Below are 50,570 nucleotides of genomic sequence, written 5' to 3'. Positions count from 1 at the left end.
AAGGCGCCGGGCTTCGGTGATCGCCGCAAGGCCATGCTGGAAGACATCGCCATCCTCACCGGTGGCCAGGTCATTTCCGAAGACCTCGGCATCAAGCTCGAGAATGTTGGCCTCAACATGCTCGGCCGCGCCAAGAAGGTGTCTATCTCCAAGGAGAACACCACCATCGTCGATGGTGCCGGCAAGAAGGCCGAGATCCAGGGCCGCGTCGCCCAGATCAAGCAGCAGATCGAGGAGACCACCTCGGACTACGACAAGGAGAAGCTGCAGGAACGTCTCGCCAAGCTGGCGGGCGGCGTCGCCGTCATCCGCGTCGGCGGTGCGACCGAGATCGAAGTCAAGGAAAAGAAGGACCGCGTCGATGACGCCCTCAACGCGACCCGTGCGGCCGTCGAAGAAGGCATCGTTCCCGGCGGCGGCGTCGCACTCCTGCGCGCTTCGCTGAGCATCAAGGCTGTCGGCGCCAACTCCGACCAGACCGCTGGCATCGCCATCGTGCGTCGCGCGCTGCAGGCTCCGGCCCGTCAGATCGCGGCCAACGCCGGTGCGGAAGCATCGATCGTTGCCGGCAAGATCCTCGAGAACAAGGGTCCGACCTTCGGCTTCAACGCCCAGACCGGCGAATATGGCGACATGATCGCCATGGGTATCGTCGATCCGGTCAAGGTCGTGCGCACGGCTCTCCAGGACGCGGCCTCGGTCGCCGGCCTGCTGGTCACCACCGAAGCCATGATCGCGGAGGCTCCGAAGAAGGAGTCGGCTGGCGGCGGCATGCCAGGCGGCATGGGCGGCGGCGGCATGGGCGGCATGGGCGGCATGGATTTCTAATCCAGCATTGCCTCGCATTCACGGAAAGGGCGCCGAAAGGCGCCCTTTTTGTTTGCTTTATTTAGCGGGCTGCCCGGCTCAGACGGCGGCGTCAATGCGCCGTGTCAGTTCCCCTTTGGCAGGCAAGGCACCTTCAATCAGCGCAGCGACTTCATCGGCCACCGCCAGCACCGGGGCGCGGTCGCGGCTGGCGCGCGCGATCACCATCAGCCCTTCCAGCGATGATTCGACAAGCAGCGCCAGGGCGCGGGCGCGGCGCTCGGGCACCCCTGCCCTGACGAAGGCCCCCTGCAGCAGGCCTACCCATTGCTCGAAAGCCGACCGGCACAGTTCGGCCAACTCCGGCACGTCGGCCGGCGAGTCCAGCACCACGGGTGCGATCGGACAGCCAAGCGTGAACTGGTTGTCCTCCAGCATGCGTGCGACCGACTGGTAGATGTGGTGGACGGCCACCGCCGGATCCTTTTCGGCGGTCAGCTCTTCGGCAAGCCATCGAGACACCTTGTCCACGCTGTCGCGCGTCACCTCGATGACCAATTGGTCCTTGCCGCCCGGAAAATGAAAGTACAGCGATCCTCTTGGCGCCCCGGAGGCGCTCAAGATGTCGTTGAGCGAGGTGCCGTGATAGCCGCGCTGCCTCAGCAGCAGCGCCGTCGCCTCGATCATGCGGATGCGGGTGTCGTTCGCCATGTCAACCTCTGTCAGGAGTAAGCTTTATAGGCTTGCGCCGAATATGACAATCGGTCTATATAGTATGTAGATCAGTCTATATATTCGGCGTTTCATCGAAGAGGAGAACGACAAAATGACCATCCGTGAAGCAGAGGCCCAATGGCAGGGTTCGTTGAAAGAAGGCTCGGGCCGTCTGCGGCTCGGCAGCGGCGTCTTCGAAGGCGCCTATTCCTTCCCGTCGCGCTTCGAAAACCGTCCCGGCACGAATCCCGAGGAACTGATTGCGGCGGCACATGCCGGCTGCTTTTCAATGGCGTTGAGCGCCATACTGGGCAGCGGCGCCCATGTCCCCGTAGGGATTCACACCGTCGCCAAGGTGCATCTCGGCACGAGCACGGCCGGACCGACGCTCACCCGCATCGACCTCGAAACGGAAGCCGAGGTCCCGGGCCTGGCGCCCGAGGAATTCCAGCGCCTTGCCCAATCGGCGAAAGCAACATGCCTCGTCTCGCGCGCTTTGGCGGGCGTGGCGGATATCAGACTCAAGGCCGATCTCGTCACGGCCGCCGCTACGGAAAAATGAAATCAGGAGGTACCGAGATGGAACGGGATAGCATCATGGTCGTCCATCCCGACGACCAATCCAGACAGACGGCCGATATCATGCGGCGCTTCAACGACGTGTTCCAGCTTCATGATCCGTCGGCGCTCGCCGAGCTGGTGGCCGAGGACTGCGTCATCGAAAACACCGTGCCGGCGCCGGATGGNGCCCGCCATGCCGGCCGTGAGGCATGCGTGCGGCTGTGGTCGGCGATCGCCAGCGAACCCGGCGCCCGCTTCGACGTTGAAGAAACGTTCGTCGCCGGTGAACGGGCGACAATCCGCTGGCGCTACTGGCCTGCCGACGGCAACTCCATCCGTGGCGTCAATCTGATGCGCGTAGCGGACGGGCTGATCGTCGAAGCGATGGGATATGTAAAGGGATAGCGCCAACAGGCGCTACCGCTCGGTCAGCGCCAGTTTTGCGCCGAGCATGACGAAGGCGCCGGCGAAGGTGCGGCGCATCCAGGTCAGCACTATCGGCCGCGACACGACATGGCTGCGGATCGAGGCGGCGAAAATGCCGTAGCCGACAAAGACGACGAAGGTCAAAAGCATGAAGACGGTGCTGAGCTCCAGCATCTTCGACAGCGCATGCGGTTCGGTGGTGCTGACGAACTGCGGCAGGAAGGCGAAGAAGAAGATCGACAGCTTCGGGTTGAGGATGTTGATGAGGATGCCCGAGGTGATCACCTTGCCGGCCGAGCGCGGCGCGACATCCTGCCCGACGTTCAAGCTGCCGCTCTCCTTCAGCGTGTTCCACGCCATGTAGAGCAGATAGGCGACGCCCAGATATTTCAGCGTCTCGAAGGCGAGCGCGCTGGTGTGCAGCAGCGCCGCCAGACCGGTGATGGCGGCCGCCATGTGCGGAATGATGCCGAGCGTGCAACCAACAGCCGCGATGATGCAGGCGCGCGCGCCACGCGAAAGTCCGGCGCTCAGCGTATAGAGAACGCCGGTGCCGGGCGAAGCCACGACGATCAGCGACGTCAACAAGAATTCGATGCTCACGATGCGTCCTCCGGTGACCTGCCGCCGGCAAGGTAGCCAGCGAAACGCGCGGGCACAAGCCAGCCCGAGGACCGTTAGTGCCTCATTTCGAATTTCGGGTCACGACCCAAGGCGGTATCCCTCGGCGGGATTTTAAAACCAACTCCCGTAGGCGACGTTTCGTCAGAATCGTCAGCTCGTTTCCTAAGGCAAACCTTGCACTGCTGGCCCTGCCGTCATCGCATTGGCCTGACTTTGGACACCACCTGCGAACGAGGCCAGTCCGGTGCCAGTCCGGAACACTTCTTGACCCGATGCCGTGTAAGCTACAAACTTGTCCTCGCGCCGTGACCACCTCTCCTGAAGCGGGATAATCGTCATGTGTCACCAATCCTTTGGATCGCAGGAGCTGACGAAAGGCAAGGTTGTGGCGCATGCCCTGTCCTGCGCCGCTGTGTTGTTCTTTGTTGCGCGCCCGGTTTTCACGATGCTTCGCTCTGGCAGAGAAATGCTTGCGGCGGCTCTCCTGCTTGGACTTTGCGCCAGCGCGAGCGCCAATGACGTGCTTTTCGAAAACGTCCGTATCTTCGATGGGAAGGGCGCCGCACTTTCGGCTCCGTCGAGTGTGCTGGTGCAGGGCAAGCTGATCGCGCGGATTTCGACAAGTCCCATCGCGGCCGAGGGCGCGCAGCGCATTGCCGGCAACGGGCGAACGCTGATGCCGGGGCTGATCGATGCGCATTGGCACGCAATGCTGATTGCATCCACCCCGGCAGAGGCGATGGGTGACATCGGCTTCGTCAATCTTGCGGCCGGCGACGAGGCGACGGATACGCTGATGCGCGGCTTCACCACCGTTCGCGACGTGGGCGGGCCGGTGTTCGGCCTCAAGCGCGCGATAGATCAAGGCATCGTCGCGGGACCGCGCATCTATCCGTCCGGAGCCATGATCACCGTGACCAGCGGGCATGGGGATTTCCGCCAGCTCAGCGACTTGCCCCGGACGATCGGCGGCTTGTTCACCCCCATGGAGAGGAACGGCGGCAGCATAGTCGTGGACAGCCCCGACGAGGTGCGTTTGCGTGCCCGCGAGCAATTCATGCAGGGGGCCGCGCTGCTGAAGCTGACAGCGGGCGGTGGAGTGTCGTCGCCCCACAGCCCGCTCGACGTCACCACCTTCACCGAGCCCGAACTGCGGGCCGCCGTTGAAATTGCCGAGAATTGGGGCACCTACGTCGCCGCGCACGCCTTCACCTCGGATGCGATCCGGAAGGCCGTCGCGGCTGGCGTCAAGTGCATCGAACACGGCTTCCTCATGGACGAGGCAACCGCCAAGCTGATCGCCGAAAAGGACGTTTGGCTGAGCTTGCAGCCGCTTCCCGAATTGATGAGGACAGGCCTCCAAGAGGGTTCGGTCGAGCGAGCCAAGGCCGATGAGGTGTGGCCGGGCATCGGCAGGACCTACGAACTCGCGAAGAAATACAAGATCAAGACGGCATGGGGCACCGATGTCCTGTTCTCCCGCGCGCTGGCGAAGCAGCAGGGAGCAATCCTGGCGTCGCTTGTGCGTTGGTACACGCCTGCCGAAGCGCTCGTCATGGCGACCGGGACCAATGCCGAGCTGCTCTCGCTGTCGGGCCTTCGCAATCCCTATCCGGGGAAGCTCGGCGTGATCGAAGAGGGCGCGCTCGCCGACCTCCTGCTCGTCGAAGGCAATCCGCTGGAGAACCTCGACCTGGTGGCCGATCCTGCCAACAACTTCAAAATCATCATGAAGGACGGCCTGATGTACAAAAACACGCTGACTCAGTGAGGAACGACTGAGCCGCCCGTCTCTACTCGACGCATCCGATGGCCTGCTGGCCGCATTCCACAGCCGAGCGAGGAATGGCGGCTTCCCACCCGAGGTGGAAATTCAAACTGAGATCTATCGAGGCCCGTTATCACAGCGTCGGCAGCCCATGTGCCTTGCGCGCCATCAGGCAGTCGCCGCCGCCGGGCAGGCAGGCGCGGCAGACGTCCGGTCTGACCTCGTAGATGCCGCAGGCGGTCGACTTGCCGACCTCGCCGGAAAGTGCCGAGCAGCGCACGCCGTCGCAGCGCATGCCGGCTTCGTCGGCAGCCACATAGTCTTGCGGGATCCGGTCGAGCTGCGCGTCATCTTCGGTCGAGAAGCGCGGCCATTCGGATGAATAGGAACAGCAGGCGCCACAGCTCTGGCAGTCGAAGAGAGGCGCGGCGCGCTCCTCCAGTGACGAAAAGTCCCCGGCGCTCGCCAGGGCGAGCAGCCCTGAGGCAACGGGATTCTGGTCGGCGCTTCGCGGCAAGGGCGCTATTTTTTCTTCCTGGTCTTGCGCGACGCCACGTCCGCCGGCGACTTGAACAGGTCGGTCGCTGCCTCGGCGGCAACATCGGCCTTGGGCGCGTCGGCCGGCTTGGCCAGCTTTGCGGTGGCAGTGGATGCTGCCGGCTGATCCTTGGCGGAAAATTTTATGGCCATATCAATCCTCGTCGGAGAAACGCGATGATGGCGCATTCGGGTTGCGAAGCCGGCCGATCAGCGCCGAGACCGCCGTGATGTTCATTTCCTCGGGCGACCAGTTCCTGGCCTCCTCGATGTGCCGGGGTGCCAGTTCGCGATGCGTGCTGCCGCTATAGGCGGCATCCTGATGGGTGACGCGCTCATGGGTCTTGGCATTTTCACGGACATACTCGATCAGATAGTTCGGGCATTCGGAGCGGCCACGCACGCCGAGCCTGACCTGGGCATCGCCATGGGCGCGCTTGCACCGCTCGAGCTTTTCGAGCACGCGCCGGACATACTCGACCGGCTTGTCGAGGGCTCCCACGACATCGGCGATGGTCGAATCGGCGGCGATCGCCTCTTGCGGGACGCGTTTGGTGGCCATCAGCGTTTGCCTGCGCGCTTCGGCGAGGCAGCGAGCGAGGCGGCAGCAGCCAGCTCGTCAGCTTCCTTTTCCAGGCGCAGTTCGCGCAGCCGCGCGGTCTTGGCTTCCCGGGCCTGGCTGACAGCATCCTGCTCGGAAATAATGCGGTTGAGCGACATGGACTGGGTCTGGGTCTTGCTGAAGATGGATTCGGCGTGGTCGCGGGATTTCTTCGAAGTGGCGGTCAAGGTCTTTCTCCCGGTTCGGAGCGTAATGCCGAAAATGGCGAGACCGGTCTTTCGACCAGGACCACGCACAAAGCAATACGGCAGTCGATTTCAAATGCTGGAGCATCCTTAGCACGTTCAAGCGAACGCGCGGTGCTCTTTTCGAACTTTTGCGGCGCCCGAAACGCAAAAGGCCAGGCATTGCCTGACCTCCGCCGGAGCGCCGCGCGTCCGGTTGAACGCGCGTGCACTTGCTCATTCTGCGCATGATCCTTTCCGGAAACTGATGTTTCCGGGGTCATGCGCTGGAATTAGCCGTTCACCGGTGCCAGTACATCCGTGGTCACCGGCGAGGCTGAATTCCGTTTTAGGCCGCCTTCAACTGATCGGCGGACATCTTGCCCGACTTGTTGTCGCGGACCATCTCGTAGCCGAGCTTCTGGCCCTCGACGATGTCGCGCATTCCGGCGCGCTCTACGGCCGAGATGTGGACAAAAACGTCGGCCGAGCCGTCGTCAGGCTGAATAAAACCGAAACCCTTGGTGGCATTGAACCATTTAACTGTGCCTGTGCTCATAACGAACCCTTTCCGTGGCAAATATTCGTTCACCGTCATGCGAATGCACAACAGCGTTTGTCTCGATTTTGATGGGGGAAGTTCGTCAAAGGCGCGCCTGGACACGCGGATAACAAAAGTCGGTCAAACAAATATCGACGAATTGCTTTTAGACTTCTTTTGGCGCCGTGTCAATTTTTTGCTTTCGCCGTCTGCTTTCGTCGTCGGCGGGCCGATGGCGGCACGCTGGCTGCGCAGGCAATTCGACGGCGGATCTGACGCCGAAAACCGGGCCCAGCGCCAGCTGTTAAAAATGTAAAAAAAATCGCGCCATGCCGGGAACCATCTTGGCATCCGTGCATTTTAAATATCGCCAGCAGTTCATGAGAGCAATCTCAGGAAAGGCTGACACAAAGGACGCCTCCCGTGCAATAAACGCGCGAGGGGCGTTCTTTTATGCGGAGTAGCAATCGCCATGGCGGTCAGGGCCAAAGGCCGTGGCCTGTTGATTGACCGACGAGGCAGGGCTCCGGAACCGGAAACCCAGCCACCCGTTAAACAGCAGATTGATTCCGGGAGATGCGGCCATGGTGAACGAGAATCAGATTGCGGGCCTGGCCAAGCAGCTCAAGGGCTGGGTGAAGAAAGCCGCCGGCAAGGCCACCGGCAACAGGCGCGTCCAGGCTGAAGGCGTGGCCGACAAGATCGCCGGCAAAATGCAGAAGGCCTATGGCGACGTCAAGGACAAGTTCAGGAAGGTGATCTGACCCCTGCGCTGCTGTTTCGATAGCGATGAGGAAGCGGGTTACGTGGCCTGCTGGCCGTTTCCATTGCCGTTAGAAATTCAGGCTCTTTGAGAACACGTTGGTAAAGGCGACCTCGCCATGGTCGCCAACGGCTTCGCCAAGCGCCACGTCCATGCTGTCGCCGCTCACCCGCGCCAGCGCGAAGCCACCCATATAAGCGGCCTTCGGCTTGAACAGGTCGAGCCCATCGCCGCGATAGGTCATCGCTGTCTCGTGCTGGTGGCCATGAAAGATGCCGATGACGTTGTAGCCCCTCAGCGCCGCCAGCAGCGCCTGCCGGTCCGCCTCGCTCCACCAGTGCGGCGCACCAGCGCCTTCATCGTCGAAGGTTCCTTTGGCGGCATCCCACCGTTCGATCGAGAAAACATCCCAACCATAGTGCTGGAACAGGATGACGGGGCGGCCGTCCGCTGCATAGGTCGCCAGATCCTGCTTCAGCCATGGCAGGCCGGAGACCGCGCCGTGGCCGGTGTCGCCGGCGAAACGGTGCGTCTGGACGAGATGCAGGCCGCCCCAGTCCCACGAGTAGCAGTCGGTGTCGACATCGTAACTGGTCACCGGCACCGGCGGCTTGAAGAACACGCCGGCACGATGGTTGACCTCGACATAGTCCCGCATTTCGCGGCGGTACCAGTCGACGTGGTTTGGCGGGCCGTTCTGGTCGAGATCGTGGTTGCCGAGGCCGACATAGACCGGCACATGCACGCGATCGGGGCCGACGCCCTGCTGGTAACGCTGGCTGAACTGGAGCAGCTGCGTGCCTTCGCTCGGCTGGATGACCTGGCCGCCGCCGTCATCGGTCATGTCGCCGCCGACGACGAGGCCGAACGGCGTGCCGATGCGGCTGCCGGCTGAGCGCAGGCCGGTGGCGATGCCGTTGATTTCGGCCGGCCAGTGCTTCTCGCCAATGGCGTTCAACGCGGCGACGCTGCGCAGCAAGGCGGCATCGGTCTTGCCTTCCTGCTGGCAATTGGGGCTCAGCCCGCTGGCCATACGGCAGGCATGGACATCGGCGACGAACAGGAAGGTGGCGTCGACAGGCGCAATGCGCTGTCCGGTCTGTCCGAGCGCCGGTCGCGCAAGGACGCCGGCCGCGGCCAAACCTGCTCCCTGCGTCAGGAAGCGGCGCCGGGAGAGTGATCCTGCCGAGATGCGATTCATGGCGTGAAATTCAGCACAGCCGGCGCCTCTTCGTCCAGTTGCCGCGAACGGTATGTCGACACGCTGCCGCAGGTCTGGCATTGCTTTCAGGTCAGGACTCCACTTGCGCGGGCAAACGCTATGAAGATTATATCCATCGCGACGGCACTTACCATCCTGGCGAGCGGCGCTCATGGTGCCGAGTGCATCGACGCCAAAGCCGCCAAGGCCGGATTCATTCTCGAAAGGCCCGGTATCCACAGCGAGTTTCGACCGGCGGCGGGTGGAATGGTGTCGGTCGCCAACGAATACCAATCCTAATCGCCGCAGACGCAGTTTCTGTTCGGCGGTCTGATCGAGGTGTTTCGCGACAGTGAGACCGGTCAGCTTGCGATGATCCCGTTTTCGGATGTCAGAAAGCTGTTTCCGCTCAAGGCCGGGGCGAAAAGCAAGACCGTGTTCGTCCGCCTCGCAGCAAACAAGCAGCCGAAGGGCACCGAGACGCTCGAGATCAACGTCAAGGGCAAGGAGACGTTCAGCCTGGGCGACTGCAAATACAACGTGCTGGCGGTCAGGCAGACGATCAAGAACGAGGCCGGCAAGACCCAGGATGAATTCACCGCGCTCTATGCGCCCGATCTGCAGGCCGTTCTGGCCAGGCGCTATGACGAGGGCACCAACGCCGAAAGCGTGGTCGGCTACGAGGTCATCAAACCGCTGCCGAATTAAGTCCCGGCAGGGCAGAGAGCCGACTGGCGCTCCGGCATCAAAAGGCTTTGTACTGCCGCAGCACCCTGCGACGTCGCTTCGCTCTTGCTGAGGAAACTCCCTGCTCCAGCGCGTTCAGGCAATCGCGCAGCACAGCAGAATCCTGCGTCGTCTTGGCCATCGACATGGCGCCGGAATAGGTGGCGACCGCAAGCGCGGCGAAGCGCTGCGGATCGGTGTCCTGCTCCCTGCCCGCTTGCTGGTCGGCCCTGACCTTGTCGGCGATCGCCTGGCGCCACGCCGAAAAGATGCCGGCAAGGCCGGTGCGGAAATCCGGATCGGCAAGCGACAGTTCATGCGCCAGGTTGTTGAGCGGGCAGCCGCGCACGAAACCCTGTTGCTCCAGTTCCGCGGCCACGGCCTCGAACACGCTGCGCACGCCCTCGCGCGCCGAGCCTGCCGCCTGCACCGGCGCGATCCATGTTGCTTCGACGGCTGCGGCGACCCGCTCCTCGATCACCGCCAGGGCCAGCGCCTTCTTGGTCGGGAAGTGATGATGCAGCGCGCCGCCGGTGACGCCTGCCGCGGCCATCAGGTCGCCGAGGCTGGAGGCATGGTAGCCGCGCGCTTGAAACGCGGCTTCGGCGACATCGAGCACGCGTTTGCGCAGGCCTTCCGGGTCGTTGGTGCGTTTGCCGGGCCGCACCTTTGGGCGAGCGGTCATCTCTGCTGACATTTTCCAACGATAGCAGATTGACAAAACAGGACAACCGGTCTGTTTAACAGGACGAATGCCCTGTTTTGGAGATTGCGCGATGAGCCTGCCCCTGAATGCCGCGTCGAAATCCGGCCTCAACGCCTCGCCAGTCGTCGAGCTCAGGCAATACACACTGAAACCTGGCCGGCGCGACACGCTGATCGGCATCTTCGACGGTCACCTCATCGAGGGTCAGGAAGCGGCTGACATGACCATCATCGGTCAGTTTCGCGATCTCGACCGGCCTGACATGTTCATCTGGCTGCGCGGCTTCGAGGGTATGGAAGCGCGGAAAAATGCACTGACCGCTTTCTACGAGGGACCCGTATGGGCCGCCTGGCGCGACGCCGCCAACGCCACGATGATCTCCTCCGACGACGTGCTGTTGCTGAAACCGGCATGGCCGGGCGCCGGCTTCGATCTGTCGGGCGCACAACGGGCCGCCTTGCCGGGTCACGAAAAGCCAAGCGGAGAAAATCGCTTGTCGGATATTGTTGTCATCAAGATTCATCATCTGCGGCCCGGCGCCGAAGCCGGCGTCGCCAGCCGCTTCGACGCCGATGCGACCGCCATCCTGACGGCACTTGGCGCGCGGCCGCTTGCTGTGTTTGTCTCCGAACATGCCGAAAACAGCTTTCCCCGCCTGCCGGTACGATCAGGCGAAAATGTCTTCATCAGCGTCGCCGCCTTCGACAGCGCGGACGCCCATGCCCGCCACGAGGCAGTCCTTGCCAGTTCCCCGGAGTGGCAGGCATTCGAGCGGGATGCCCAGTCATGTCTGGCTAGATCGACCGAGACCTTGCGCCTATCTCCAACCTCACAGTCGCTGCTTGGGCGGTGAGAGGCGCTCCTTCAACCGATTTGCATCCTTGTCGCCCGCAATCTCCGCTTGAAGCCATTTGTGCAACGCGATACGCCGGTGCCGGGTTCGACAGACCGGAGAGACATGTGAGCGCGCCAGAGACCAGAACCGAAACCGACACGTTCGGTCCCATCGAGGTCGCCGCCGATCGTTACTGGGGCGCGCAGGCGCAGCGTTCGCTGGGCAATTTCAAAATCGGCTGGGAAAAGCAGCCGGCGTCGATCGTTCGCGCGCTCGGCATCGTCAAGCAGGCGGCGGCCGAAACAAATATGGAGCTGAAGCGGCTCGACCCGGCCATCGGCAAGGCGATCATCGAAGCCTCTCAGGAAGTCATCGACGGCAAGCTGAACGATCATTTCCCGCTGGTCGTCTGGCAGACCGGCTCGGGCACGCAATCCAACATGAACGCCAACGAGGTGATCTCCAACCGGGCGATCGAACTGCTGGGCGGTGTCATGGGGTCGAAGAAACCGGTGCATCCCAACGACCACGTCAATATGAGCCAGTCGTCGAACGATACCTATCCGACGGCCATGCACATCGCCTGCGCCGAGCGCATCGTGCACGATTTGTTGCCGGCGCTCGGGCATTTGCACGCCGCGCTGGAGGCCAAGACCAAAGCATTCGCCCACATCGTCAAGATCGGCCGCACCCACACGCAGGACGCGACGCCCCTCACCCTTGGCCAGGAATTCTCAGGCTATGCCGCGCAGGTCGCCTCCTCGATCAAACGCATCGAGATGACGCTGCCTGGCCTGCAGGAACTGGCGCAAGGCGGCACGGCCGTCGGCACCGGCCTCAACGCGCCGGTCGGCTTTGCCGAGAGAGTGGCGGATCACATCGCCGCGATCACCGGCATCGCCTTCGTCACCGCGCCAAACAAGTTCGAGGCGCTGGCGGCGCATGATTCCATGGTGTTCTCGCATGGCGCCATCAACGCCTGCGCCGGCGCGCTGTTCAAGATTGCCAACGACATTCGTCTGCTCGGCTCCGGCCCGCGCTCCGGCCTTGGTGAACTGTCGCTGCCGGAAAACGAGCCGGGTTCGTCGATCATGCCGGGCAAGGTCAATCCCACCCAGTGCGAGGCGATGACCCAGGTCTGCATCCAGGTGTTCGGCAACAATGCGGCCGTGACCTTCGCCGGCAGCCAGGGCCATTTCGAGCTCAACGTCTACAACCCGCTGATGGCCTACAATTTCCTGCAGTCGGTGCAACTGCTCGCCGACGCCTCCATCTCGTTCACCGACAATTGCGTCGTCGGCATCGAGGCGCGGGAAGACAATATCAAGGCCGCCCTCGACCGTTCGCTAATGCTGGTGACAGCACTGGCGCCGACCATCGGCTACGACAACGCCGCCAAGATCGCCAAGACCGCTCACAAGAACGGCACAACCTTGCGTGAGGAAGCGCTTGCCACCGGGCTGGTCAGCGAAGCCGACTACGACCGCCTGGTTCGGCCAGAGGAGATGACGCATCCGGGATGATCTTGCGCTGATCGCAAAACTTTACTGCGGTGAACAATCTGTAACCAAATCTGCATCTTTGGTGAACAGTCGCCCTGCTCTATGTGGGTGGGCACCACAACCCCTCCCGGAGAGAGCCCATCATGTCCACCAACACGTCCGTTGCCGGTTCCGGCACCGTTTCCAACGCCTCAGGCAGCATCCTGCTCGGCCGTATCCTGCTTTCGGTCATCTTCGTGCTTTCCGGTTTCGGCAAGCTCACTGCGATCGCCGGCACCGCCGGTTACTTCGGCAGCATGGGTCTGCCGATGCCGACCGTGACGGCGATTGTCGTCGGTCTGCTCGAACTGCTCGGCGGCCTCGCCATCCTCATCGGCTTTCAGACCCGGATCACCGCCTGGGTGCTGGCAATCTTCACCGTCGCCACGGGATTGGTCGCCCACACCGGCTGGGCCGATCAGATGCAGATGATCAGCTTCATGAAGAACCTGGCGATTGCCGGCGGCTTCCTCGTGTTGGCTTCCTCGGGCGCCGGCGCCTATTCGGTCGACGCCAAGCGCGGCTGAAGCGGTCCAGGAACCACTTGCAGCAAGGGGCGCGGAATTTTCCGCGTCCCTTTTTCGTTGTCGGTTTATGCCCGTCGATCAGCCGGCCGGACTTTCTGCTAGGATGAGGTGTCGGGGTGAAGCCAACCGCCGCCGACGTCGGAGGTGACCAATGCGCCGCAATGCGCTGCTTCTGCTTTCGCGGCTGCTGCTCGCCGCTCTATTCGTTCCGTCCGGCTTTCACGCGCTTACCGACATTGCCGGCACATCGGGCTATTTTTCCGGCCTTGGCCTGCCGCTGCCGACGCTCGCAGCCTGGGCGACAGGGCTGTTCGAATTGATCGCCGGTCTGCTCATCCTCGTCGGCCTCAAGACACCGATCGTGGCGCTCCTGCTTGCCGCTTTCTGCATCGCGGCAGGCTTCATCGGCCACTATGGCCAGGGCGGCGACGATCCGACGCTGACCTTCATGCATTCGCAGATGCTGATGAAGGACATCGCGCTATCGGGCGGTTTTCTGGCGCTGGCAATGGCAGGCGCCGGCGCCTACTCGATCGACGGGCGGATGCTTCGGATCGGCGCTGAAACGACTTGACCGACACAAGCTGCCGGATTGAGCCGAATACTTGACTGACCCAGATTACTTCGCTGGCATAGTGGGGCCGCCCTCGACCGCCAGCACCAGCCGGCGATTGGTGACCCTCGCCAGTTGCGCCAGTCGTCCGGCCGGCCGCTCGCCGTAAAGATCGGCCAGCGACGCCGGCAGCACCAGCGCCAGCACGCCATTGCCGCGCCTCTCCCATTTCAGCCGCGGCATGACCCCAGGCATTGCCGCCGTCAGCAGGTAGACGACGCGCATCACCGCGGCCAGCACACGGGCGCGCTCGATATAGCGCGGCGTCGCCAGCGCCTTGATTTCCGGCGCAATCGATTCGTTGAAGATGCCCTCATGACGGTAGGCGTTGGCCAGCGCCAGGAAGGCGCGGCCGGGATGGTCGACACCGATGAAGGAGGCGTGGGCAATGATGTTGAGCGATTGCTTGCCCCGGTATTCGGGATGCGCGCGCCAGCCGATGTCGGCAAGCAGGCAGGCGGCCTGGCGGTAGCGCGCCTCGTCGACCGTCTCTTCGATGCCGAAGGCGGCGAAGGTCTTGCCCGTCCACTCGACAAGCTCATGCGCGTGGGTGACCGAGCGCGAACGCAGCCGGGCGAGTTCTTCCGAGGCCGAGATCAGCGGATCCGCCTTCTGCTCGGCTTTATCGAGCAGCGAATAGAGAAAGCCCTCGCGCACGCCAAGTGCCGAGACGATGATCTTGGACGGCTGCATCGCCCCCATGATCTCCTGCAGCACGATGGCGCCATAAGGCAGCAGCGAGCGGCGGTTCTTCGAGACGCCTTCGATACCCCTTATCTTCTCGATCTCGCCCTTGGCGACTTGCTTGAGGAAGTTCGCAGCGCTGTCGATGCCGATCTCGTAATGGTGCATGACGCTCAGCGGATAGCTGGTCATTTCCATGTACAGCCGAGCGAGGTTTCGCCAGGTGCCGCCGACGGCATAGAACGGCCTGCGCTGCCCGCCTTTCAGCAGCTTTGCCTTCGCGAGTTCGTCGCGCGCTATCTTTGCAGCTTGGGCCAGTGAGTTCTTGGCCATGTCCTGCAGGCGCAGGCCGCCCAGCGGCAGCGTGATGCCGTCGCCGATTGCCTCGCCATCGACGTCGACCAGTTCAAGGCTGCCGCCGCCGAGGTCGCCGGCGATGCCGTTGGCCGGGTGGAAGCCGGAAATGACGCCAAGCGCTGAATAGTGGGCTTCCTGGCGCCCGCTCAGCACCTGGACCTCGGTCTTGAGCACATCTTCGGCGCGGTGGATGAAATCGGGGCCGTTGACCGCCTCGCGGGCGGCGGCAGTCGCCAGCACATACATATGCTCGGCGCCGGCCTGCTCGGACAGCGCGCGGAAACGCCGAAACTCCTCCATCGAACGGGTCACCGCCTCCGGATCGAGTTTTCCGGTCGAGACGATGCCGCGACCGAGGCCGGCCAGCATCTTTTCGTTGAACAGCGTGGTCGGCGAGCGCGCCAGCCCCTCATAGACGACAAGCCGGATCGAGTTCGACCCGATGTCGATGATGGACAGCGGTCGGCGGTCCTGAAGCCGGCCCTGGGACGTTGAAATCATCAGCCGGTCGCTGTGGCGTTTTTCTTGCGGCGCTTGAACTGCGCGATGCGCTTGGGCGCATGCGATTTCAGCGCATCGCCGCGTCCGGAAAGGCTCGGATTGGTCATGAAATATTCCTGCGCGTTGAACGGTTCCTCGCCCTCCTCGAGCGTGGCGCGCCGGGAGGTTCCGTCAGCCAATACGTCGAAACTTTGCTGGTTGTCCATGATGTTGCCCAGCATGATCTGGCCGAGGACTTGTTCATGCACTGTTGGATTGGTGATCGGCACCATGGTTTCGACGCGGCGGTCGAGATTGCGCGGCATCAAATCGGCCGATGAGATGTAGACGATCGCCCCGTCCGACGGCAGTCCATGGCCGTTGCCGAAACAATAGATTCGGCTGTGTTCGAGGAAGCGGCCGACGATCGACTTTACCCTTATGTTTTCCGACAGGCCCGGCACTTGGGGCCTCAGGCAGCAGATGCCGCGCACGACGAGATCGATCTCGACGCCGGCGCGGCTGGCGTCATAGAGCGCGTCGATGATGATCGGGTCGACCAGCGAATTCATCTTCATCCAGATGCGGGCCGGCCTGCCCTCCAGCGCATGGCCAATCTCGTCCGAAATGTGCTTGAGGATGCGCTTGCGCAGCGTGAACGGCGAGATGGCCAGCCGCATCTCCTCGGTCGGCTCGGCGTAGCCGGTGATAAAATTGAACAGCTGGGCGACATCGCGGGCGATTGTCGGAGCGGTGGTGAAGAAGGACAGGTCGGTGTAGATGCGCGCGGTGACCGGATGGTAGTTGCCGGTGCCGAGATGCACATAGTTGCGCAGCTTGCCGTCCTCGCGCCGCACCACCAGCGACATTTTCGCGTGGGTCTTCAGTTCGAGGAAGCCGAACACGACCTGAACGCCGGCGCGCTCGAGGTCGCGCGCCCAGCGGATGTTGGCTTCCTCGTCGAAACGCGCCTTGAGCTCGACCAGCGCGGTCACCGACTTGCCGGCCTCCGCCGCGTCGACCAAAGCGCGCACGATCGGGCTGTCGTTCGAGGTGCGATAGAGCGTCTGCTTGATCGCCACCACTTCCGGATCGGCCATCGCCTGGCGCAGGAACTGCACCACCACGTCGAAGGATTCGTAGGGGTGATGAACGATGATGTCCTTCTCGCGGATGGCGGCGAAACAGTCGCCGCCGTGCTCGCGGATGCGTTCGGGAAAGCGCGGATTGTAAGGCTTGAATTTGAGATCGTCGCGGGCGATGGCGACGATCTCGGAAATCTGGCTGAGCGCCAGCGGACCGGTGAGCACGCTGATCCGGCTCGACGAGACGCCAAGCTCGCCGGCGACGAACTCGCGCAGTTCGGCCGGCATCAGCTTGTCGAATTCGATGCGGATGACCGAGCCGCGACGACGACGTTTCAGCGCCGTCTCGAACAGGCGCACGAGATCCTCGGACTCCTCCTCGACCTCGATGTCACTGTCGCGGATGATGCGGAACGTACCGGAGCCCTTGACCTCGTAGCCGGGGAACAGCTTGCCGATATAGAGGCCGACCGCTTCTTCCAGCGGAATGAAGCGGACATGATGCTTGCGGTCAGGCAAGCGGATGAAGCGCTTCAGCGCCACCGGCAGACGCAACAGCGCGCTCATCTCCTCGCCATTCCTGCGGTGGCGCAGTTGCAGCGCCATCGAGAAGCCGAGATTGGGAATGAACGGGAACGGATGCGCCGGGTCGATCGACAGCGGTGTGAGCACCGGAAACACCTGCTCCTGGAAATGATCCTCGAGCCAGGTCTTCTCGTCCTTGGTCAGCCCATCGCGGCTGATGCTCTCGATGCCTTCCTTGTCGAGCAGCAGCATCAGAGCGGATAGGCTGTTCTGCTGGTCCTCCTGCAGGCGCTCGACCTCGCGCAGCAATTGTTCCAGCTGTTGTTCGGGGGTGCGGCCGTCCGCGCTCTTCAGCGTGATGCCTTCGCGCACCTGGCCGGCGAGACCGGCGACACGGACCATGAAGAACTCGTCGAGATTGGCGGCCGAAATCGACAGGAAGCGGACCCGCTCGAGCAGCGGATGGTTGGCGTTCAGCGATTCTTCGAGGACGCGGCGGTTGAATTGCAGCCAGGAAAACTCGCGGTTGACGAACCGGTCCGGGTTGCCGCCCTCTGGGCTCGCCACCTCGACAGTGGTGAATTCGCTCTGCACCGGCTTTAGTTCGTTCATGGTTCCTGCTCGTTTCGCACCCGCTGGCCACAGCGTCGCGCGTCTTTGCGGACGCGCAAAAGGACGCTCCCGCCACTTAAGCTACGCATGATCCCCGGCGAAACCGAATTCGGTTTCGGGGCCATGCCTTAACCGGCTTAGCTTATCCTGTGACAGGCTTTTACGACAGTTTGATTTCATCGATCTTGCAAAGAGACAGCTTATGATCCAGATGCAATCCAGGCTGCAGCGCGGCGCGTCCTTTGCGCGTGCCAAGGACGCGGTGGAATTTTGATTTTGCGCATGCTCCGGGGTCATGCGGCAAATGCAGGAGACGACGATGGCAGGCGGTTCCATTCCCCATTTCCAAAACGATGCGGGCTATCCGGCAATCGACATCGGCGTCAAGGAATTCATGTGCACCGGCGCAAACCCGCCCTTCGACCATCCGCATGTGTTTCTCGACATGGGCGACGACAATGAAAAGGTCTGCCCCTATTGCTCGACGCTTTTTCGCTATTCGCCAAAGCTGAAGGCGACGGAAACACAGCCTGCCGGATGCCTGTATATCCACCAGGCCGCCTGACGCGCACGCCATCCCATGGACGACACCCGGTCCCGGCAGGTCGTTATCGCCGGAGCCGGCGTCGCCGGACTGACCGCGGCACTGGCGTTTTCCGAGCGCGGCTATCTGGTGCGGCTGTTCGAACAGGCGCCGCGCCTCGAAGCGGCCGGTGCCGGCATCCAGCTCTCACCCAACGCGACGCGCATCCTTCGCCAGCTCGGCGTGCTCGACCGGCTGTTGCCGGCGGCGGTGCGGCCGGAGGCGGTCGTGCTCAAGGACGCCGCCACGCTACGTGAGCTGGCGCGGGTGCCGCTTGGCGAAGCGGCCGAAAGGCGCTGGCAGGCGCCTTATCTCGTCGCTCATCGGGCTGACCTGCAAGATGCACTGATGGCGCGCCTTGCCGAACGGCCGGACATCAGTCTCGTCACCGGCGCGCGCGTCGGCGGCATCGCCACAGGACCGCGCCATGCCACGGCAACAGTCGAGATTGCCGGCAAGACAGTCGAAGCCGGCGGCTTTCTGCTGATCGGCGCCGACGGCGTCTGGTCGGCGATCCGGGCTTTTGGCTGGTTTGCGGCCAAAAGCCGGTTTTCGGGCGAGCTTGCCTGGCGCGCTACGATCAGTGCAGACAGTGTCGCAGGAGAAGCCCTTGCGGCGGTCGGCGCCGCCAATTGCGTGACCACCTTCCTGCATCCCGGCTTCCACCTCGTCGCCTATCCGGTCAGCAACGGCACGGCGTTCAACCTGGCTGCCTTCACCAGGGGCGAGATCATCGCCGAGCGCTGGTCGGGCCACGCCGACCCCAATATCCTCCTCGGCGCCATGCGTGGCACGGCGGCAGCACTGGCCCGGCTTGCCGAGGATGCCGGCCCGTGGGCTGCGTGGCCGATCCATACGGTAGACCAGGCACAGCCATGGACGACGCCCGCCGGCATCGCGCTGATCGGCGATGCGGCGCATGCGATGACGCCGTTCGCGGCGCAGGGGGCGGCGATGGCGATCGAGGATGCCGCAACCCTTGCCGGCTTTGTCGCCGCCTCACCCGCCGATCCCTGGGGCGCGCTTGCCGCCTGGGAGAAGATGCGGCGGCCGCGTGTCGCCAAGGTCGCCCGACGCGGTGCCGTCAACCGGCTCGCCTGGCATGCAGCGGGGCCGGTGGCCGTCGCGCGCAACCTGTTCCTGAAGTGGCGCTCGCCGGAAAAGCTCGCGGCCGATCTCGACTGGCTCTATGGCTGGCGGCCGCCGGATGGCGATCGGCGATGAAAGCTCGACCGGTTGGCGGGACAGCGCCCCCCTCTGTCCTGCCGGACATCTCCCCCACTTGGGGGGAGATCGGCCGTCATCTCGGATTTTGCCAATCTCCAACGTTGCAGGATGAAGCGCGGCGCCGAAATTGAATATCTCCCTCCTTGTGCCTCCCGGCAGGACAGAGGGGCGCGCCGGAATGAGGCGCTGATTACCCGGAGCATCAATTATAAATCCGCATCGACAGGTCGAGTGAGGCCGGCAGCGGATTCCACCAGCCTGTCCGCAGGCCAGCGATACGCAGAGCCGCCGCTGTCCAGGTGTTGCAGCCAACCAGCGCATTGAAATGGCCGTTGGCTTCGTAGAAGCGGTCGAACTTGGAATAAGCGGCATTCTCGATCAGGATCGGACCGTTCGGCCCGTGCTGGAAACTCGCCGCGATGAAGTCGAGCAGCGCTGTAAAACGTTGCTCGCTGATGTCGAAGCCGGCGACGTCGGGATGCGGTTCGACAATGTTGCCGGCGACATCGACATGCATCACCGATGCGTCCAATGTCAGCGCCTTCATCACCGGCGCCGCCTTCAGTTCCGACCAGGTCGGCGTCTCCAGATAGAAGGCGCGGCCTCCCCAGCCGAAAACGATGTAGCGGACCCCAGCCATGTCGGCCGGAATGCCGCCACCGACCAGGAAATGGAAGCGCTTGCGCACGTCGTCATCGACCGGGATGGCGATATCGGTGTGGATCGGATTTTTCAGCACCAGGACGTGCCTGGTGGCGGCGGGATCGGCGGCGGCAGCCGGCAAGAGCGGCCGTGGAATGAGTGTGCCCAGAACCACGGCAAGCACGATTGCCACCACCAGAATGGCGAGAAAACGCCCAAGCTTTTTCACGAGGGACGGCTTTTTCATGAGGGACGGCCTCGCAATCGGGGCGCAATCGCCTGCTGACGGCTCAGACGCAAAAGAGCCCGGCAGGGTTTCGGCCGGGCTCTTTTGATTCGCGTGAGAGCAATCAGTGCAGGATTTGCGACAGGAACAGTTTTGTGCGCTCGTGGCGCGGATTGTCGAAGAACTCGGCTGGCGTGTTCTGCTCGACGATCTGGCCCTGGTCCATGAAGATCACCCGGTTGGCGACCTTGCGTGCAAAGCCCATCTCGTGGGTGACGCAGAGCATGGTCATGCCCTCTTCGGCGAGGCCAACCATCGTCTCCAGCACTTCCTTGATCATTTCGGGATCGAGCGCCGAGGTCGGCTCGTCGAACAGCATGATGCGCGGATTCATGCACAACGAGCGGGCGATGGCGACGCGCTGCTGCTGGCCGCCGGAAAGCTGGCCGGGATATTTGTTGGCCTGTTCCGGAATCTTGACGCGCGTGAGGAAGTGCATGGCGATTTCCTCGGCCTGCTTCTTCGGCGTCTTGCGCACCCAGATCGGCGCCAGCGTGCAGTTTTCCAGGATGGTCAAATGCGGGAACAGGTTGAAGTGCTGGAACACCATGCCGACCTCGCGGCGCACCTCGTCGATCTTCTTGAGATCGTTGGTCAATTCCTTGCCGTCGACGATGATCTTGCCCTTCTGGTGCTCTTCCAGCCGGTTGATGCAGCGGATCATCGTCGATTTGCCCGAGCCCGAAGGGCCGCAAATGACGATGCGCTCGCCGCGCATCACCTTCAGGTTGATGTCCTTCAGCACATGGAATTCGCCGTACCATTTGTGCATGGCGATGATGTCGATGGCGACATCGGTGGTGGAAACCTGCATCTTGGCGGCATTGACCTTGATCTCTTCCGCGCTGACTGCATTTTCTATTGTCATGGAAGGTTCCCTTTTTTGTTCTTAGCGCTTGTGGCCGGTGTCGAGCCGGCGTTCCGTGAACATCGAATAGCGCGACATGCCGAAACAGAACAGCCAGAAGACAAAGGCAGCAAACACCAGGCCGGACCTGGCCGTTTGCGGCGTTGCCCAGTTGGGGTCGTTAAAATTCTGTTTGACGACGCCGAGCAGGTCGAACATCGAGATGATCGAAACCAGGCTGGTGTCCTTGAACATGCCAATGAAGGTATTGACGATGCCGGGAATGACCAGCTTCAGCGCCTGCGGCAGCACGATCAGGCCCATTTTCTGCCAGTAACCGAGGCCGAGCGAATCCGCACCCTCATACTGGCCCTTGGGGATCGCCTGCAGGCCGCCGCGCACCACTTCGGCCATATAGGCAGCGGCAAACAGCGAAACACCGATCAGCGCGCGCAGGAACTTGTCGAAGCTGACGCCGGCCGGCAGGAACAGCGGCAGCATGACGCTGGCCATGAACAGCACGGTGATCAGCGGGATGCCGCGCACCGTCTCGATGAAGATGACGCACAGCATCTTGACGATCGGCATCTTCGAGCGCCGGCCGAGCGCCAGCACGATGCCGAGCGGCAGCGACACGGCAATACCGACGAAGGACAGGGTGAGCGTCACCAGCAGCCCGCCCCATAGCGGGGTTTCGACATGCGGCAGGCCGAACACGCCACCAACCAGCAGGATAAAGGCAAAGATCGGCAGCGCCCCGAAGAACAAGATGGCGTTCAGCCCCTTGCGCGGCACCTTCGGGATGAGCAGCGGCACCAGAAGCGCCACGAACAGGATGGCGACCAGGATCGGCCGCCAGCGCTCATCGATCGGATAGCGGCCGAACATGAACTGGCCGAACTTGGCGTTGACGAAGGCCCAACAGGCGCCGGACCAGCCGTCCGGCTGGACGCCGCCCTGTGCCGCCGTGGCGCAAAAGGTACGGTCCGCGCCGGTCCATTGGGCGTTGATGAAGGCCCAGCTGATCAGTTGCGGCAGGATCATAGCGACCAGCACGATGCCGATGATGGTCAAGATCGTGTCACCGGTCGACGCAATCAGGTTCTTGCGTATCCAGGCGCCCAGGCCGCGCTCGCTTGCAGGCGCCGACTGTGCCAGCGCCATTTCGACGCGGACGAAGGAAAGATCGTGCTCCTGCATGTCTCTACCTCTCCACCAGCGCCATTCTGGCGTTGACCACGTTCATGACCGCCGACGTCAACAGGCTGAGTGCGAGATAGACCACCATCATGATCAGCACGCACTCGATCGCTTGGCCGGTCTGGTTCAGCACCGTGCCGGTCGTCGCCGTCAGGTCCGGGTAGCCGATGGCGATGGCCAGCGACGAGTTCTTGGTCAGGTTCAGATATTGGCTGGTCAGCGGCGGAATGACGATGCGCATGGCTTGCGGAATGACGACAAGCCGCAGGATCGATCCCGGCCGCAGCCCGAGCGCACCGGCTGCCTCGGTCTGACCCTTATTGACGCCCATGATGCCGGCCCGCACGATTTCGGCGATGAAGGCCGCCGTATAGAAGGACAGCGCCAGGTAGAGCGACAGGAACTCCGGCTTGACCTGAAAGCCGCCAGTCAGGTTGAAGGTCGATTGCTTTGGATAATCGAAGCTCAGCGGGAAGCCGCTGAGCGCGTAGGCCAGCAACGGCAAGCCGATGATCAAAGCCGCCGATGTCCAGAACACAGGGAATTGCTGGCCGGTCGCCATCTGCCGCTGACGCGCCTTGCGGGCGACGAACCACGCCATGGCGATGCCGAGAAGCAAAGCAACCAGGATCAGCCAGGAGCCTTCGCCCCACACGGCGCGTGGAAAATAAAAGCCGCGTTGGTTGAGAAAGGAGCTGAACGGCAAATTGATGCTTTCACGCGGCGGCGGCAGCACCGAAAGCACGCCGGAATACCAGAAGAAGATGACCAGCAGCGGCGGGATGTTGCGAAAGACCTCGACATAGACCATGCAGATCTTGCGGATCAGCCAGTTGTGCGAAAGCCGGCCGACGCCGAGGATAAAGCCGATGATGGTGGCGGTGACGATGCCGGCGGCGGCAACGATGAGGGTGTTGATAAAGCCGACCACGATGGCGCGGCCATAGGTCGAATCCGACGAATAGGCGATGGCGCTGTCACTGATGTCGAAGCCGGCGCGACCCCTGAGGAAGCCGAAGCCTGACGCAATGCGCAGGCGCGTCAGATTGTCGATGGTGTTTTGGACGATCCACCAGACCAACGCAACCAGCACGATGACGACCACCGCCTGGAAGACTATGCCGCGGACCTTTGGATCATTGATGAAGGAGCCGCGGCTTGGCTCCTCGCGAAGAATTTCCTGCGATGCCATTCGACCATCCCCTGGAAAGAGAAACCGGGAGGCAGACGATCTGCCTCCCGGATCACATTTCGATCAGCGGATCGGCGGAGAGTATTGCAGACCGCCCTTGGTCCACAGCGCGTTGATGCCGCGCGCGATCTTCAGCGGGCTGCCCGACCCGACATTGCGTTCGAACATTTCGCCGTAATTGCCGACGGTCTTGACGATGTTGACGACCCAGTCGTTGGAGACACCGAGATCGGTGCCGATCTTGGTATCGGCCTCCTGGCCGAGCACGCGCTTGATCTCGGGATTGTCCGAAGCCTTCATTTCCTCGACATTGGCCTTGGTGATGCCGAGTTCCTCTGCCTGCAACAGCGCAAAATAGGTCCACTTGACGATGTGGTACCACTGGTCGTCGCCCTGGCGCACGGCCGGTCCGAGCGGTTCCTTGGAGATGATCTCAGGCAGCACGACGTGGTCGGCGGGCGCGCCCAGCGTCAGCCGGATGCCGTAGAGACCTGATTGGTCGGTGGTGTAGACATCGCAACGGCCGGCGTCATAGGCCGCGTCGACCTCTGACAGCTGTTCGAAGACGACCGGGCTGTACTCCATCTTGTTCGTCTTGAAGTAGTCGGCAAGGTTGAGTTCGGTCGTGGTGCCGCTCTGCACGCAGACCGCCGCGCCCGAAAGCTGCAGCGCGGAATTCACCCCCGGCAGCTTCTTGGCGTTGATCATGAAGCCCTGTCCGTCATAATAGGTGACACCGACGAAGTTCAGACCAAGCGCCGTATCGCGGTTGATGGTCCAGGTGGTGTTGCGCGACAGGACGTCGATCTCGCCTGACTGCAGTGCGGTGAAGCGTTCCTTGGCACTGAGCGGCGTGAACTTGACCTTGGTGCCATCGCCGAACACGGCGGCCGCGACAGCGCGGCAGAAGTCCGCATCGATGCCTTGCCAGTCGCCCTTGTCGTCCGGCGCCGAGAAGCCGGCCAGACCGGTCGACACGCCGCATTGGATGAAGCCCTTGGCCTTGACGTCGTCGAGCGTGGCCGCCGACGCGGCCGAAGCCACCAATCCAAGCGCGGCGGCGCCCAGAATGCCGATTGCAATGTGTTTCATAACCCACAGACCCTTTTCTGTTTTTTTCAGGCGAACCTGACTTTTTTTTCCGTGTGAACGCAGCTTCCCGTTCCGGCCCATTACCGGAACCCGCATCGCAACCGACGCGCTGCCTCCCATTCACGAACTGCATCGAAGGCGATTATCACAGTGAGGTCAAGGAAAATGACCGAAACCCAAAGAGTTTCAAACCATTTGCCGCAAATGCCTGAATTGCAGACAAACGCGCCCGAAAATTAGCCAGCAACTGCGAGGTCCGGCCAACGCGAATCGGAGCTGGCTTCTAAAATCCGTCTTCGGGGAGGCAGCGCCGCGCCGGAAAGCCATCGGAGCGATTGGCACAACCAGTCCGCCGGCTGGCGGTTGGCGAACGGTTGCGCGGCCAATGCCGCCGCACTATGGCTAGCGCTTCATCAGAGGCGAAGCGCAATGGCAAAAGACGGCAATGAAATGGGCATCAACACGCGGCTTGCCCACTCGGGCAACAATCCGCATGACTATTTCGGCTTCATCAACCCGCCGGTCGTGCATGCCTCGACCGTGCTCTTTCCCAACGCGGCGACGATGGCGGCACGCGGCCAGAAATACACCTACGGCACGCGCGGCACGCCGACCACCGACGCGCTTGCCAGCGCCATCGACGGACTGGAAGGCTCGGCCGGCACGATTGTGGTGCCCTCCGGCCTGGTGGCGGTGACAGTGCCGCTGCTCGCCTTCCTGTCGGCGGGCGACCATGTCCTGATTGTCGATTCCGTCTATCACCCAACCCGCAATTTCGCCGACACGATGCTGAAACGGCTAGGCGTCGAGGTCGAATATTACGATCCGCATGTCGGCGCCGGTATAGCGGCGTTGATCAAATCCAACACCAAGGTCGTGTTCACCGAATCGCCGGCCTCCAACACTTTCGAGGTGCAGGACATACCGGCCATTTCCAGCGCGGCACACGCCGCAGGTGCGATCGTGATGATGGACAACACCTGGGCGACGCCGCTCTACTTCCGCCCGCTCGACCACGGCGTCGACATCTCGATCCATGCGGCGACGAAGTATCCGGCCGGCCATTCCGACGTGCTGCTCGGCACGGCGTCGGCCAACAAGGCCTGCTGGAAACAGCTTTGCGAGACATTTTACACGATGGGCTGCTGCGCCGGGCCGGACGACGTCTATCAGGTGCTGCGCGGCCTGCGCACCATGGGTGTGCGCCTCGACCACCATCAGCGAAGCGCTCTGGCGATCGCCGGCTGGCTGGAGGGCCAGCCGGGCGTGGCGCGGGTGCTGCATCCAGCGCTTGCCAGCCATCCCGACCACGATCTCTGGAAGCGCGACTTCTGCGGCTCGAGCGGCATTTTTTCGATCGTGCTCAAGGGCGGCGGCCAGAAACAGCAGCATGCCTTCCTCGACGCGCTCAGGATATTCGGCCTCGGCTATTCCTGGGGCGGCTATGAGAGCCTTGCGGTGCCGGTCTTCCTCGGCGACCGCGTCGTCGCCAAGGGGCCTTATGACGGCCCGCTCATCCGCCTGCAGATCGGGCTCGAGGATATCGAGGACCTCACAGCCGATCTGGCGCGCGGCCTCGCCGCGGCGGCGGCCGCTTAAGGCTTGCCATGCTGATTCGAAAAAGTTGCTGACGGCTTCACCGTGATCGAACCCTGCCAGTCAGCAACCGCCGCTCGGGTGTCGGCGGACAATCTGTGCTAAAATAGCGCTATGAAAGCCTGGCTGGAAGCCGCAAAGCGCCGGGCGCGCGATATCAAGCTTGATGTCGTCGCCCTGTGGTTCGCTGCACGCGATCGTCGGGTGCCCTGGTTTGCAAAGTTCGTTGCCGGGATGGTGGCCGCCTATGCGCTTTCCCCAATCGACCTGATCCCGGATTTCATTCCGGTGCTCGGTTATCTCGACGACCTGATCATCGTCCCGCTCGGCGTAGTCCTGGCCATCAGGCTTGTTCCGCCGCCGCTGATGGCCGAGTTCCGAGCGCGAGCTGCCGCGCTCGAAAAACACCCGCAAAGCAGGATGGGAATGTTCTTTGTCGTGGCGCTCTGGCTGGCTTTGGCAGCTTTGCTGATCTGGGCGTTCTGGCCAACCCACGCCAAATAGACCGATCAGGCTTGCACTTGAGACCGCATAGCCTGCTGCGCCGGCGGCCTAAAACCCAAGCGCCAGCCATGCCGTCCCGGCAAGCAGCGTGACCAGCGTCAGCGGCAGGCCGACCTTGAAGAAGGCGGCGAACGACAGAGGCCTGCCGGAGACCCGCGCGTACTCGGCGACGATCAGATTGGCGACCGAGCCGAGCAGCGTGAAATTGCCGGCCAGCGTCGAGCTCATCGCGACGACCAGCCAGGCGCGCTCGAGGCCGGGTATGAACGGCCGCAGCGCCAGCACGGCCGGAACATTGCTCATGATGTTGGACAGCACCGCGGTGAAGCCTGACAGCCGCCAGACGTCGCCCAGCCCGAGGCTTTTTGCCGAGGCTATGATGTCGGGCGTGAGCAGCGTCTTCTCGGCGCCGGCGACGACGATGAACAGGCCCGCGAACATGAACAGCAGCGGCCCGTCGATCTCGCGGTAGATGCGCGCCGGCTTTATGGCACGGGTCACGAGAAGAATGGCGCCGCCGATGAGCGCCGCCTTGGCGACCGCAACGCCGGCAAAGAAGGCGATCGCCAGTCCGATGCAGACCGCCACCGCCTTGAGCACCTGTCCCGGCAGCATGCGGCCGCGATAGACCTCGGGGCTGAGTTCGGCCTTGCGCGCGAATTCGGCGCGATAGACGATCCGTACGATGACGACGACGGCGACGAGGCCGAACAGCGCGACCGGCGCCAGGGCCGCCGAAAAGGCCGGATAGGAAATCCCCGACAGCGCGCCGATGACCATATTCTGCGGGTTGCCGGTGATGGTGGCGACGCTGCCGCAATTCGACGCCGTGGCGGTGGCGATGAGGTAGGGGACAGGGTTGCGGTTGATGACACGGGTGACGTGGACGACGATCGGCGCCATGACCAGGCAGATCGCGTCGTTGACCAGGAACGCTGACAGAACGCCGGTCAGCAGCGTCACCATCACCAGCAGCATGAACGGCGCGTGCGCGTGCTCGATGGCGACGGCGCCGAGCGCGCGAAAAGCGCCCGACACTTTCAGATGCGCCACGACGATCATCATGCCGAGCAGCAGCGTAATGGTGTCGAAATTGATGGCACGGTAGGCATCCTCCAGGCTGAGCGCGCCGATGGCGATCATCGCCGCACCGCCGAGCAGCGCGATGCCTGCCCGGTCGAGGCGCAAGCCGGGGAACCTGCCGACGGCGACGCCGGCATAGGTCAGGATCAGGATCAGCAGTGCCGCCGCGCCCATCAAAGTCATTCGTGGAAAAGCCCCGTTCAGATCCGCCCTGCCCAAGGCCATAAGGGTAGCCGGCGCAAGCTGTGATTCCTGCCGCCATACTCACCCTAGCTCAATCCGATCGAGCAAGCCTTTTGGCAACATCAAACATTTATGTGACGCGCACGGCGTCGAACCATTGGACTGGCGCACCATCGGCCAACAGACAATCACACCGGCAGAATATCTCGTAAAACGTCGGGTAGGGTTCCGTCAAAAGATGAAAGGCTTAGAAGATGCCCAAGCTCATTGAAATCGTGGCTCGATCATGGCCAAGACCGAGACTGTCCCCACCATTGGGCCGGCCGACCAGCAAAGCGAAGAACGCGCCTTCGGCCAAGGCAAGCGCTGAACACCCTGCTGACGCTGGAACAAGCAGCCGATTGCGGAGTTGGAACGGCGGTAGAGGTTTGCCGGAATGAGATCTACTCCCGTGCTGCAGTACATTTATTGGGTAATTGCTCTCGGCGTTTCAGTCGTGCTTGCGCATTACGCTCCTGGCGCGGCGTGGCCGCAATGACGCAGCGCCATCGTAACGCCACTTCACCACGGGAAGACAAGAAGGACGGCATAGGGCGAGCACTTGGACTCGGCCTTATCACCGGCGCCGCTGACGACGACTGCTCGGCGATCGGTACCTATGCAAGTGCCGGAGCGCGCTTTGGCCCGGACCTGCTTTGGACCGCCCCTGTAACGCTGCCGATGATGTACACTGTCGTGTATCTCTCGTCGAAGCTTGGACAGGTTTCGGGCCGCGGCCTCTTTCATGCGATCAAGGACTTCTACCCCCGGTGGCTGCTCTGGGCTGTTCTTGTGGGCGTGCTGATCGGCAACACGATCGAAGCAGCGGCCGATCTCGGCGGCATGGCTGCATCCATCAACATCTTCCTTCCTGTTCCGATTCCCCTCATTGTGGTTGTAGTCGCGGCCGCGATCTTTGCTCTCCAGCTTTGGGGCTCTTACACGCTCATACGCAACATCTTCCGCTGGCTCGCGCTGGCCCTGCTTGCCTATGTCGGCTCGGCCATCATGGCGAAGCCGGATGCGGCAGCCGTGCTGTGGGGAACCCTTGTTCCGAAGATCCAGTTCAGCCGCGAGTTCCTGTCCATACTGGTGGCCATCATCGGCACCACCCTTTCAGCGTATCTCTACACCTGGCAGTCGAATGAGGAGGTGGAGGAAGAGATTGCCGAGGGGAGAACGACGCTGAAGAAGCGCAAGGGTGCCACCGACGGTGAACTGCGCCGCTCCCGCCGCGATATCCTGATCGGCATGATTTTTTCCAACCTCATCATGTACTTCATCATCCTGTCGACAGGGTCTACGCTCTATGAAGCCGGCGAGCACGACGTCGAGACCGCCGCTCAAGCAGCCGAAGCTCTCAAGCCGCTCGCTGGTGCAGCCGCTGGCGTACTGTTCGCGGCCGGCGTGATCGGGGTCGGGTTCCTTGCCGTTCCGGTCATGACGACAGGTGCGGCATACGATCTGGCGCAGGCGGTTGGATGGGAGCACAGCCTTCATGCCAAGCCGCGTGAGGCGCCAAAGTTCTATATCGCGATCGGCGCCTTCACGCTGATTGCTGTTGGCCTGAATTTCCTGGGTTTCAACCCAATGAAGGCGCTCGTCTGGTCCGGTATCGTGCAGGGCTTTTCCACGCCGCCACTGCTTCTTCTTATCATGCTGATGACGAACAACCGGCGGATCATGGGAGACAAGGTCAACAGCCGGACAACCAACGCCCTGGGATGGGCTACTACGATCGCAATCTTTTCCGCCTCTTTGGGGCTGGTGGCGACCTGGTTTATCTAGGTCACCATGACACTCGCGCTCGAGTCCGGCAATTCGAGCTCACTTTCAATGAAGGAGTTGGCAATGAAGGAGTTGGTCTGCACATCTGCCGCAGCTACCGCGCTCCCGGCGGTATGGCCAAGTGCGCGTGCTTGTGGAAGATCGCAATCTTGTCGGGATAGGTAATGCGGATCTCGCGTCCGCATCCCTCGCACTTGTAATGGGAAACGACCTGAAACCAGCTGCCGTTCTTGATGACGGTGAAGTTGCACTGCGGGCATTGGAAAGTCAGGCCAACAGAGAATAGGCTGGGAGACAGGGACATTGCAGCACTTCTTGTCAGTCCGGCGGATCGACGACGAAGGATGCGGCAATCAAATCGTCGGCATCGATTCTGCCCTTGCCGTCCTCCAGGACTGCTGCGACCTTTCGAAAGGTCTTCAGGTCGTTCTCGGTAATCCGGGCGCCGCGCATCCTCTCAGCGAGGTCAGCCACGCGTATTCGCAGCGCCCGCTACGCTCCAATCTCACGGTTCGACATGGTGATCACATTCCTCGTCGCTCGACTTCCCGCCGCACCTTTCGGCACGGCGGGTTGTCCTCCCAGTCGCTTAGCTCATTCGATGACTTTGATGATCTTGCGCGTGCCCGGGTCAACCACAACGGTCCTGTTGTCGACCACCACGGTGCGGTATTTGGTGTTGGGGACTTCATGAAGTTCGACAGTCTCGGGCAAGGTTGAGCCGATATTGAGCTCCACTCCAGGGATTTTCACGGATGCGAGTGGCTGCTTTTTGACGTATTCCCTGATGACCGTCTCCTGTTCAGGCTCGATAACTACGTCCTGAGCGGCAGCGGCGCCGATACCGGCCAGCAGCAGAAGTCCCGCGGCTGCAGTGGAAAGATGCATTCTCATAACTGACTCCTTCGTGAGGGCTGATGCGCTGAACGGGATCGCCTTAGCGCCAGGTATCCAACCTCAGGCAGCTTCATTTGTTCCCCTTGAGGGACTTTGGTCTGATGCGCGACAGGACCTAGTCTCGCCTGTTTTGGCGTAATAGGCCGGACATAGCGCCACCCGGAACCGCCGCTGCGCATAGTCGTTGATCCCTGCAAGTTCACGGGAAGGAGCCCATGGAAAATAGTGTCCACCAAGCCCGCTGGTTACTCGCTCCGGTCTTCGCAATTTCGATCACATTCCTGGCGATTGGAATAATCGTTAGCTAGGGATCGTTATCTAGGACCGACCGGACTTGACGATTGGATGGAGCGACGAATCTGCGCAGCTAAGTCCCTTCCTGCGCTGATAAAGGACCACCCGCAATTCCTCGATTTGGCGGGTGGTCCGCAATCCGGCTGACCAAGGCCGCCCTCGAGGCGGCGTCACCTCACAGCAGGTCTTCGGCAACCCCGTCGAATTTCCTGAGGCCTACGCTTGGAGGCTTTCGCTTAAGAAGCCCCTGTTCGCTTGCGGCCGCCTTGAAGGCATCGAACGCGGCTTGTTGGGTGCAGTGTCCGGCCAGGCATTCCTCGATGATTCGAATTGCTTCAAGTCGGCATGGCTTGTCCATGAATGGCCATGGTTGCTGAAGCGCCGTCTCAGCATCAGCGATCGACGCAACCAGCATCGATCTGCCATTCAGGTAGATTGTAATCGGAATAAACGCCGGCATCTTTGTCGCTCTCCAGAATTGAAGTGGATAAACGCGAAGACATGGCGGGGGTTGCATGAACGTTCGTCGGGGCAATGGTGCTCTGATCTAGCCGGCCTAGGCCGCGTTGCTCAGCGCCAGAGGCTGGACGTCCGAAGAGCCTTGATCGTTTCGGTTCCCTTAACGGAGAAGCCCGCGCCTCACGGAGGGAGGGCGCGGGCTGATCGGCGCATCACCCGACCAGCAGCAAATCTTGAGAGGGACCAAGACCATGCTGCACGCCCCGAACTTCCGGCTTGAACCTATGTTCCAGCGAAGGTCGAAAAAAGGCGGTGAAAGCAGGACCTATTTGGGTTGCGACTAACGACCCAACGGCAATTTCGACGCTGAGACAAGTTCGTCCTCGTCAGTGATACCTGCCGTATAATTTGCAAGGATCTGGGACGCGAGAGCCTCACGTAGATGTTCGGAGTCGCCCTCCCTCTTGAGTCGGTCGAACACACGGCCCAGCGCAGCTACTTCGGATGCACTGAAGATGCCAAATTCTTTAGCCTTTCGATCAATCGGCATACCACCCCCTCCGGCTAAAACATTCTGCGCAAATAATACGATTCAGGACATCTCGGACAACAAAAAAAGCCCGCGGCGCCCTTCTGGCACGGCGGGCGAGACGCCTTGGCTCACCAGGCGGCTATATCTGACAAAGCCGCCTACCGCTTGGCGGCTAGGGACTTTGCTTGCCGGAGCGTCGATGCCATTGGAGCCCGAGGAACAAGATAAGCTCTCGGGCCTGTTCTTCGGTAGTGCCGGTGCCCGTGAGTGAGATGACCGACCTTGAGCGTGTCGATTCAGATGCGCTGGGGACTGGCTTGTGCGCAAGTAGGTCCCTAGTCAGGCGAGGCTACTCCTGAATCGCGCCGGCCGGAGATCGAAAACCCGACTAGTCGTCTTTCTTCAAATCTTCAGCTTCGTCCTTCAGCCTCTGCCAGTCTGCGCCGTGCTTGCGAAGCAATGCTCGCGCCTGTTTTGGCGTCACGTCTGTCACCTCCGCCAGGTGCTCAACTTCAAGTTCTGCACCCTTCTTAACTCGGCTCGTGTCGCTCGTCCTCTTGACCGCCATCTGTTGCGTCCTCCTTGGCACACGGTCAGTGGCAACGGATGTTGAACGATGCGGTTCCGCCCATGTGGAACGTAGCCATCCGGCCAAGGCCGCCCGGATTGGCTTTTCGGCCTCGCAATCTCTGCGGTAAACCGATTATGCTGCTGACCAAAGCGACTGCCGCCATAATCGGAAACTACGCTGATGCATGACCGGAATGAAAATGCGAAGCGCGCCCGCGAAATCCTGAAGGCCGTGCGGAATCGATATATGCACAGCCTTCGAGGCGCTGGATGGGCGGCAAATCGATGCGCTGCTCGCAAATCTGGATCAGCACCGGTTCAACAAGTACGGTCCTAGGAGCAAACTTCGCCAACCGCCGGGCAGCGTTAATTCGCGAGTGCGATCGTTTCACGGCCTGCTTCAGGCCGCGCTGCACTCCGGCAGCCTCGAATCGCTGTATCAGTGGGTATTGAACTCAGGTCGGAGACTGAAGAGTAGCTTGGCGACCTGATCGCTTCTCTCAGCTAGCCGTCCGCAGTCGGTTAGTCCCATGTGGTCAGTGGCTACAGTGAAGAGATAGCCCGCGATCTCGCTCGCGGTGGCGCCTTTGTCCATCAGCATGACGTAGGCCCTGTTTGCGTATGCGTCGTATTCGTTGCCGTAGAGACCGATAGGATCCGCAGCATCATCCACCGCCGATCATCGACACGTGGCACGGGTCGCGGCTTGCTGGGCAACAGCGGCAACGTCTCGGTGACATCCTCGCCAAGCTTCGCCAGCTTGGCTGAACCGCAGCACAGGCAGTTCCTGGGCGGCGATGACGACGCGCTTACGCGGCAGGGGCTCGGGGAAGGCTTGCGCGTTGGGCGCTTGCGCTCGAAGGCCCGGACAGTCTACAACCGCGCCGCCATCTCCGCCGCCGCTGGCGTCGGCTTCCAGCTCTTCGAGCTGCAACTCCACCTGGTCGAGGCGCCGCTTTGCGCTCCGAGCGACTGCCATGGATGTCGCGCTTCAGCTTCTCGATCTCAAGTCGCAGTCGCGCGATTAACGCATCCGAGTGCGAGTTCACGGCTTGCGCGCGGGCAGCGAAAGCTTGCGCCTGGCGGCGGGCGGCACGCTCCGCGAGGATCATCGCGTGCGTACTGACAAGATCATCAGGAAGCTGATCGGCCGCATCGGTCATGGCGCGATGGAATCATATCGCTCCTCCATGCCAACGATTTTGCTCATCCCGCCGAGCTCGGACGCCAGGTTTTTGCGGCATCCGCCAGTCGATGCCTTCGAGCAGACAGCCGAGCTGAGCGGGGGTGACCACCACCGTGCCGTCAGCCGCAGAGGGCCAAATAAAACGCCCGCGCTCCGAACATCGTGGCCCAGCAATATGACGCAGGTGTACGCAGCGGCGAGCAAGTGGCCAGAGGCATGATCGCCGTTCGGATCGGGCCAGATATGCGGATGGCGGTGATCGGCGCACCCTCCTACTTCGAGAAGAGGCCAGTGCCGAAGACGCCGCAGGGCCTCATTGGGCACAACTGCATCAACTTGCGCCTACCTGTGCATGGCGGGGTGTACGTCTGGGATTCGAGCAGGGGGTCGCGAGCTAAAAGTGCGCTCGACCTGGCAGGAAAACCGCCGTTATCTAATATTGTTCGGAAGCTGCCCGATACCTTTCGCGCGGTTCCGGAAGCCCGATCCCAACTGGTTCCGGATACTGGGAGCCGACGCGGTCGAGACGGCGACCAGTTGCCGTGCGCCGCCGAAGGCCGCGATTGACGGACTGCGGAAGGTCTTTCGAATGAATGGAATGTTTGCCACAGTTTTACGACGGATCATACCGTTCAAGGCCGCGTCGACCGAGGCCGTTCGGCCCAACGAAACGCTCGCCGGGTTTGTGTGGCGCGCCAGCGGCACCCACCAGTTCTATGTTGGCTTGATCGCTGTCGCGGTGGCCCTGCTCAACTTCGCGCCCATCGATCTTCAGAGGCGGATTGTGGATGAAGCGATTGCGAGCGGGGAAATTAACGCGCTTCTCTTTTTGGGCGCTATCTATCTCGCGGTCGTCCTGATTCAGGGTGCGCTGAAATACGCGCTTCTTTTTTATCAGGGTTGGGTAGGCGAAAGCGCCGTGAAGGCGGCGCGCGACCAATTGATCATCGTCGCATCCGACCAATCACCGGGAAACGAGGCGAGCGGGCAAACTGTCAACGTTATCGGCCGGGAAATCGACAATGTTGGTGGGTTCGTCGGGACGAGCATATCGGAATTCGTGGTCAATCTGACGCTCCTGGTCGTGGTCGCGGCTTACATGCTTTACATGCAGCCGGTGATCGCGCTCGTCAGCACCGTCTTCCTCATCCCGCAAGTTTTGCTGGCGCTCTACATGCAAGAAGACCTCAACACGCTGGTCGAGCGCCAAGTCGGCCTTGTGCGCCGTCTCGGCGATGAAACCATCGTCCAGTCCGAGAGCAATTCCAAGACGGCCGGCATAGAGTTTCGCACCGTTGGCGCAATCTTTCGCAACCGTATCCGGTTCTATTTTCTCAAATTCGGTCTTAAGACGTTGCTGAACGTCGCTAACGCGATGGGGCCGCTAGTGGCCCTCATTGTGGGCGGCTACCTGGTGATCCAGGGACAGACGACAATTGGCACCGTCGTTGCGTTCGTCTCGGGATTTGAGCGTATCTCCGGCCCGTGGCGTGACCTGCTGAATTTCTACCGGGAGTACGAACAGGCGAAGGTCCAGCACCAGATGATCGCAGAATGGATCAAGGGAGTGCGGGCGGCGTGACCTTGCTGCGCGCACGGTCTGTGTGCTTCCGTCGGGGCGCCGAAGATTAAAGACGAAGACTCGATCCGGGCTTCTCTCGTAGGCATGTTCTCGGAGCCGCTCAGCCGCTGCATCGAGCAAGAACAGACAGGGCTTGGCCGAGCATCGGTGAGAAAATTTGCCGTTTGCACGGGGGCGAATCTTCACATTTGAGACTGACCTCACCTCAAGCTCTGGCGGTTTGGAAGCTACGGATGAAGCCGCCCATTACGTCATGGACATCCGCTATCGACTTGCAGGGCGGCGGGCACATTCCGGTTCAGTCCGATAGGATCTCGACTTGCTCGCAACGAGGCGGTTGCGGCGTGTTCTTCGAAAATCGCAAGGATCGCCTCGGTTATCGCGAGATAACCAGAACGAGCTACAAGGGGTCGCCGCCAATCCTGTTCGAACGCGAACGGACAACCGCCTAACTTGCGGCTGTCGAAACCGGTGCGCTTACCGCCGCGGGGGCATACACCATGGTAGACTCGCCGCGCCCCTTTACGGTGATCTCGCGCAGCGGGGTCAGCGGAATCCTGTCTGACACCAGTTCGGCGGTCGCCCGGCCGATCACCAGCGGAACGCCGAGATCCTTCGAGGCGCCCTCCAGCCGCGATGCCAGATTGACCGCGTCGCCGAGCGCCGAATAGTCGAAGCGCTGCTCCGATCCGACATTGCCGACGACGCATTGCCCAGTGTTGACGCCGATGCCGATGCGCAGCGCAATCGGCGTTTCGCCGCGCGTTTCGACCTCCGCCTGCAATTGCGCGTTCAGCCGATCTAGCGCGGCGAGCATTTCGAGACTGGCCTCCACCGCATGGATGGCGTGGTCTGGATCGTCCAGCGGCGCGTTCCAGAACGCCATCAGGCAGTCGCCGATATATTTGTCGATGGTGCCGCCATGCGCCATCACGACGTCGGAAAGCGGCGTCAGCAGCCGGTTGATCAGCGTTGTCAGCCGCTCGGGATCGCCCTTCATCGCCTCCGCGATGGTGGTGAAGCCGCGAATGTCGCAAAAGAGAATGGTCAGCGTGCGGACCTCGCCGCCAAGGCGAAGCTGCGTCGGGTCGCGCGCCAGGCGTTCCACCAGGGCCGGCGACAGATATTGCGAGAAGGCGCGCGTTATGCCGCGTCTAAGCTTCCGCTCCGCCGCGAAATCGCGCGCCGCCTGCGCGCTTGCGACAAGAGTAAAGGCAAGCGCTGGCGCCAGCGGCGCGACGAAGACACGGCCGTAGCGCAGCGCCATATAGCTGCCGGCGAGGGGCGCCAGCACGGCAACCACAGCGCCGGCCAGGGTCTTCCATCCGGTCGACTTCCAGACGGCAAGAACGCCAATGCCCGCGCCAAGCAGGATCGAGAGAATTGCCGCCCATGCCGGGGGGCGCGCGATGAACAGCTGATGCGCCAGATTGTCGAAGACCGTCGCCTGGATCTCGACGCCGGAAACGAGCCTGCCGGTGCGGATGGTGAACGGCGAGGCGTGGACGTCGGCGCCGCCTTGCGACAGCGTCGGCGCGTTCTGCAGGCTGAGCCCGACCATGACGATGCGGCCGCGGAAAAAATTCTCCGGCAGGAAACTGTCGGGATCGAGCGCCTGATAGTAGGAGACGGTCGGATATGTGCGAGACGGGCCGAAGGCCTGCAGCAGCGCGTTTCGCGGTACAGTGGCCGGCCGGCCGGCGGCGTTCAGAAGCTCTGCCGCAAAGCCGTCGCCATAGCCCGGCACGCGCCGCAGGATGCCGTCGCCGTCGGGCGCGATTGAGGCGATGCCGGTTGCGGCGCCCGTCGCGGTGAAAATGGCCAGCGGCTCGACCCGGACATGCTGGGCGGCCTGCTCGGTCTCGATGAACGTCTCGTCGCCGGCCAGAACCACGTCCGGGCCAAGGCTCTTGACCAACGCTTCGTCCGCGGCCGGCGTCGACGGCTCGGCAAAGATGATGTCGAGCCCGACGGCTTTCGCTCCAGCGCGGCGCAGAGCCTCGACGAGCCGCCCGTGAAGATCGCGCGGCCATGGCCATTGCAGGCCGATCTCGGCAAGCGAGGGCTCGTCGATGGCGACAATGACCGGCCCGTCATTGGGCGGGGGCGGCGGCGAAATGGTCGAGAGATAATCGAAAGCGCGCGCCTCGACGAGCTTCCATGGCGTGAGCAGGGACAGACCAGCAACCAGCAGCACGGCGAGGACCGCGATCGCAAGAATGCCGTTGCGGCGGGAGGGGGTTCCGGGCGCGGAAGCGCCAAGGCCCTTCCACCACGGCCCGCCTGCAAACATCAGAACCGGACCTTCAGCGAACCGACGATGCTGCGGCCCCAGCCGGGGGTGAACGATGCGACCTGAAAATCCTCGTCGAACAGATTGTACGCGGCAATTTCGAGCTCAAATCGTTTGTCGAAAGGTTCCCAGGTCAGGAAGGCATCCGTCGACCAGTAGGATTCGAGCTCAGTCCCCGCCGCATCGCCGGTGCGTGAGCCGACATAGGTTTCGGCCAGCGTGACCTTGATGTTGGACGGGTGAACCCAGGTCAGGCCAAACCGCGCGGACGTTTCGGGGACAAAGGGCAGCGGGCCGCCGAAGCCTGGACTTGTCGGATCTTCGTTCTCTGAATCGGCGTAGGCAAAGGTCGCGAACGCGCCGAAGCCGTTGCCGATCCAGACGTTGGCCGTGGCGCTGATCCGGTCGAGCCGGCCCTCGCTGAGATCGATTGTGGTGGCGGCAGCCGGAACGCCGATCGAAAGTTTCTCGAATTCCTGATGCTGGTAATCGACGGCCGTAAAAAGGCGGCTGTTCCACTCGGCGTCCCAGCGCGCGGCAAACGTGTCCGAAAAGCCGTCGACAGCTAGAGAATTCTGATTGGATTGCAGGCCGAGTATTCCGACCGGCGCCAAGGTCGCCGACGTTATGAACGAGCCTTCGCGCAGGAACCCGGCGCGTAGGTAGTGGCCTTCGAAAGGCGTCCAGGCGACACCGAGGCGAGGCTCCAGGCGTTGTTCATCAATCGTGCCACCGTCGAGATAAGTGCCGAATAGGGCTCCCTCCACTTTGAGATTGGGGTTGAACTCGTAGACGGCGTCGAAATAGACGCGCCCAATGGCGACATCGACTGCCGTAGTGGATTCGGATATGATTGTGTCCGGGATAAAAGGAAACACGAAAGAAAACGTTTCGTCTTTTGAGACTTCCAATAGTCCGCCCTCACCTCCGTATCGGAGAGTCAAGTCACCGGTTCCGTAGATGTGATTGAATGCGGCGAGATAGGATTGCTGGCTGGTCTCACTCTCCAGAATGAATCCTGTTTCCCCGAAGCCGATTTCCTCCAAGCGGGTTCTGTTGCTTCGATCCGTAATGTCGGTCGCAAACAGCGCCGCGCTGGCAACGTTCTGGTAACCAAATGTATGGCTCCAGGCGACCCCGGCGTTGCCGGTTCGGGTGTCGCCGGTGTCGGCATACGTTCCTCCTAGCGGCAGAACGGTAGGGTCCAGCACTGTGCTTAGGTCGAACTCGAAATCCTTGACATCGATATACGCCACCACCCGGTCATTCGGCGTCGGCTTCATGGCCATGTAGCCTGTGCCGGCGATCGACCGGTCCTCGAGATCGAACTGGCCGGTCGCTGGATCATCGCCGCGACGCGTGTCGGTCTCCAAACCGTTGATCCTGCCGTAGAAGCTCCAGGGAAAGGGAGCTGCTTGATACCCTTGGGTTTCGATTTCGCTGTTCCAACCCAGATCGCCGTCATCGGCGACAAAACCCCCGCCGACGGTGGTTTCGATGAAAGGTCGCCGGAGGATGTTGGCGCTCCTCTGGCGGCCGGCCAGCATTTGCGGGTCGAGCATCAAGCCTTGGAAAAACGATGAGAAGCTGGTTGTATTAGTGCCCGGTTCCGTCGGCACGTCGCCGAAACGCAGATTGTTGACGAAGGGATTTAAGCTACCGGCAAGCGCCTGGTCGACATAGCCGGAGCCGGTGAAGGGATCGAAAACCGCGTCGCCGTAGTAGCGGCCCCAGGCGTTGAGGTTGAGTAGCCGGAACGCGTCGTTCAACGTCGAGCCGGTGTCGCGATTGGCGCTGAGCGCGGCATAGTCGCCGCCGCGCGCTCTGGTGCGCTTCAGCGCTTCCTGTGCGCTGGCGATCGCCTTGTCGGCTTCGTACTCGTCGATTGCGACCGCCGTGCGGAAGGATGAAATCACCGGATCGTTCGGATCAAGGCGATCGGCGTTTTCGATAGCCTGTTCGGCGGGTTCCAGCTCGCCGGCTTCGTAATAGGCGACGGCAAGCAGCAGCAATCCATTGGAATAGGCCGGATTGGCGGTCGTGCCGGCGAGCAGGTCGTCACGCGCTTTGTCCAGTTCGCCGGTCTGCAGATAGTAGCGGCCGCGCGCAACCAGCCCGATGTCGAACGCCGGATCGACTGCGAGCGCCGTGTCGATTTCGGCCTTCGCTTCGGCCGTGCGGTCCTGCTCGAGATAGATGATGGCGAGGTTGGCGTGGGGGACAGGATCTTTCGGTTCGAGTTCGATAGCGCGCTTCAGCGCCGCCTCCGCCTCGCGAGTGGCGCCGCGCGCGCTCTGAACGAGGCCGAGAGCGTTCCAGCTCGCCGAGCCGGGCGCCAGCTCCACCGCGCGCTCGAGGTCGGCAAGCGCGCCTTCAAGATCGCTCTTGATTCCGGCCCGATAACCGGCGCGTGCTTGGAGCGCGATCATATTATCCGGGTCGAGCGACAAAGCGCGATCGATTGCCGCTTCCACCTGTTCCCGGTCGTCGAGCAGGAACGCAATTTGTGCCCTGAGGGCGGGCAGCGTCGGATCACCGGGATAGCGCCGTTCGGCTCTTTCGAGAACGGCAATTGCAGCTTTGAGGTCGACCAGAAATCCGGCCGTCAGAGCCTCGGCGATGGCCGCGGCGACGCCGGCATCCGCATTAACCGGCGGAGCTTCGATATGGCTGGGGTCAGCCAGCGAGCGCGCATAATAGCCGCCATAGCGCGCCATGACACGCCGGCTGGGATCGAGATGCGGCGCCGCGCGTTCAAACAGATGCGCCGCCTCGGCATAGCGCTGTTCGGCGCCGGCGATCAACGCGTCGATCAGATCGAGCCGGGCTTCCTGCGCGCGCGTCAGCGGGAATTGTCGCGCCTGCCTGGCCGCGTCGCGCGCCGCTTCCCGCCCTTCAAAGTCAAGATTAACCTCGGCCAATGTCACCCAGTCCTCGGCGGATCGGGACGACGGCTCCATCGCCTTAATCCTGGCGCGCGCCTTGCGCATGTCCAGGCTCGACAATGCCGATGCTGGCAGGACGGTGAAAGCGTCGCGCAAGGAGTAGTAGAACAGCATCTGCTCGCGGTCGTCCGAATCGACGATGACGACCTTCGTCGGCGCCGAGCCGATGGTGGCCGCCGCGGCTTCGCCTTCGGCGACGCTGACCGAGCCGAATTCGTTGGCGAGTTCTACCGTGCCTTCCAGCACGATCAGCGAGGTGCGGCCGTTGCCGTCGACGGTCATCGTCCAGTCGGTGCCGCGGATGGCGGCGGCGGCGGCGGGCGTGTCGATGGTCAGCCCTTCGCCGCCTCGCTCTGCTCGCGCCCAGATGGTGCCGCTCTCCAGCTTGAACTCGGTGTCGGACGCCGCGCCGATCTTTTTGACCAGGAGCGTCGTATTGCGGCCAAGCCGCATCTGGGTGCGGTCGGCAAACAGCACTGCTAGGCTGCCGGTGGCGTTGGTGCGCAGATAGTCGCCGGGGACGACGTCCTGCCTGAGATCGACCACCTGCCAAGAGGCGAATTCTAGGAAGCGCACTTCCTCGCCCGATTTGCGGGCAATGACCGACCCGGCCGCCGGCTGGTTGCGCGGCACGACATCGGCCGCCGCCGGCTGGATGCCGACGAGCGCCGTCAACAACAGCGAAAAACTTACCGGCCCCCGCATCGCAGTTCTGAAGCGCCCCCTCTTCGAACGGCTTTATGACGGTTCATTCATCGAACTGTCAAATACTCCGTTGCAGCAGATCGCCGAATACGGCAAACGTTGCTGCCCGGACACACAGCATCGGAAAACAGGCGAAGAAAGAATGGCTGCTTCGACGAAAGAAAAGCTGGCGGTTGTTGGCAGCCAGGAGGTCGGCCTGACATCGGCTGAAGCCGGATCGCGCTTTTTGTCGCGAAGGCCCGTCGTCTGAAAGCGAGTTGAGCGCGACACAAAGGCGGAGCGGAAATTGCGTTATGGAAACAGGGGCCTGATAACCCCGTTTCCGAATAATCCACGGGGCAAAATTCGCCGACCTCATTCATGCGGGGAATGCACTTGCGGCGCTCGGCCTATCCAGCCGCTCGGGAAATAATCCGGTCAAGGGGCGGGCGGCTACTCAACGGGCGCCTCAGAAGAGTTACTATATCGAAAATTCAGCGATGAATTTTTCAGGGTCCCCCAGGCACAAAAATGAGATTGCGCAGGCCGGCGCAAGCCGATGGTCGCCGGAGTATCCGGCATGTTATTTCTCGTTCATCGCTGAGCACAAAGTGCCTAGAGTTGGATGTTGCAACCAACAGCCTCGGCACTACCTCAGGGTAGGGCATCGAAGTGTGGAGATATTGAACGCCGGTTCTTGAATCTCGAGCAGCTCAAGTTCAAGTCTGAATCGACCGGTTTTGAAGAGTAATCGTTCTATTCGGCCATTCGACATGCCAACGCTTTGCCTGTAACAGAATCTGTGATAGTCGAGTCATTGACTGTGGCTAAGTTGATTAGCAAAATCAGCAGGTTATGGTGCCACCAAATTTAGAGGTGTGAGTCCTCTTCTGGGCACCAATCCCTTTGTAAGCTCTTGATTTCCTGGAAACCATAGGTTTCCGGGTCATCGGCTGCTACACAAAGCTGTCGCCTTGCGAATGACCTCACCCAACCAGGCGTCCTGACACGCCCCCTGGTTCGAAAGGCGCATGCCTGCGGACATCTCTAAGGTTGGCGCGCGGCGACCGTGTTTGAGCGTCTTCCCATACGGAATGTCATCGAGTAGCGTGCAGGGGCGGCATGTGACGGCGCTCTCCTTGGCGAATGCACTGCTGCACCTTCAGCAGTTGCCGTCAGACCATTGGGCTGCTGTCACAACCCGGTGCTTGCCGTGACAGATTGTTCCCGTCCCGGTTTCTTTTCGGCGCCGAAGCGAGGGGAAAGAAATGCACAACCGATTGCGGCAGTGCCTGCGGAAGATATCGCTGGCGGCATTGACGATGCTGGCGGTCCCGGTCCACGCGGCTGATCTCGTCATTGCAATGCCGAACTGGCCGTCGGGCCAGGCGACGGCAAACATCCTCAAGGTCAGCCTGAAGCACCATTTCGGGCTCGATGCCGATGTGCGCGAGATGGGGACGCTCATTGCCTTTGCCGGCCTCGATTCGGGCGAGGTGGATATTCATCCCGAAATCTGGCTGCCCAACCTGGACAATCTGGTGAAGAAGTATGTCGACGGCGCCGGCACGGTAGCCATCAGTCCCATCGGTGTGCCGGCATGGCAGGGCATATGCGCCACCCGCGAAACTGCCGACAAATTTGGCATCCGCGAGTTTTCGGATCTCACCGACCCGCGCAAAACCGCCGCGTTGGACACGGATCGGGACGGACGCGGAGAACTCTGGATTGGCGCCGAGGGTTGGTCCTCGACGGCGATCGAGCGTGTCCGCGCCAACAGCTATGGCTATGCCGAGACAATGACGTTGCTGGAGACGCCGGAGGATGTCGGAATGGCGGCTGTCGATGCCGCGGTTGCCACGGCTCATCCGATGGTGTTTGCCTGCTATGCGCCGCATCACGTGTTTGAACTGCACGAAATTGTCCGGCTTGCCGAGCCGCCTTTTGACCCGGCAAAGTGGAAGATCGTGCTGCCTTCCGAGGACCCGCTCTGGGTCTCGAAGTCCAGCGCGCCGGTGTCATGGGATACGGCACATTTCCACATCGCTTACGCCACCTCGCTGCGCAAGAAATATCCTGAGGTGGTCGCGTTCCTGGAACGGGTCGCCCTCAAGCCCGAGGACGCCACCAAGATGAGTTATGCGCTCCAGGTGGAACGCCAGGATCCTTACGAGTACGCCAAACAATGGGTCGCCGCGCAGGGCGCTCGGGTGCAAGGGTGGGCAAATCCATGACCGGAAAGCTGACGATCGCGGGACGCACCGCTCTCCAGCGGCGCTCCCTGACGGCAATTGTCGCGGTAGCGCTCGGTCTTGTCGCGGTGGCGGCGCTGGCTGCCGGAACCCAGGTTTTCGATCCGAAAACCCGCAAATGGGTGGACTATGACCGCGCCAAGGCGCGCAAATACTATGCCGCGCATAATCAAGTGCCAGAGGCGTTTCGCCCGCAGATGGTTAAGTTCCGCACCGCGGAAGCGCCCGGTACGATCATCATCGACGGCAACCAGCATTTTCTCTACCTTGTGCAGCCGGGTCAGCGCGCCATGCGCTACGGGATTGGCGTCGGCCGGGAAGGCTTTGGATGGGCCGGAATCGTGCGCGTCGGCCGCATGGCGGAATGGCCGACCTGGACGCCGCCGGCCGAAATGGTCGCTCGCGATCCGAATGCTGTCAAACATGCGGGAGGCATGCCGGGAGGGCCCGACAACCCGCTCGGCGCCAGGGCGCTCTATCTGTATGAGCGCGACCAGGACACGATCTACCGGATACACGGCACACCGGAGCCGTGGACGATCGGGCTCGACGTGTCATCAGGCTGCATCCGGATGCGGAACGACGACATCACCGACCTGGCATCACGCGTCAAGGTTGGGGCCAAGGTCATCGTTCTCATGCAGGGGGCGGCACTTTACAAGGGTGTTTGAAGCCGGGGTGTGTGAAGCCGGGGTGTGTGAAGCGGCATTCGGAGAAGGACAAGCAATGTCGGCAAAACCGGCAGTGAGAACTTCGATCCGGGCAACAGCAATTGGATTCCTGGCCGGGGCCTTGAGCGCTTGCGTCAGCACGCCGCCGCCGCCGCCTCAGGACCAGATGTCCAGGACCCAGGTCGAGACGGCCCCGGCCGACCTTCAGCTGCTTTGCGCCGACGCAGCCGCCAAGGCGAGCGGTGCCGACAGCAGCAAAATACTTCCGGTTTCGTCGAGCAAGATCGATTCCACAACCTATCGGGTCGAACTCGATGCCAGCGGCAAGAAGACAAGCTGCCTTGTCGATACCGAAGGCAATGTCAAATCCGTTCAGCCCACCTGATCCGCTCTGGTCGAAGGATTTTGCGGCGATCTGACGATTGCCGCGAACGTGGCGTCGGCTTCGGACGTGACGATTGGTGGCGACCAGCCGCGGCGAGGTTCAGACACTAGGAGAAAAAGCCCGGCCGACGGCAGCGTGTCTCAACCCAGCGGCATCATCGCGATTGGCAGGTTCGGGCATTCGCTGTACCATTCCTGCGCCGGTCGGCGAAATTGCGCGTTCCGGCAAGGGAGAAACGTCCATGTTACGATCAATTTCGCTCGCGGTTTTCCTGGCGGTCGTTCCTGCGGCAGCCTTTGCAAATTCATGCCCGACCATCGTGGCCGCGATCGACGCGGCGTTGCCGACCGCGACGCTGGCCGAGGCCGACATGAACAAAGTCAAGGAACTGCGCGCCCAAGGCGAGAAATTGCACGCCGCCGGCGATCATGCAGGGTCGGAGGCTGCGCTCAACCAAGCCAAGTCGATGCTCGGCATATAATTGCGGCAAGCCAGCTGAGAGAAGCGCGGTTTTCCTGTTCGTCGATACTTTGATTTTGACAGATCGGCGATCGGCAGCGAGCGTTCCCGTCAGTGGCGAAGCTCATTGCTTCGCCCCGGGATGACGAAGGGAGGGTCGAAGGGTAGCTGGCATCGTTGCGGATTCAAGCGCCGTTCTGGGCCGTTGCATTCCTCGGCTGATGTACGGCATGGATCCCAGGGTCTCCGCGACGTCGCTTCGCTTCTGCTCCGCCCTGGGATGACGAAGGGAGGGGTGTTTCGGCTAATCCTGGAGGTTTGCGATTGCCACTGAGATTCGCCGCTGAAAGTGCTGTGGACCTTCGCTGCCGGCCGGTCGGGCAGACAAATCTCCAACGCTGGCGATTGGCATAAACCACCACGACTTCGTCATCCTAGGGCGAAGCAAGGAGCGAAGCGACGCGGCGCAGACCCTAGGATCCATGCCGTTGCCTTGCTGCAGTGCTCCAGCGGAGCAGGACCAAACGCTACCTAGGCCGAGCCAGGGCCGCGTGATCACCCCAAGCCGATGCGCCTGGCGCCATGCCGGAACAGGGCTGCGGCGTCCGGCTCGAAGCGGAAGGTGCCGATGAAATCGTCGGCACAGTAGTTCGGCAGCGTCTTGCGGATGGCGGCCGCGAAAGTGCGGGCCTCGTCAAGCCGCCCCGCCAGCGCAAGGCAGTGCGCCGCGATCGCCAGGATGATGGCATGCGCGTTGGGACGGGCGGCGGCCTTCAGCGCCCATTCGGCGGCCTCGTCGAACTGCCCGAGGCGGACATGCGCCATCGCCCTGGCGCCGAGCATGCCGAACAGCAGCGGATCGAACGGACTTAGATGGCGCGAGTGATCGGATGCACCGATCGCCGCGTTCGGATCACCCGACTGCGAGTGGACAAACGAAAGCGCGTAGTGGCCGAGCGCAAAGTTGGGGCTGAGATCGACGGCCCGTTCCAGCTCGATGAGCGAGCCGTCCTGCTCGCCGCGCAACCACAGCGCCCGGCCCATGGCCCAGTGCGCGGCCGGATTGTGATCGTCGACCAGAAGACTTTGGCCGGCGGTCTCGAAGGCGAGCGCGCTTTCCTGGTCGCGGTCTCCCCAGCGCTGAAAGGCGTTCTGCCAATGGGTGAAGGACAGGCCGGCGTAGGCGCGGGCGAAGGTCGGATCGAGCTTCAGGGCCATGTCGAAGAAATGCCGGGCCTGCTCGTTTTCCGTGCGGGTGAAGCGATACATGTGCCAGAGGCCGCGATGGTAAGCCTCCCAGGCATTCAGCGAGCTGGGGGCTTTCAGCATGGCGCGGTTGCGCTCGACCATCTCGATCTCGGCCGAGATCGACGAGACGATGCTGTCGCCGATGTCGTCGAGGACGGCAAAGATGTCGTCGGGCCTGCGTTCGAAGGTCTCGGCCCAGACGATCCTGGCCGTGCGCACCTCGACAAGTTCGACGCTGACCGCGACACGGCCAGCCTGGCTGCGCACCGTCCCGGTGGCGACGTAGTCGACGTTGAGCCGCCGGCCGGCATCTTCCGGCGCGATGTTCTTTTCGGCCAGCGCAAAGACCGAGCCGCGGGCGATGACGAAGAAATCCCTGAGCTTGGCCAAACGGGTGATGATGTCGTGGGTCAGGCCGTCGGCCAATCCACCGCGAGAGGGGCCGCCGCGAGGGCCGCCGATCCCGGCTTCTTCGACAAACGGCATCACCGCGAGCGAGGCCTTCGACGTAGCAGTATCGGCATGGGGAAGCACAATTGACGCTTGCGCGGCTGCCGGCAACAGCGCCGGCTGCGCCCGGAGCGTCGCGGCAGTTCGTTCGCTGCGGATCGACCGCCATGCCTCACGAACGCGTCCGAAATCCAGATCCTCCGAAGCAAACAGCTGCGCCGCCGAGGCAAGATGGTCCTCGCAGGCGGCGATCTGCCCGCGTCGCGCCAGGCTTGTCAGAAGAGCCACGTGCGCGCGCTCGTCGAACGGATTGAGTTCCAGCCATGTCTCCAGATGCGCGGACATTTCGTCGGCATCCGCCGGCAGCTTGCTGACCAGCTGTTCCAGAATGGCGGCGTGCCACGAGCTGAAGCGGCGGCGTTGCGCGATAAGCCAGCTGTTGAAATGCGGGCTGCGGTCGATCTCCAGCCCGTCGAGGAAGTCGCCGACGAATAGTCTGGACAGGGCCTGCAGCCGCTCAAGATCGAGCGTCTCGATGCCGCTGGCGGCAGCCGAGGCGACATCGACGGCGTCGACGGAAATGCCCTTCAGATCGAGCGCGACCGTGTCGCCTGATGTTTCGATCCTGTGGCGATCCGGTTCGTCAAAAATGCCCCTGAGCTTGCTGAGGCACCAGCGAAGCTCGCCGCGCGGATCGTTCGGCACATCCCACAAAAGCTCGCACAGACGGCTGCGGCCGACGGCATGCGGCGCGAGCGCTAGATAGGTGAAGAGCGCGCGCAGCTTGCGCGATGCCGGCAGTTGCACGGTGGCGCCGTCGCGGATGACCGTCAGCGGCCCGAGCAGCCGCACGGACAGCCCGGCCGCTGCGCCGTCCAGGCTCGATCGAGCGGATTCCACGTGCGTTTCCACGCTTGCTCCCACGCTGGCCAGTTGTCCTTTGCTTTACCATCGAAAGCGATCGAGTGCATCCGGCAACGAATTTTCCGCGCCGGTTGCCGGCATTGCCACCGTTCCGGGCCGCGTTGGCGGCACCGGAACCGTACTGCGGCAAGGTCTCGAAACCTCGCCGCCCAAGCCGCCGGTTTGTAACCGGCTCGTGACGACGACACCTCGTGACGACAACAATAAGGGGAGAGCAGACATGTTGCAGCAACGGAAAATCAGGACCACGGCCGGGCGCGGCCGCCTGTTCGACAGCATTATCGACACGGTCGGCGACACGCCGGTGATCAGGATCAACAATCTCGGCCCCGATCATGTGACGATCTATGTGAAGGCCGAGTTCTTCAATCCGGCGGCATCGGTGAAGGACCGGCTGGCGCTCAACATCATCGAAGAGGGCGAGCGCAGCGGCGCCCTGAAACCGGGCCAGACCGTCGTCGAGGCAACCAGCGGCAACACCGGCATCGGCCTGGCCATGGTCTGCGCACAGAAGGGCTACCCGCTGGTGGTGACGATGGCCGACAGTTTCTCCATCGAGCGCCGCAAGCTGATGCGCATGCTGGGCGCCAAGGTGGTGCTGACGCCGCGCGCCCAGAAGGGTTTTGGCATGTACAACAAGGCGGTGGAACTCGCCGAGGCCAATGGCTGGTTCCTGGCCCGCCAGTTCGAGACCAAGGCCAATGCCGCCATTCACGAGGCGACGACGGCGCGCGAGATCATCAACGACTTCGCCGGATCGCGGCTCGACTGCTTCGTCACCGGCTACGGGACCGGCGGCACCGTCGTCGGTGTCGGGCGCGTGCTGCGCCGCGAGCGTCCCGAAACCCGGATCGTGCTGGCCGAACCCGCCAATGCCCAGCTGATCGGCAGCGGCAAGGCGCAGCAGCGCGGCGCCGACGGCGCACCCGCCGCCAGCCATCCGGCGTTCGAGCCGCACCCGATCCAGGGCTGGACGCCGGACTTCATTCCCAACGTGCTGCAGGAGGCGGTCGACGCCAGCCTCTATGACGAGGTGGTGCCGATTGCCGGGCCCGAGGGCATCAAATGGGCCAAGGCGCTGGCGCAAAAGGAAGGGATTTTCACCGGCATTTCCGGCGGAGCCAGTTTTGCGGTGGCGCACCAGATCGCCGAAAAAGCCGCACCCGGCTCGGTGATCCTGTGCATGCTTCCCGACACCGGCGAACGCTACATGACGACTCCGCTGTTCGACGGCATCGAAGCCGAGATGGACGCCGAGGAGATCGCGCTGTCGCGCTCAACGCCGGGCTGCCAGTTCCCGGCCGCATAATTGCGCATCGGGAGCAACGGGGATGGACGCCATGCTGAAAGCCGCCGGCACTGCCGATATGGTTGCCGAAGAAACGCTCGATCCGGTCGACTGGGCCGATGTGCAGGCGCTGTCGCACCGGATCGTCGACGACGCCGTCGACTATCTGCGCGATGTCAGGGAACGCCCGGTGTGGCAGGACATGCCGGCGGAGGTGAGAGAATTTTTCGCGGCGCCCTTGCCGCAATCGCCTCAACCGCTTGCCCAGGTCTATGGCGAGGTCGCCCGCAACGTGATGGCCTACCCGATGGGCAACGTCCATCCGCGCTTCTGGTCCTGGTATATGGGATCGAGCAATTTCACCGGGGCGCTCGGTGATTTCCTGGCGGCGGTGCAGGGCTCCAACCTCGGCGGCGGCAACCATGCCGCCGCGCTGATGGACAGCCAGGTCGTCGACTGGTGCAAGCAGATGATGGGCTTTCCGCAATCGGCCAGCGGCACGCTGGTCAGCGGCGGCTCGATGGCCAACATCATCGGCCTGACCGTGGCCCGCAACGCCAGGGCAGGCATCGACGTGCGCGAGCATGGCGTTGCCGCCATCGACAAGCCGCTGCGTTTCTATGGCTCGGACCAGCTTCACTCCTGCCACCGCAAGGCGATGGAGGCGCTCGGCCTCGGCAACCAGGCGCTGCGCCGCATCCCGACCGACGCCGGATTGCGGATCGACATCGACGCGTTGCGGGCGGCGATCGCCGAGGACCGCCAGGCGGGTTTTCGGCCGGCCTGCGTGATCGGCACGGCAGGCACCGTGAACACCGGCGCGATCGACGATCTGCAGGCGCTGGCAAGGCTGGCGGCGCAGGAAGACCTCTGGTTCCATGTCGACGGCTGCATCGGCGCGCTGATCGCCATCGCGCCGGAAAATTCCCATCGCGTTGCCGGCATCGAGCACGCCCACTCGATCGCGCTCGATCCGCACAAATGGCTGCACGCTCCGTTCGAGGTCGGCTGCGTGCTGATCAGGGATGCCTCTGCCCATCGCAGCACGTTCGCGGTGACGCCGGAATATCTCGAATCGACGCCGCGCGGCCTCGCCTCGGGGCAGTGGCTGCATGATTTTGGCCTGCAGACGTCACGCGGTTTCAGGGCGCTGAAAGTGTGGATGGCGCTGAAGCAGCACGGTATCGAGAAATTCGGCCGCCTGATCGACCAGAACATCGCGCAAGGACATTATCTCGGCGCCCTGATCGCGGCCGAACCGCTGCTGGAACTTGTCGCGCCGCCGAACATCAACATCGTCTGTTTTCGCTACCGTGGCGACGGGCTGACGGGAGAGCGGCAGAAGGAACTCAACACCGAGATCATGCTGCGGCTGCAGGAAGACGGCATCGCCGTCCTCTCGGATACGACGGTGCACGGCCAGCATTGCCTCAGGGCAGCGATCAACAACCACCGCACCCGGCGCGACGACCTGGATTTGTTGGTGCGGGAGACGGTGCGGCTTGGACGGGAGGTTTCAAGGCGTGGCGTGGCTCTGCCTTCTCCCCTTGTGGGAGAAGGTGGCCGCGNAGCGGCNGGATGAGGGGTGTTCCAGCTTGGCACCGCCGCACTCCATCCAGCACCCCTCTTCCGTCTTGGCGCTGCGCGCCAATCCACCTTCTCCCACAAGGGGAGAAGGAAAGACCCGCGATCACGCCTCGAGCCAAACCTTGTCGAAATGCTGCTCCAGCGACTGATGCTGCTCGCAGCCGTGCACGCCCTTGCGGAACG

51 protein-coding genes and 2 pseudogenes are annotated in these 50,570 nt (G+C 62.4%); 27 read left to right on the top strand and 26 right to left on the bottom strand.

The window, feature by feature from the left end; all coding sequences use genetic code 11:
- On the top strand, window positions 1-828 hold an 828-nt coding region (groEL, locus tag M727_RS0127850; RefSeq protein WP_027155377.1), incomplete at its 5' end, for a chaperonin GroEL.
- A 78-nt stretch (window positions 829-906) separates the two neighbouring features.
- Here groEL and M727_RS0127845 read toward each other — a convergent pair.
- On the bottom strand, window positions 907-1,518 hold the full coding sequence (locus M727_RS0127845) for a TetR/AcrR family transcriptional regulator (RefSeq protein ID WP_027155376.1): 612 nt from the start codon (window positions 1,516-1,518) through the stop codon (window positions 907-909).
- Between the two features lie 115 nt (window positions 1,519-1,633).
- On the opposite strand from M727_RS0127845, the gene M727_RS0127840 reads away from it, so the two are divergent.
- Together M727_RS0127840 and M727_RS0127835 are read left to right on the top strand one after the other, a co-directional pair.
- A complete protein-coding gene (locus M727_RS0127840) occupies window positions 1,634-2,083 on the top strand; it encodes an OsmC family peroxiredoxin (protein ID WP_027155375.1) in 450 nt (149 codons plus the stop codon).
- A 17-nt stretch (window positions 2,084-2,100) separates the two neighbouring features.
- Window positions 2,101-2,487: a nuclear transport factor 2 family protein gene (locus tag M727_RS0127835; RefSeq protein WP_027155374.1), complete on the top strand. Its 387-nt coding sequence runs from the start codon at window positions 2,101-2,103 to the stop codon at window positions 2,485-2,487.
- A gap of 12 nt (window positions 2,488-2,499) precedes the next feature.
- On the opposite strand, the gene M727_RS0127830 is transcribed toward M727_RS0127835, so the two are convergent.
- A complete protein-coding gene (locus M727_RS0127830; protein WP_027155373.1) occupies window positions 2,500-3,111 on the bottom strand; it encodes a LysE family translocator in 612 nt (203 codons plus the stop codon).
- A 487-nt stretch (window positions 3,112-3,598) separates the two neighbouring features.
- Here M727_RS0127830 and M727_RS0127825 point away from each other — a divergent pair, with 487 nt between their 5' ends.
- Window positions 3,599-4,903 carry an amidohydrolase family protein gene (locus M727_RS0127825; protein WP_027155372.1) on the top strand — a complete coding sequence of 435 codons (1,305 nt, stop codon included), beginning with the start codon at window positions 3,599-3,601 and terminating at the stop codon, window positions 4,901-4,903.
- 130 nt (window positions 4,904-5,033) lie between these two features.
- Here M727_RS0127825 and M727_RS0127820 read toward each other — a convergent pair whose 3' ends face one another.
- From M727_RS0127820 to M727_RS37720, 5 genes are all read right to left on the bottom strand, one after another.
- Window positions 5,034-5,417, bottom strand: coding sequence for a YkgJ family cysteine cluster protein (locus M727_RS0127820; protein WP_027155371.1), 384 nt, complete (start codon window positions 5,415-5,417; stop codon window positions 5,034-5,036).
- A gap of 5 nt (window positions 5,418-5,422) precedes the next feature.
- Window positions 5,423-5,590: a hypothetical protein gene (locus tag M727_RS42510; RefSeq protein ID WP_084646919.1), complete on the bottom strand. Its 168-nt coding sequence runs from the start codon at window positions 5,588-5,590 to the stop codon at window positions 5,423-5,425.
- A 1-nt stretch (window position 5,591) separates the two neighbouring features.
- Window positions 5,592-5,999: a hypothetical protein gene (locus tag M727_RS0127810; protein WP_027155370.1), complete on the bottom strand. Its 408-nt coding sequence runs from the start codon at window positions 5,997-5,999 to the stop codon at window positions 5,592-5,594.
- The gene (locus M727_RS0127805) at window positions 5,999-6,226 is read right to left on the bottom strand and encodes a hypothetical protein (RefSeq protein ID WP_027155369.1); all 228 of its coding nucleotides are present in this window, start codon (window positions 6,224-6,226) and stop codon (window positions 5,999-6,001) included. Before M727_RS0127805 ends, M727_RS0127810 begins: the two co-directional genes overlap by 1 nt.
- Window positions 6,227-6,572: 346 nt before the next feature.
- Window positions 6,573-6,782 (bottom strand): cold-shock protein, encoded by a 210-nt coding sequence (locus M727_RS37720; protein WP_010915421.1) that lies wholly within the window; start codon window positions 6,780-6,782, stop codon window positions 6,573-6,575.
- Between the two features lie 43 nt (window positions 6,783-6,825).
- Between M727_RS37720 and M727_RS0127795 the strand changes: the two genes are divergently transcribed.
- Together M727_RS0127795 and M727_RS37715 are read left to right on the top strand one after the other, a co-directional pair.
- Window positions 6,826-7,080 (top strand): hypothetical protein, encoded by a 255-nt coding sequence (locus M727_RS0127795; protein WP_156941649.1) that lies wholly within the window; start codon window positions 6,826-6,828, stop codon window positions 7,078-7,080.
- Between the two features lie 268 nt (window positions 7,081-7,348).
- Window positions 7,349-7,528 carry a CsbD family protein gene (locus M727_RS37715; protein WP_036263687.1) on the top strand — a complete coding sequence of 60 codons (180 nt, stop codon included), beginning with the start codon at window positions 7,349-7,351 and terminating at the stop codon, window positions 7,526-7,528.
- Between the two features lie 69 nt (window positions 7,529-7,597).
- Here the strand turns inward: M727_RS37715 and M727_RS0127785 are convergent, their stop codons facing one another.
- Window positions 7,598-8,728: a metallophosphoesterase gene (locus tag M727_RS0127785; protein WP_036263683.1), complete on the bottom strand. Its 1,131-nt coding sequence runs from the start codon at window positions 8,726-8,728 to the stop codon at window positions 7,598-7,600.
- A gap of 120 nt (window positions 8,729-8,848) precedes the next feature.
- Between M727_RS0127785 and M727_RS43295 the strand changes: the two genes are divergently transcribed.
- Together M727_RS43295 and M727_RS43290 are read left to right on the top strand one after the other, a co-directional pair.
- Complete coding sequence (locus M727_RS43295) at window positions 8,849-9,028, top strand: hypothetical protein (protein WP_245269025.1); 180 nt, start codon at window positions 8,849-8,851, stop codon at window positions 9,026-9,028.
- 39 nt (window positions 9,029-9,067) lie between these two features.
- Window positions 9,068-9,436, top strand: coding sequence for a hypothetical protein (locus tag M727_RS43290; protein WP_245269024.1), 369 nt, complete (start codon window positions 9,068-9,070; stop codon window positions 9,434-9,436).
- A gap of 37 nt (window positions 9,437-9,473) precedes the next feature.
- Here M727_RS43290 and M727_RS0127775 read toward each other — a convergent pair whose 3' ends face one another.
- The gene (locus tag M727_RS0127775) at window positions 9,474-10,139 is read right to left on the bottom strand and encodes a TetR/AcrR family transcriptional regulator (RefSeq protein WP_027155366.1); all 666 of its coding nucleotides are present in this window, start codon (window positions 10,137-10,139) and stop codon (window positions 9,474-9,476) included.
- 91 nt (window positions 10,140-10,230) lie between these two features.
- On the opposite strand from M727_RS0127775, the gene M727_RS0127770 reads away from it, so the two are divergent.
- From M727_RS0127770 to M727_RS0127755, 4 genes are all read left to right on the top strand, one after another.
- Complete coding sequence (locus tag M727_RS0127770) at window positions 10,231-11,013, top strand: NIPSNAP family protein (protein ID WP_027155365.1); 783 nt, start codon at window positions 10,231-10,233, stop codon at window positions 11,011-11,013.
- A gap of 107 nt (window positions 11,014-11,120) precedes the next feature.
- Window positions 11,121-12,518, top strand: coding sequence for a class II fumarate hydratase (fumC, locus tag M727_RS0127765; protein ID WP_027155364.1), 1,398 nt, complete (start codon window positions 11,121-11,123; stop codon window positions 12,516-12,518).
- 122 nt (window positions 12,519-12,640) lie between these two features.
- The gene (locus tag M727_RS0127760; RefSeq protein ID WP_027155363.1) at window positions 12,641-13,063 is read left to right on the top strand and encodes a DoxX family protein; all 423 of its coding nucleotides are present in this window, start codon (window positions 12,641-12,643) and stop codon (window positions 13,061-13,063) included.
- A 151-nt stretch (window positions 13,064-13,214) separates the two neighbouring features.
- Complete coding sequence (locus tag M727_RS0127755) at window positions 13,215-13,637, top strand: DoxX family protein (protein ID WP_027155362.1); 423 nt, start codon at window positions 13,215-13,217, stop codon at window positions 13,635-13,637.
- A gap of 45 nt (window positions 13,638-13,682) precedes the next feature.
- Here the strand turns inward: M727_RS0127755 and ppx are convergent, their stop codons facing one another.
- Window positions 13,683-15,218: an exopolyphosphatase gene (gene ppx / locus M727_RS0127750; RefSeq protein WP_027155361.1), complete on the bottom strand. Its 1,536-nt coding sequence runs from the start codon at window positions 15,216-15,218 to the stop codon at window positions 13,683-13,685.
- A complete protein-coding gene (locus tag M727_RS0127745; RefSeq protein WP_027155360.1) occupies window positions 15,218-17,419 on the bottom strand; it encodes an RNA degradosome polyphosphate kinase in 2,202 nt (733 codons plus the stop codon). The genes ppx and M727_RS0127745 overlap by 1 nt, the downstream gene beginning before the upstream one ends.
- A 319-nt stretch (window positions 17,420-17,738) precedes the next feature.
- On the opposite strand from M727_RS0127745, the gene M727_RS0127735 reads away from it, so the two are divergent.
- Complete coding sequence (locus M727_RS0127735) at window positions 17,739-17,984, top strand: zinc-finger domain-containing protein (protein ID WP_023800617.1); 246 nt, start codon at window positions 17,739-17,741, stop codon at window positions 17,982-17,984.
- A gap of 15 nt (window positions 17,985-17,999) precedes the next feature.
- Window positions 18,000-19,226, top strand: coding sequence for an FAD-dependent monooxygenase (locus M727_RS0127730; protein ID WP_027155359.1), 1,227 nt, complete (start codon window positions 18,000-18,002; stop codon window positions 19,224-19,226).
- A 205-nt stretch (window positions 19,227-19,431) separates the two neighbouring features.
- Here the strand turns inward: M727_RS0127730 and M727_RS0127725 are convergent, their stop codons facing one another.
- The 5 genes from M727_RS0127725 to M727_RS0127705 form a co-directional block, all read right to left on the bottom strand.
- On the bottom strand, window positions 19,432-20,118 hold the full coding sequence (locus tag M727_RS0127725; protein WP_198032708.1) for a TIGR02117 family protein: 687 nt from the start codon (window positions 20,116-20,118) through the stop codon (window positions 19,432-19,434).
- 103 nt (window positions 20,119-20,221) lie between these two features.
- The gene (locus M727_RS0127720; RefSeq protein WP_023800620.1) at window positions 20,222-21,025 is read right to left on the bottom strand and encodes an amino acid ABC transporter ATP-binding protein; all 804 of its coding nucleotides are present in this window, start codon (window positions 21,023-21,025) and stop codon (window positions 20,222-20,224) included.
- Window positions 21,026-21,046: 21 nt separating this feature from the next.
- On the bottom strand, window positions 21,047-22,204 hold the full coding sequence (locus M727_RS0127715; protein WP_027155356.1) for an amino acid ABC transporter permease: 1,158 nt from the start codon (window positions 22,202-22,204) through the stop codon (window positions 21,047-21,049).
- A 4-nt stretch (window positions 22,205-22,208) separates the two neighbouring features.
- Window positions 22,209-23,396 carry an amino acid ABC transporter permease gene (locus M727_RS0127710; RefSeq protein ID WP_023800622.1) on the bottom strand — a complete coding sequence of 396 codons (1,188 nt, stop codon included), beginning with the start codon at window positions 23,394-23,396 and terminating at the stop codon, window positions 22,209-22,211.
- 63 nt (window positions 23,397-23,459) lie between these two features.
- Window positions 23,460-24,488, bottom strand: a complete 1,029-nt coding sequence (locus M727_RS0127705) for an amino acid ABC transporter substrate-binding protein (protein WP_023800623.1) — start codon at window positions 24,486-24,488, stop codon at window positions 23,460-23,462.
- A 429-nt stretch (window positions 24,489-24,917) separates the two neighbouring features.
- On the opposite strand from M727_RS0127705, the gene M727_RS0127700 reads away from it, so the two are divergent.
- The gene (locus tag M727_RS0127700; protein ID WP_027155355.1) at window positions 24,918-26,087 is read left to right on the top strand and encodes a cystathionine beta-lyase; all 1,170 of its coding nucleotides are present in this window, start codon (window positions 24,918-24,920) and stop codon (window positions 26,085-26,087) included.
- A 111-nt stretch (window positions 26,088-26,198) separates the two neighbouring features.
- Entirely contained in the window at window positions 26,199-26,588 is a 390-nt protein-coding gene (locus M727_RS0127695; protein WP_027155354.1) for a YkvA family protein, read from the top strand.
- A gap of 48 nt (window positions 26,589-26,636) precedes the next feature.
- Here the strand turns inward: M727_RS0127695 and M727_RS0127690 are convergent, their stop codons facing one another.
- The gene (locus tag M727_RS0127690) at window positions 26,637-27,854 is read right to left on the bottom strand and encodes an anion transporter (protein WP_027155353.1); all 1,218 of its coding nucleotides are present in this window, start codon (window positions 27,852-27,854) and stop codon (window positions 26,637-26,639) included.
- Window positions 27,855-28,388: 534 nt separating this feature from the next.
- Between M727_RS0127690 and M727_RS0127680 the strand changes: the two genes are divergently transcribed.
- A complete protein-coding gene (locus M727_RS0127680) occupies window positions 28,389-29,681 on the top strand; it encodes an Nramp family divalent metal transporter (RefSeq protein ID WP_027155352.1) in 1,293 nt (430 codons plus the stop codon).
- Between the two features lie 318 nt (window positions 29,682-29,999).
- Here the strand turns inward: M727_RS0127680 and M727_RS37705 are convergent, their stop codons facing one another.
- From M727_RS37705 to M727_RS44040, 6 genes and pseudogenes are all read right to left on the bottom strand, one after another.
- On the bottom strand, window positions 30,000-30,155 hold the full coding sequence (locus tag M727_RS37705) for a hypothetical protein (protein ID WP_245269023.1): 156 nt from the start codon (window positions 30,153-30,155) through the stop codon (window positions 30,000-30,002).
- A gap of 120 nt (window positions 30,156-30,275) precedes the next feature.
- Entirely contained in the window at window positions 30,276-30,575 is a 300-nt protein-coding gene (locus M727_RS0127665) for a DUF1236 domain-containing protein (RefSeq protein ID WP_027155350.1), read from the bottom strand.
- 472 nt (window positions 30,576-31,047) lie between these two features.
- Window positions 31,048-31,332, bottom strand: a complete 285-nt coding sequence (locus tag M727_RS37700) for a DUF982 domain-containing protein (protein WP_198032707.1) — start codon at window positions 31,330-31,332, stop codon at window positions 31,048-31,050.
- Window positions 31,333-32,251: 919 nt separating this feature from the next.
- Entirely contained in the window at window positions 32,252-32,431 is a 180-nt protein-coding gene (locus tag M727_RS0127650; protein WP_027155348.1) for a DUF3606 domain-containing protein, read from the bottom strand.
- Between the two features lie 713 nt (window positions 32,432-33,144).
- Window positions 33,145-33,596, bottom strand: a pseudogene (locus M727_RS43280) (transposase); the annotation flags it as partial.
- 12 nt (window positions 33,597-33,608) lie between these two features.
- Window positions 33,609-33,728: a hypothetical protein gene (locus M727_RS44040; protein ID WP_348627185.1), complete on the bottom strand. Its 120-nt coding sequence runs from the start codon at window positions 33,726-33,728 to the stop codon at window positions 33,609-33,611.
- Window positions 33,729-33,775: 47 nt separating this feature from the next.
- Between M727_RS44040 and M727_RS43270 the strand changes: the two are divergent.
- A pseudogene (locus M727_RS43270) lies at window positions 33,776-33,994 on the top strand (LysR family transcriptional regulator); the annotation flags it as partial.
- A gap of 25 nt (window positions 33,995-34,019) precedes the next feature.
- Window positions 34,020-35,201, top strand: coding sequence for an ABC transporter ATP-binding protein (locus M727_RS0127625; protein WP_051505770.1), 1,182 nt, complete (start codon window positions 34,020-34,022; stop codon window positions 35,199-35,201).
- 448 nt (window positions 35,202-35,649) lie between these two features.
- Here the strand turns inward: M727_RS0127625 and M727_RS0127615 are convergent, their stop codons facing one another.
- Complete coding sequence (locus M727_RS0127615) at window positions 35,650-37,494, bottom strand: CHASE2 domain-containing protein (protein WP_027155343.1); 1,845 nt, start codon at window positions 37,492-37,494, stop codon at window positions 35,650-35,652.
- Window positions 37,494-41,072, bottom strand: a complete 3,579-nt coding sequence (locus tag M727_RS0127610) for a tetratricopeptide repeat protein (protein ID WP_280944180.1) — start codon at window positions 41,070-41,072, stop codon at window positions 37,494-37,496. The genes M727_RS0127615 and M727_RS0127610 overlap by 1 nt, the downstream gene beginning before the upstream one ends.
- Between M727_RS0127610 and M727_RS0127605 the strand changes: the two genes are divergently transcribed.
- From M727_RS0127605 to M727_RS0127585, 5 genes are all read left to right on the top strand, one after another.
- On the top strand, window positions 41,038-41,394 hold the full coding sequence (locus M727_RS0127605) for a hypothetical protein (protein WP_198032709.1): 357 nt from the start codon (window positions 41,038-41,040) through the stop codon (window positions 41,392-41,394). The two genes, M727_RS0127610 and M727_RS0127605, sit on opposite strands and share 35 nt — an antisense overlap.
- Window positions 41,395-42,391: 997 nt before the next feature.
- Window positions 42,392-43,357, top strand: coding sequence for a glycine betaine ABC transporter substrate-binding protein (locus tag M727_RS0127600; RefSeq protein ID WP_036263678.1), 966 nt, complete (start codon window positions 42,392-42,394; stop codon window positions 43,355-43,357).
- Complete coding sequence (locus M727_RS0127595) at window positions 43,354-44,046, top strand: L,D-transpeptidase (RefSeq protein WP_027155339.1); 693 nt, start codon at window positions 43,354-43,356, stop codon at window positions 44,044-44,046. The genes M727_RS0127600 and M727_RS0127595 overlap by 4 nt, the downstream gene beginning before the upstream one ends.
- Before the next feature lie 166 nt (window positions 44,047-44,212).
- Window positions 44,213-44,431 (top strand): hypothetical protein, encoded by a 219-nt coding sequence (locus M727_RS37695; RefSeq protein WP_036263676.1) that lies wholly within the window; start codon window positions 44,213-44,215, stop codon window positions 44,429-44,431.
- Between the two features lie 241 nt (window positions 44,432-44,672).
- A complete protein-coding gene (locus M727_RS0127585; RefSeq protein ID WP_027155337.1) occupies window positions 44,673-44,912 on the top strand; it encodes a hypothetical protein in 240 nt (79 codons plus the stop codon).
- A gap of 533 nt (window positions 44,913-45,445) precedes the next feature.
- Here the strand turns inward: M727_RS0127585 and M727_RS0127580 are convergent.
- The gene (locus M727_RS0127580; RefSeq protein ID WP_245269022.1) at window positions 45,446-47,500 is read right to left on the bottom strand and encodes a BTAD domain-containing putative transcriptional regulator; all 2,055 of its coding nucleotides are present in this window, start codon (window positions 47,498-47,500) and stop codon (window positions 45,446-45,448) included.
- Window positions 47,501-47,732: 232 nt separating this feature from the next.
- On the opposite strand from M727_RS0127580, the gene M727_RS0127575 reads away from it, so the two are divergent.
- The 3 genes from M727_RS0127575 to M727_RS42765 form a co-directional block, all read left to right on the top strand.
- Window positions 47,733-48,821: a pyridoxal-phosphate dependent enzyme gene (locus M727_RS0127575; RefSeq protein WP_027155335.1), complete on the top strand. Its 1,089-nt coding sequence runs from the start codon at window positions 47,733-47,735 to the stop codon at window positions 48,819-48,821.
- A gap of 22 nt (window positions 48,822-48,843) precedes the next feature.
- On the top strand, window positions 48,844-50,382 hold the full coding sequence (locus M727_RS0127570; RefSeq protein WP_084646915.1) for an aspartate aminotransferase family protein: 1,539 nt from the start codon (window positions 48,844-48,846) through the stop codon (window positions 50,380-50,382).
- Window positions 50,383-50,385: 3 nt separating this feature from the next.
- A partial coding sequence (locus M727_RS42765) for a hypothetical protein (RefSeq protein ID WP_210163969.1) occupies window positions 50,386-50,570 on the top strand: 185 nt, incomplete at its 3' end.

The sequence above is a fragment of the Mesorhizobium sp. WSM2561 genome (genome assembly GCF_000513915.1).
GTDB classification, from domain to species: Bacteria; Pseudomonadota; Alphaproteobacteria; order Rhizobiales; family Rhizobiaceae; genus Mesorhizobium; species Mesorhizobium muleiense.
Note: the sequence above shows the minus strand (reverse complement) of the source record. Positions and strands in the feature narration are given on the sequence as shown.

Excerpts from the sequence above, each read along its gene's own strand:
- M727_RS0127770 (WP_027155365.1), top strand. The coding sequence starts at position 10,231 with ATGAGCCTGCCCCTGAATGCCGCGTCGAAATCCGGCCTCAACGCCTCG.
- M727_RS0127575 (WP_027155335.1), top strand. The coding sequence starts at position 47,733 with ATGTTGCAGCAACGGAAAATCAGGACCACGGCCGGGCGCGGCCGCCTG.
- M727_RS0127605 (WP_198032709.1), top strand. The coding sequence starts at position 41,038 with ATGACCGACCCGGCCGCCGGCTGGTTGCGCGGCACGACATCGGCCGCC.
- M727_RS0127615 (WP_027155343.1), bottom strand. The coding sequence starts at position 37,494 with ATGTTTGCAGGCGGGCCGTGGTGGAAGGGCCTTGGCGCTTCCGCGCCC.
- M727_RS0127650 (WP_027155348.1), bottom strand. The coding sequence starts at position 32,431 with ATGGCGGTCAAGAGGACGAGCGACACGAGCCGAGTTAAGAAGGGTGCA.
- M727_RS0127680 (WP_027155352.1), top strand. The coding sequence starts at position 28,389 with ATGACGCAGCGCCATCGTAACGCCACTTCACCACGGGAAGACAAGAAG.
- M727_RS0127755 (WP_027155362.1), top strand. The coding sequence starts at position 13,215 with ATGCGCCGCAATGCGCTGCTTCTGCTTTCGCGGCTGCTGCTCGCCGCT.
- M727_RS0127695 (WP_027155354.1), top strand. The coding sequence starts at position 26,199 with ATGAAAGCCTGGCTGGAAGCCGCAAAGCGCCGGGCGCGCGATATCAAG.
- M727_RS43295 (WP_245269025.1), top strand. The coding sequence starts at position 8,849 with ATGAAGATTATATCCATCGCGACGGCACTTACCATCCTGGCGAGCGGC.
- M727_RS37715 (WP_036263687.1), top strand. The coding sequence starts at position 7,349 with ATGGTGAACGAGAATCAGATTGCGGGCCTGGCCAAGCAGCTCAAGGGC.
- M727_RS37720 (WP_010915421.1), bottom strand. The coding sequence starts at position 6,782 with ATGAGCACAGGCACAGTTAAATGGTTCAATGCCACCAAGGGTTTCGGT.
- M727_RS0127745 (WP_027155360.1), bottom strand. The coding sequence starts at position 17,419 with ATGAACGAACTAAAGCCGGTGCAGAGCGAATTCACCACTGTCGAGGTG.
- M727_RS0127810 (WP_027155370.1), bottom strand. The coding sequence starts at position 5,999 with ATGGCCACCAAACGCGTCCCGCAAGAGGCGATCGCCGCCGATTCGACC.
- M727_RS0127840 (WP_027155375.1), top strand. The coding sequence starts at position 1,634 with ATGACCATCCGTGAAGCAGAGGCCCAATGGCAGGGTTCGTTGAAAGAA.
- M727_RS0127735 (WP_023800617.1), top strand. The coding sequence starts at position 17,739 with ATGGCAGGCGGTTCCATTCCCCATTTCCAAAACGATGCGGGCTATCCG.
- M727_RS0127825 (WP_027155372.1), top strand. The coding sequence starts at position 3,599 with ATGCTTGCGGCGGCTCTCCTGCTTGGACTTTGCGCCAGCGCGAGCGCC.
- M727_RS0127775 (WP_027155366.1), bottom strand. The coding sequence starts at position 10,139 with ATGACCGCTCGCCCAAAGGTGCGGCCCGGCAAACGCACCAACGACCCG.
- M727_RS0127595 (WP_027155339.1), top strand. The coding sequence starts at position 43,354 with ATGACCGGAAAGCTGACGATCGCGGGACGCACCGCTCTCCAGCGGCGC.
- M727_RS0127795 (WP_156941649.1), top strand. The coding sequence starts at position 6,826 with ATGCACAACAGCGTTTGTCTCGATTTTGATGGGGGAAGTTCGTCAAAG.
- M727_RS0127760 (WP_027155363.1), top strand. The coding sequence starts at position 12,641 with ATGTCCACCAACACGTCCGTTGCCGGTTCCGGCACCGTTTCCAACGCC.
- ppx (WP_027155361.1), bottom strand. The coding sequence starts at position 15,218 with ATGATTTCAACGTCCCAGGGCCGGCTTCAGGACCGCCGACCGCTGTCC.
- M727_RS0127585 (WP_027155337.1), top strand. The coding sequence starts at position 44,673 with ATGTTACGATCAATTTCGCTCGCGGTTTTCCTGGCGGTCGTTCCTGCG.
- M727_RS0127845 (WP_027155376.1), bottom strand. The coding sequence starts at position 1,518 with ATGGCGAACGACACCCGCATCCGCATGATCGAGGCGACGGCGCTGCTG.
- M727_RS0127710 (WP_023800622.1), bottom strand. The coding sequence starts at position 23,396 with ATGGCATCGCAGGAAATTCTTCGCGAGGAGCCAAGCCGCGGCTCCTTC.
- M727_RS0127785 (WP_036263683.1), bottom strand. The coding sequence starts at position 8,728 with ATGAATCGCATCTCGGCAGGATCACTCTCCCGGCGCCGCTTCCTGACG.
- M727_RS0127730 (WP_027155359.1), top strand. The coding sequence starts at position 18,000 with ATGGACGACACCCGGTCCCGGCAGGTCGTTATCGCCGGAGCCGGCGTC.
- M727_RS0127665 (WP_027155350.1), bottom strand. The coding sequence starts at position 30,575 with ATGAGAATGCATCTTTCCACTGCAGCCGCGGGACTTCTGCTGCTGGCC.
- M727_RS0127715 (WP_027155356.1), bottom strand. The coding sequence starts at position 22,204 with ATGCAGGAGCACGATCTTTCCTTCGTCCGCGTCGAAATGGCGCTGGCA.
- M727_RS0127690 (WP_027155353.1), bottom strand. The coding sequence starts at position 27,854 with ATGACTTTGATGGGCGCGGCGGCACTGCTGATCCTGATCCTGACCTAT.
- M727_RS0127720 (WP_023800620.1), bottom strand. The coding sequence starts at position 21,025 with ATGACAATAGAAAATGCAGTCAGCGCGGAAGAGATCAAGGTCAATGCC.
- M727_RS37700 (WP_198032707.1), bottom strand. The coding sequence starts at position 31,332 with ATGCCGGCGTTTATTCCGATTACAATCTACCTGAATGGCAGATCGATG.
- M727_RS42510 (WP_084646919.1), bottom strand. The coding sequence starts at position 5,590 with ATGGCCATAAAATTTTCCGCCAAGGATCAGCCGGCAGCATCCACTGCC.
- M727_RS37695 (WP_036263676.1), top strand. The coding sequence starts at position 44,213 with ATGTCCAGGACCCAGGTCGAGACGGCCCCGGCCGACCTTCAGCTGCTT.
- M727_RS0127705 (WP_023800623.1), bottom strand. The coding sequence starts at position 24,488 with ATGAAACACATTGCAATCGGCATTCTGGGCGCCGCCGCGCTTGGATTG.
- M727_RS0127725 (WP_198032708.1), bottom strand. The coding sequence starts at position 20,118 with ATGAAAAAGCCGTCCCTCGTGAAAAAGCTTGGGCGTTTTCTCGCCATT.
- M727_RS0127600 (WP_036263678.1), top strand. The coding sequence starts at position 42,392 with ATGCACAACCGATTGCGGCAGTGCCTGCGGAAGATATCGCTGGCGGCA.
- M727_RS0127700 (WP_027155355.1), top strand. The coding sequence starts at position 24,918 with ATGGCAAAAGACGGCAATGAAATGGGCATCAACACGCGGCTTGCCCAC.